Origin of the sequence: Paenibacillus agricola (genome assembly GCF_011440305.1) — a bacterium.
Taxonomy (GTDB): Bacteria; Bacillota; Bacilli; order Paenibacillales; family NBRC-103111; genus Paenibacillus_S; species Paenibacillus_S agricola.
The window spans coordinates 1-57,671 of sequence record NZ_JAAOIW010000009.1 but is presented as its reverse complement, the minus strand read 5'-3'; the positions used below and the strand labels follow the sequence as shown (position 1 = coordinate 57,671).

Below are 57,671 nucleotides of genomic sequence, written 5' to 3'. Positions count from 1 at the left end.
TGGACGGATGCAACGAACTGCAGATTCTGCTTAAGATTGTGCTGCCTCTTTCCAAGCCAGCACTTGCCACAGTCAGTTTACTATATGCGGTATTCAGGTGGAATTATTTTCAGGATGCTCTTTTCTACATTACAGACCAAAATTTGAATACGATACAGCTTAAGCTGTATAACGTTATCAATATTTCGCAGCAAATGTCTGGCGAGAATGTCAATGTAAATCTGCCTTCAGAGGCATTGAAAGCGGCAAGTATTATGTTTGGTACAGTTCCGATTCTTCTAGTGTATCCATGGCTCCAGAAATACTTTGTATCCGGCATTATGATTGGTGCCGTTAAAGGTTGATATAGGTAAGTGAAATAGATGTTTTAATCTATTTCACGAATTTATATAAATAAATTTGCTAAATATCAAATTAAAAAAAGGGAGTGGTTTCTTTGAAGGTAAAGGCACAACGATCTATCTGTGTTTCTTTGGTAGCGCTAACAATTACGTTGGCCGGCTGTCAGAGCAATTCGTCCAGCGGCACACAAAATGGTACAGCAGGCACTACAAAAGAACATCGAACATTAACTGTCGAAGTTTTCGACAGAGGCAAACCAGGCCAGCCGGATTTGAATAATAACTTTTGGACAAAGTATATCAACGATAATTTCGGCAAGCAGTTTAATGCCACAGTAAACTTTGTTTCAGTCCCTAGAGCCCAGGAAGTGGACAAGTTGAACATATTGATGGCAGCCGGCCAGGCACCTGACATTTCCTACACATACAACCAGGGTGTTGTTTATAATTATGTACAGCAGGGTGGTTTGGCAGAGCTTGATTCAGTTCTCAAGCAGGATGGATCTACTCTTACAAAGTATCTTGGCGATGATGTATTAAAGTACGGCAAATTTAATGGCAAGCAGTATTCGGTACCGGGCAAGCGGACTGTTCTCGCTGGTAATAATACGTTTATCCGTAAAGACTGGCTTGATAAGCTGGGGCTTCCTGTCCCAACAACACCGGAACAGTTCTATAACACCATGGTTGCGTTCAAAGAGAAGAACCCTGGAAGTGTAAGCGGTGTTATTCCTTATGGTTATTCGCTGTCGCCATCCGGTCCAGGGCTCAGCTATATACCGGAGGCCTTTAAGCCATCTAACCTTACTGAAGAACAGTTTGCTACACTTCAGCCGCAACCTATCTGGTCAACAAACTGGAATTTGCCTGGGTTTGATAAAGCTGTTCAATATATGAACAAGATGTATAATACAGGCTTGATTAGCCCGAATTTCGCAACTGACAAGGATGGAAAACTGCTCGACGCGGATATTTCCAATGGTAAAGTCGGTGCATTCCAGACGAACTGGGATGGTCCGTACAGGACAGCTCCCGGCACCTATACCAACCTTACAAAAAACGTTCCTGGCGCTCAGCTTATTCCTATCGATCCATGGCAGAATGATGCAGGGAAACATCCGAAGAACGTGTACAGCCCGAATGGGATGTATATCATTATTCCTAAATCAAGCAAAAATGTTGATCTTGCCATACAGTACCTCAACTGGATGGCTGACCCCAAGGTAACTCTCTTCCTCCAGAACGGTCAGGAAGGCGTGGACTACAACATGGTTAATGGTGTTCCAAAACAGACAGGAACAACAAATACCGGCGATAAGATGATGACGGTTGCGAACAACCTCGACTATGATATACTTTCAAACGGTATCGAGCTTGGTGATCAGCAGAAGAATAATGCAGCAATTTCTGCAGGATATCCTGGTTATGAAAAGGATGCAGAGAATGCTTTAAAGGTAGGTATGGTGGACTATTATACGACATACTTCTATTCAATACCAAATGCAGCCGATGCAAAAAGCAACGCAGAGCTTAGGAATCTTTCAGCTCAGTTGCTTGCAAAACTAATTGTTGCTAAGCCAGCCGAAGTGGATAGCCTGTACAAAACATTGGTTCAACAGTACATGGATCAGGGTGGCAAGGCAGTTCAAGACGAGTATGTAAAAAATTACAAGGCTCAGAATGGTAAATAATAAGGGATCGCTATACTTCGTGGATAAAGTTATGTTTGAGAGGGATAGTAGAGCGATTTGACATGGAGCCTCTGCGGGCATGATTACTCGCGAAAGCTGCCGAATGTAAGGGAATTTGCGTTGCTAACGAACTTATCATGCCCGCTACTCCATGTAAAATCGCTGTCTCTTATACCCACTGCGAGTAGCGAGGACTTAGGTTAATGGATTTTTGGTTAAATGATAATTAGGTGTTTGGTGAATAGCTTAGGGAGGTGCCGACAATGGCAACCTCCCTAAATTATACCTTCAGAAGGGTTAACGTCAACGGTTTTGAAATGATTGAATACGAGAAAGATTTCTATAAAATCGATTATCATAGAGTCACTTTTGTCAAAGCACTTTAAACGATACTGCTGAACTAACGGTTACGATAGCGGAATATCAGAAGGTTTGCCCAATGGCGGTAATTCGCTCCGCTAACGGGCAGTATGGACCTTTTCGAAATTTATCTGATCTAGAACCAGAAGAAGCAGAAAAGGTTCTGAACGAAATTCGTTTTCAGAAGAAAGGATTTGCAAGCAAAAGGTCCAAGGACTATCTTACAATTCGACGAAGTCTTGAATTAAAAGCAAGAGAGTTATTCATATTAAAGGGAGGAAAGCCTAAACTAAGTTTTCCTCATTACATGACTGTTGGAGAATGCCCCTGGCTCTTAGAATGGTTTGAGAATGGTAAAGAACTTCAAATACCGATCACAGATTTCGACCCTGACACAATAAGTTTTACATACGGGGATTTGTTTCCAACGATGAGATATCAGGATGGGAAGATATATCGAAGCCAGGTTTATACGTTAAACGAGATTTATCAGGTCATAAATGATTTCGGATTACCGCAAGAATGGAACCGTGAGGGTAATAATGGACCAGATAGGTACATAGAAGTACAAGTTTGGGATGATAACCATTATCCACATGGTTGATGAACTAACGAGGGTTACGATAGTGAAATAGCGGTTGCTTCGGCAGCCGTCTTTTGTTTGCTCCGCTAATGAGGCAGTAATATTCACTAGTAATACAGGGAATTTAACAAATATCAAGAATTATATACAAGTAATCATTTTCCATAATTTCTAAAAGGAGTGAGTACATGTAATGATTGATATTTTAAAGCTTTTTGCGGCCTTAGCTTTGGGCTACTTTTTAGGCAGCCTTAATACAGCGGTGATTGTAGGGAAAATATACGGCAAGGATATAAGAAGCCATGGAAGCAAAAGCGCCGGGCTTACCAATACTCTGAGGATACTTGGGAAATCTGCTGCGGTGTTTGTTCTTGCGGGAGATATATTAAAAGGGATAATTGCCTGTTATATAGGCTTGTTGCTTGGCGTTTACTTTTATTCGGGAGAGGCTAAAGATTGCGTAAGCCTTTTAGCGGCAGGCGCAGGAGCGGTTATAGGGCATAACTGGCCGGTATATTTTGGGTTTAAAGGAGGCAAGGGAGCACTTACAGCAGTGGCTGTGCTGTTTATGGTTGACTGGGTTATGGCCCTTTTATGCCTTGGCTTTTTTGTGATAATAGTAGCTTTAACCCGTTATGTTTCTTTAGGCACAATATGTGCTACAATTATTCCTGTTTTTGGAAATACCTTATATTTTTATTTATTTGCATGCCTAATGGCGTTTATGGTTACTTTCAGGCATATGGAAAATATACAAAGGTTGCTTTCAGGAACAGAAAATAAGCTTATTTTTTTCGCGGAGTTGAGCATGTCGTCAAAATATAAAAATTTGGAATTAGTTAACAAGTAAGTGTCAAATACTACCCACCTTCTGTTGCATCTACCTGTGAGATAATCTTCTCATATCTGATAGTTCAATGCCAGAAGGGCCGCCGCGTGGTAGCCCTTCGCTCAGCTAAAGAGGCAGTTTAGTTGAAGAAAAAGCCGTTCCGTTTATGCTATAATCTAAATGGAATACTAATAATCAAAAGATACTTTAAAAAGTGAGGATATACGATGATTGCAAAAACAGAAGAAGATTTTTATGGTTTGAAGGAAATCGGAAAAATTGTTGCCTCCATTAGAGATGAATTGGTACAAAGAACAATTCCTGGCATAACGACCAAAGAACTTGATGATTTAGCAGGAGGGTTTTTAGAGAAAGCAGGTGCAGTTTCAGCCCCAAAAGGTGAATATGATTTTCCTGGCTATACTTGCATTAGTGTTAATGAAGAAGTGGCACATGGTATTCCGGGTCATCGGGTTATTCATGAAGGGGATTTAGTAAATATAGATGTTTCTGGTTCCAAAAACGGGTATTTCGCAGATACAGGAATCTCGTTTGTAGTAGGCGAAGGAGAAGAAGTATTAACGAAAATATGTGACGTTGCTAAAAAGGCATTTGAAGCAGGGCTTAAGAAAGCAAAACCTGGTTCAAAAAAAAGTGGAATCGGAAAAGTAGTATTCCAAACAGCGAGAGAGAATGGATTAACTGTTATCAAAAATCTTACAGGACATGGTATTGGACGTACAATACACGAAGCACCTGACAACATTTATAATTATAATGATACATGGGATGATGAATTATTAAAGGAGGGGATGGTTATCGCATTCGAACCATTTATCTCGACCTTTGAAGAAGAAGTATTCCAAAAAGAAGACGGCTGGACCTATGTTACAGAAAAAAGCTTTGTAGCTCAATACGAACATACGATTATTCTTACGAAGGATGGACCGATTATTCTTACATTGTAAGAGCACAAATAATTAAGACAACTTTTACACAATTATGTGTGCAAAAGTTGTTTTTGTATTTTGTATAATAATGCCCTTGGAACAAGAATTTAGGAACATTTGTGTCGTGTATAGCGACACTAGAATGGGATCATTAAATTCCTATATGCTTCAAGGGTTTTTCGACTTTGTGGGAGTAGTTTAGTGTCACGTTTCAATGACATTAAACTACTCCCATTCTCCGTTATTGGCACCAAAACAATACATAAGTAATCGAAATATATACAAAAAAACGCCCTCTGAAGGACGTTCTCTTGAGCCGAACCAAATGATATTAATTTTGAATGCTTGTAACTTTTCCTGTTTCATCAAAATAGAGATAGCTATTATTAAAATTACTTCCTTTATATATCCATTGTTCCGTATAACTATATTTACTTGAATACTTATTCGTATCATCCGGTCGGCCCCACGCAGCAATAGCCATTTCTTCATTCATACCGACCCTAACTAATCCTTTACGTATTAAAGCTTTTATATCCTGCGACCAGTTTGTAGTGTCAAATGGATCACTAGTGTAAAAAGTTTTCGCTAAAGTATCCAATGAAGTAAATGTGACCGTGTATTGCTTCTCATCATTAACTAGAGTAACTGTGGCGCCACTGTAACTAACAATCGTTTGTTGATTATATTTTTCTTGCATCAAAACATCACCTACATAATTGCTTCTATTCCATAATACAGGATTCTTCATCCATAAATTTTCTGAGACCACGTCTAAATTCAATTTTTTCGCTGCTGTATCAATTTTGGCTTTTTCTTTGCTTGCAGTTGTCCATGCTACATCTTTACTAAAATCACCTGCCGTGATATCTATTCTTCCATCATCACTATATGCGATTTGCATATCAAGATAGTCACTGAGAAATGCAAGTGGCACATATAATACATCGTCTTGCGAAATGATTGGATATTCTAATCTTGTTTGATGCTCCTCCATTCCTCGACCAAAGTAGGTCATCATGTTACTATCAGGCGAAACCAATAATATTCGATAGGGATGATTTATTTTAAGTACTTCATTATTATATTCGGCTGACATGTTTAATTGTCCAATAACGTCCCAAAAGGGTACATGAATAGCATTGTCTTTTGAGATTTGCGCATATTCAGTTTCCAATTGCTTATCGTTAATGTAAACGGTATACTCAGATTCTTCTGCTGAAGCAATTAACGGAATGAGAACTGATAAGCATAAAACAACGAAAAACATAATTTTAAGACGCATTTTCAAATAAATCATCTCCTAATTTGGGTAATAATACCCAAATTATTCTACCATTAATAGGAATATTAGTATAGGTTTATTTATTGAACAATTATAGACTATGAAAAATGGAGTGGATAACGGTGGTTGTTGCATAAAATGTTATAATAAAATTACATAGGACTTATTGGAAATTATATGGTAATAGTGTGTCGGGAGCACCGCCATAAAAGGTTAATTAATGGGTTCTCAAAATGTATAAAAGCCACAGTTTGAAGTAGCTTCGCCAGCCCATCATGGGTATGTGCGAATTGAAACGTCCCTCTGTACCTCGCTCTAAAAAGGCTTGTCCATGGCTCTCTCCTTTAGAAATATCTAACCCGAAACAGGATGCATCCCATCTCTCCTCGATATAAAATTGCCGGTAGCGTCAAAGGGTACAACTTGTCGCTCTATAGCATCGCTTGTTATACGGGATCTACGTCCCAACCAGTCATGACAAGTAGAGGTGAACATGATGGCGCTCTGGATCTGCGTCCCAAGGGCAGCTACGATCGACCCGGCTACCTTAATCCTGAAAGCAAATGCAAAAAGGATCAACCAGAAAAAACTGGTTGACCTTATAATACGAACGGGCAGTTTAGTCGAATAAGGGGTCCCGCCAACATTTTACCGTCGCCGCCGCTAATGAGCCGTTTGAGCTCCGCCTTGTTGGGCATCATTTCGAGGACGATCGTGACATCTGGGTGCGTTTGGCGAAACTGCTGCTTGACGGCCTGCTGAATGACAGCCATCCGGTGATCGTCGTGTGTAGCGATTCGAAGCTTTATTGGAAAATCCCTCCTTGTAGTGGTGATGCATGCTCATTATAACGGGGCTGCCCTGACATATCGTGTCCGGGTAGAGGGCTTATGGAAGAAAAATTCGGCTGCAGACGTTTCTATTTTGTTACTTACATTTGCTATACATGGATTATTATGGCATGAAGCCATTACAAATGTACAATGTACATAATTGGCTTGTCCCCAGCCACAAGGTGACTATTGACCATAATAAGTAACATCTAGATTTTTAGACGAGTGAAACATGAAGTCAACATGGAGGACTACCTCAAGGGACTCCTTCGTTCACCTAATGAGGGGACGATAACTTTATAAACATCAAGAAGGGGCTGCTGATTTTACATTCGGCAACCTCGTTAAGCTATTGGGCAGAATCCTTTAACTGTACTCGAACTAAACTTGCTATTGTCCATACTTTCTACGTGGTGTAATCTGGAAACAGCTTTTAATAAACTAGGCAAGAAAGGGCGATTAAAATGAAGTTCATACTTTTATTCGATCCCCAAGCTGTAGGAAAGATGACGGTGGGCCATGAACTAGTAAAGATCACGCCTTGAAGTTGTTCCACAACCATCAGACGATTGAGCTGCTTCATCCATATTTTGGATTTGGACTTGAAATGTGGTGGTTAACCGATCTATTTCGCAAGGAAATCTTTGAGCAGATGTCGAAATGCAATAGTGCGGGATTCATGTTTACATAGGTTTGGGGGTTCGATTTATTAGCTGACTGGGAGTTTGTTGATCAAATCTGTAAAATCTTCGAATCTAAGGGGCACGAGGTGTGTTTGTAGAGCTCGAGGCTGACATCGAGGATAGGCTTGCGCGTAATAAATCCCCTCATCGTTAACATAATGAGCAGACGAAACGGGACGTCGAACGATCAGAAAAGGATTTAATTCATACACTGGAAAATCATCGTTTGAACTCATTACCTGGTGAGATCACTAGGGAAAATTATATTCGAATTCAAACAACCAATCGAACACCGGAAGAAACGGCACTATTGATTAAAGAGCGACTTCACCTTTAGGTAGTTCCGCTAACAGAAACGATAGTTCAGCACAAACATATTAAGGGTGCTGCGTATCCGGGACACAGAATCCGATTCATTGCGCAGAGGGAAGGATGATTGTATATGGAAGTGCAGACTTTTATGAGAAAATGCCCGTTCAAGCAGGAAAGTGAGGACGCTTATGTCGTTAACGAGTCAGCAAATATATTTGGTATTTTCGATGGGGTTACCCCAATGATAACCTATCAAGATGAATCGGGCCATAACGGCGCTTATATTGCTGCGAATCTGTTTAAGAACCATTTTGAGGAAGTAATCGGATCTGTAGATTTGTCTTTCGAGCTAGATCGGGCCAATCGAAGCTTATATGAAAGGATGAGGGCTGCAAACGTCGATACGACGAGCAGACACGGTTTATGGTCAACGTGTGCGGCAGTAGTCCGAATTGGGGAAGAGCAAGTTTTCTACGCACAGTTAGGTGATTGCATCGTAGCAGCTCAAGACAAGAATGGGCAGATCAAGGTTCTCACTGCTGACCAAGTGAAAGGAAATGCCGACCGAGCTGTGGCGAAGCGGGCGGCAGACCGGATAAGAGGCATATTTGTTCCAGATGAAAGCTATTTTGATGAAGGCTTCAACCGCATGGCTTACAGCCGTTGGATGGCCAATACGCCAGAAGGATACGGGGTGGCGAATGGCGTTCAAGATATGGTCCATTATATTCAGAGTGGTTTGATAGCCAAGGAAAGCCTTAAGCATGTGCTTGTAGTATCAGATGGAATGTTTGAAGATGAAAACGAGCTGGATAACATATTCAGGATGGTGCTGGATATTGGGCTTGAGCAATTTATGAGCAATCGGGAAGAGATGGAACTGCAGAAGAACTTGAGGCCTGATGATAAAACAGGCATATTAATTTCATTCTAAACTTTCTGTTGAGATGCTAGTTGGCAGGGCGACGCGGCGCTGATACCTGTTTCATTGAAGTAGATGGGTAGTTAAACACATATAGCAGAAAACGTGCAGTATACTCTTGGACAAGAACATGTATCCATTAGCGTTACCACTTAAAACACTTCTATGACTGAATAGACAGTAGCATGTTTTAACGACCAATTCTCTGACCCATACTTCGAGCCCTATGTTGAGCCCTATTTTCATCGGGATTCCTATGGGTATAGACCTGGAAAGTCAGCCATGGATGCGCTGGCGGTGACGAGGCAACGATGCTGGAAATATGATTGGGTACTTGAATTTGACATCAAAGGTCTATTTGACAACATCAATCACGAACTACAGAAGCCCCCATACAGATGCCAAACAAGGATCTGGTGACAAGAACAAAAGGCACACCACAGGGTGGCGTAATCAGTCCTGTGCTAGCCAATTTATTTCTACACTATGCCTTCGACAAATGGATGGAGAAGATGCAGCCGGGCAAGCCATTTGCGAGATATGCAGATGATGCAGTCATCCACTGCCACAGCAAAATGGCAGCGAAGCAGCTGAAAGCGGAACTTGAAGAACGGCTGAGGGAATGTGGGTTGGAGTTGCATCCGGTGAAGACACGCATCGTCTATTGTAAAGATGATAATCCTCGATTGGATCACAGTGAGATTGCGTTCGATTTTCTAGGATATACATTCCGACCGCGCAGAGCCAAGAATCGGGAAGGACCTTACTTCATCAGCTTCATTTCCGGGTGAATCGAGCGTTGATGAACTGGGCGATGAGAAAGTACAAAAGGTTCAGGCAGCGGCGCAAACGAGCATTGGATTGGCTTAGCCAGATCGCAAAGCGAGAACAATACATGACCGATTAATATTTTTCAAAAATCAAAGAGGCCCTCCTTTAGTCATGTTGTGACTTACGGGACAGCCTCTTCGTATTATTAGGTCAACCAATCAACGAAGAGAGTGTTATGCAGATAGTTCCATTTGCAACTTCTCTTCAAAGTGCAAGGCAAGCTGTGATATATATTGTTTCACCTACAGTGGCGCTGATAGGAAGGTAAATTTGCTGTGACATGGCAAAATGGCGGGTTTTGCTCTGGAAATAAATAACGTGTGTTCGCAAATTAAAATGATGGGTTCACTATCGGGTCTGCCGAGCATTTCATAGCGGGCAGACCTGACAACATTGAGCCAGCGGACCGGGCTCAGGGCTTCCACAAGGTGGCCGCAATGTAGCAGGAGCCGCCCATCTGATCGTTGAAGTAATACACCGTTACTAGCGTTCCGTCAGTCCGTTGCACGGTGCGCGTATAGCCGATATCGTGGCTGCCGGCGTCCTCCCGCAGGGTGATTTCATCGCCCCAGGTCAGGCCGTTGTCCTCGCTCAGCTTGGCTTTGATGCCGTATGGCGCGTTTCGATAGCCGTACGTCATGCACAGCCGTCCATCCTGAAGCTGAGTCAGCGTCGACGGATTGCCGCCGTTTCCAGTGTCGGCCACTGGGCGGTTCATATAGCTCCAGGTTGCGCCGTTATCCGACGAGGCGTATAGATCAATCCAGTTGGCGCTGCTTTCGTCGGCTACCCGTCGATCGCGGGTGGCTGCGAGCAGGTGCGAATCGGACAGGCGGACGCCGGCCGGCATGATATTGAAGCCGTTATCCAGCTCGGGGCCGATCCAGCTGACGAATTCGAACGTACGGCCGCCGTCTCGGGTCCTCGCGCAAAATACGCGGCTGCCCGTCTCCGTTCCGGGAATTGTCGGCGCGGTCAGGAACAGCAAGCATTCCTCGGGACCGGAGACGATATATTCCGTGCGTGCGGAGATGCCGACCAAATCCATCATCGGCAACAAATAGGGCCCTTGCCATGTACGGCAGCGGTCGGTTGACGTGTAAAACCACGATGTAGAACCGCCCGTCAAGTCTTTGCGCGCGAAGATCATGGCAAAGTCGGGATGGGTAAAATCGACGCCTCCCTGAAAAGGCATCAGCTCGTTCTGATTGTCCGTTCCGTCGGCAGAGCCTGGGACATCTTCCGTATGCTCGCCTGTCGACAGGCCTTTGTTGCCCGGCGTTTGCAGCGGCATCTCCTCCGTTGTCCAGGTTCCGCCGCCGTCCAGGCTGCGGGACTGCATGGCGGTGAACGGCTTTGTTTTATCACGGGCATGAAAGCCGCCGTCGGACAGATGGTATCCGGACGTGAAGCCCACTACAATCTCGTCGCCCCACGACCAGATACCGTAATTGGCCGGCCAGGCGGCATAACGTCCTTCTTCCTGGTAAAGGACTAAATGTTTCATATGAGAGTCTCCATTCTGGTATAACCTTCCCGTTCAGGCTGTAACGGGCGGGCATACTTGAGTTCAATGTTGCCCAATCAGGCGCTGTTTATTTTTTTATCCGATTCCAGGCTGTATTGTAAATCGTTTCGATCTCCGTGCCGCCGCTCGTCGCCACTTCCTTGACGAAGTCGTCGAGCTCGCTCAGCGGCCGTGTGCCGAAAATAAATTTGTCGATGTTTTGCGTCAGCAGCGTATTCACCTTCGTATTCAGCTGCTTCAGCTGCTCTGTCTCAGTCGTATTAAACGGCGGATCAAGCGGCTTCTCGATAACTTCCTTCGCATCCTTCTGCTTCTTGACGAAATCCGACCATTCCTTGAGCGCGGGATTGGAAATTGTCAGCATCGGCGTATCGTCGGTGAAGACGCTGAAACCCAGCAGCCCGGTACCCAATGCGGATTGCATGGAGCGGTAAGGGTCCTGCTTATCCTTATACTGATTCAACAAGGAATCCGGAATGGCCACCTTGTCGCCCGAGCGCGTGAAGTCGACTCCCGCTCTGCCGAAATTGGTCACGTCGGCGCCTTCGTCCGAGTACATCCAATCGAACATTTTTACAATTTCCTCCGGATTTTTCACCTTGTTCCCGATGACATAGAAGTTAAAGCTGGAAGGATTATCCATATAATTGCGTTTTTCGCCCTTACTGTTTTTGAGCAGAGAGATCATCTCGAACTTGGCCTTTGGGTTCTTCTGCTGTAGCGCGGCGTTAAAGTTAACGGCAAACGTATAATTGTCGTAGAAGAACAGGGATTTTCCCGAGCTTAAATTTTCGGTTCATTGCTGCTGCGTCAGATTCGCGAAGTTCGGATCGAGCAGTTTTTCTTTGTACAGCTTGTTGAAGTAGGTAATTACCTCTTTGAATGCATCGGTCGAGGTACCGTAAATGTATTTGTCCTGCTTCGGCTCATAGTAGATGTTGAAGCCACCGCCGAACGCGTAGACCAGGAATCGGAGCGTATACTGGGAGCCGTTTCGGATCGTCCACGGATACGAGTCCGGATAAGCTTTCTTGAAGGCGGCAAGCACGTTGTACAATTCATTGAAATCCGTAGGCGCCTTCAGGCCCAGTTCGTTCAGAACATCCGTGCGGATCATCGGGAAGCTGCCGACATTGGCGGCAACGGATTTCCGCGCCATGATCGGGAAGCCGTAAAATTTGCCGTCAACCATCAATTTCTTCGCTTCCGGCTCGACTTCCACCCGTTTCAGGAAGTTCGGGGCGTACTTGTCGAGATAAGGCATTAGGTCCACAAATACGCCAGTGCTAGCGAAGTTGGTAATATCCGCCTTGCTTACCCGCAGCACGTCAGGCAAATTGTTGGTGGTAATAAGCGTGCTTTTTTTGGTTTCGAAATCGCTGGCGGGCACGCCCTCAAGATTGATCTTCATATTTGTCTTCTTCAATATTTCCTGGAGAGCGGGGGCGTCCTTCACGATCGGCTGTACAGAGCTGTCGCTCATCATCACCGTAATCGTTCTTGCCGGCTTCTGTGCCGCCGCGCCGCCGTCGGAAGAAGCAGCCGGCGCTTGCCCGGAATTGCCGCCGCTTGAGCAGGCCGGTAATACGGCTGCGGCGAGCAGCAGGGTGCTTGCTAGAATAGGTAGGCCTTTCTTTTTCATAATGGTCACGTACCCTCCCAATTTGTTTTTATCCTTTCAACGAACCAACCATTGCGCCCTTGACGAAATACTTTTGAAGGAACGGATACAATAGAAGAATCGGCAGGATGGCGATGATGACAACGGCGTACTTGATGTTCTGGCTGATGATCAGCGATCCGGAAATGCCGCTCATTTCGGTAGCCTGATTGCTTGTATCTCCTTCCACAACTATGCTGCGCAGAATGATCTGAAGCGGATACTTGCTCCTATCATTCAGATAAACGAGCGCGGAGAAGAAGCTGTTCCAATGGCCGACCGCGTAGAACAAGGTCATAGTAGCCATAAGCGGAACGGACAGAGGAAGCACGACCTTCCGGAACACCGTCCAATCGTTGGCTCCGTCTATATAAGCGGATTCATGCAAAGCTTCGGGTATTTCCTGAAAAAAGGTCCGCATCATGACCATGTACATAATGCTGATCGACGGCGGCAGCACGATGGCCCATATGGTGTTGATCATCCCCAGCGAGTCGATCAGCAAATACTTGGGAATCAGCCCGCCGTCAAAAAACATCGTGAACACGATAAGCATTGCAAAGACGTTTCTGCCGTGGAACGATTTCCGGGAAAGAGGATAGGCGCACAGGCAAGTCATCGTCAAATTGATCGCGACCCCTACTGTCGTATACAGAAGCGTGTTCCAGAATGCCTGAACGATCGGCGCGTCCGTAAACACAATCTCGTACGCTTTCCACGTAATGTCGACCGGCAGAAACCCGACTTCCCCTCTGGACACGGAACCGCCGTTGCTGATGGAAACAATGGCCATGTAATAAAGCGGATACAACATGATAAAAATAATTCCCAGCATAAATGCAACATTTAGACAATCGAATAAGGAAAGGCTGACTTTTCTGGACCGTTTCATAAGATGTTGAACACCACCGTTCGTTACCATAAGCTCGTTCCACCTAACCTTCTTGTCATGCGATTTGCGCCTATCACCAGGAAGTACGCTACGACGGACTGGAAAATGCCCACTGCCGATGAGTAGCTAAGGTCTCCGCCAAGCAGCCCTATCCGGTACACATAGGTTTGGATGACATCCGCGGTTTCATAAGTGGACCCGTTGTACAGCAGTAATATTTTTTCGTAGCCGACGGAGAGGAAGTGCCCTATATTGAGCAGGAACAGGATGGTGATGACCGGAAAAATCGTCGGGATGGTAATGTTCACAACCTGCTTCCAGCGGTTCGCTCCGTCCATCTTCGCCGCTTCGTACAGATGCGGATCTACACCCGTCAACGCGGCCAAATAAATAATAGTTCCCCATCCAACCTGCTGCCATACCTCCGAGCCGATATAGATGGACCGGAATAAAGCAGGATCGTTCAGAAACTGGATATGCTCGCCGCCGAACCAATGAATCACCTGATTGAAAATCCCATCGTAGGACAGGAAGTTCACAACCATCCCGGCGATGACAACCGTCGATAAAAAATGGGGAAGGTAGGCGACGGACTGGACGAACCGTTTGAACAGCTGGCTTCTAAGCTCATTGAGCAGCAGCGCCAGCATGATCGGCGCCGGGAAGATGAAGACGAGCCCTAACATGCTCAGCATAAGCGTGTTGCGCAGCAGCTTCCAGAAATAAGGATCGCTCAAAAACAGCTTGAAGTTAGCGAACCCGACCCACTTGCTGTTAAACAGCCCCGCGACGATGTTGTACTTCTGGAAGGCGATCAGGTTCCCGACCATCGGGATGTAGTGAAACACAACAAAATAAATTGCGGGTAAAAGGAACATCAAATACAAATGTTTGTTCCGGCGTATTATGGCTCTCCTGCCGCCGGCGAGCTTGTCGGTCGGTATGGAGCGAGCCGGCGGACGGTGTAGTTCGTTCACTTTATCCCCCCTGTCTTTTCTTGGATGTGCGGATATCACGCACCCTTATCATAAGCCAAACCGGGAAGGGATGAATATTAGCATTCCGCCATATCGAGTCTCGATTGTCTGGATTGCGGCCCCATTCTCAACTTTCCGCCACAGTCTTAAGTAAGCTGCAGCGGCCGTGGCGACGCGCACAGGCCGCGAAGCCGCCCTACGGAGAAGGCTCGTTCTTGTGTTCCTGCTGCAGCATCTTCCGGTAGTCCTGCGGGGTGACGCCTTCATACTTCTTGAACAGCCGGAAGAAGGTGGCTCGGCTCAGGATGCCGATCTTCTCCGCGATTTCGTCATTTTTCAAGGCCGTTGTCGACAGCAAAACCTTTGCTTCCTGAATCCGCTTGATGCTGATGTAGTCCGTCAGGTTGGTGCCAGTTATTTCCTTGAATAGCTTGGAAACATATTTGGAAGACAAGTTCATCTCCGAAGCGATCCGCTCCAGGTACAAGTCGTTGCTGTAGTTCACATCGATGTATTCGATGATGCGAGCGACAAGCTGCCCCGATTTAGTCTCGTCCGGACCCATGGTCTTGTTCAATATTTCGGAGTAAAACTTCCGCAGTAGCGAGAGATGCTCGCGCAAATCCAGGATATGCGGACTTTTGCCGATCAGGATTTGATGATCCTCGTCCTGTATCAGATGGAGAGGTGTAATTCCTTTCTCCGCTGCGTACTTGATTCCGATCGAATAAAGCTCGATCAGCAGCAAATTCATATATTGATTGGAGGTGCCGTTTTCCAGATTGGTGCTGATAATCCGCTCCATCTCCGTCTCGATTAGCTTCATATCCCCGGACCGTAGACCGTTCACAATTTTTTGCTCGTGCACGAAAGTGAACCGGAAGCTTTCATCGATCGGGAGCAGGGAGGAGTCGACTATCTGAAAATCGGCCTCTTCATCCGTTTTGGCGAGCGCCATCTTAGCTTCTCCGTATGATTGGGCAAGATCGCCGAGCTTCGGATGGGCCCGGCCAATGCCGATGGCAAGACGGCAGTATCTGGAGTCGTAGCTGAAAGTCCGAATGATCGATTGCAGCGAGGCATCGAAGCGGGCGCGATCCTCCTCGTGCTTCAAATTGACCATCACGACATAAGAGTTGCTCTGGGTTTCCAGCACATAAGCGGTCACCTGCTGCTGAAGAACTCCGCCAATGACTTTCTTCAGCTTCTCCTGAATGAGCAGCCTATCGGTATCCTGGATTTCCGTGTAGAACGATTCCTTGAAGTAAAATTTCAGGCAGCAGCACAAAAATTGACCCACTTCGAAGCCTAACGCATCCATGATCGCTTCGTGCTTCTCCAGCCTGTGGCCGCTCAGGATGTAAGTGAAGGCACTCTCGATGAACTCGCCCGAGAAGCGTTCGTGCTTGTCCTGGGCGTCCAGCAGATTACGGATCGGATTGTACAGCTTCGTGCTGAAGCGGAAGGACAGAGCGATTCCGAAAATAACCAGAAGGAACGCGAGCCAGGCCGTCACAAGCAGAATGCCGTTGGCCTGTCTCCGGTATTCGGCGACCGGGGTGACGGTATAATAATTCCAACCGTATTCGGACACATAGGAAGTCACCATCACCTGATTCTTGTCCAGCGTGACCTCCGTTACGCCGTTATGCGATGTGATCAGCCGCACCGTCTCCGGCTGCCGCAGTGAGGGGTCCGCCACGATGACGTTGCCGTCGTTGTCGGTGACGACGAACAGTGTGGCATCGTTCACTCGGTTGCGGATCAGCATATCCATAATTTTTGTTATGGATATGTTCACGACCATCACCACGCGATTGCCCCTGATGAACTGCGAGAGGACAAGGGGGATGACTGTTTCGCTTTTTTCCGTATACTTTTTCTGCACAATTGTCGGTTTAAGCACGCGAAAAGAAAAGTCCGTTTTCAGTAAATTTTCCCAATAAGCTTCTTCGTATTCGTCAAAACGGCTGAACTCGGTGAAGAAGGAACGAAAGTTCTCCAATCCCTCGCTCTTATAAATCCATTGGTTGTCCACGTATACGAACATGTCGTCGATATAGGGATTGATGATATTACGACTGAAGGAAAGCATTCTCGTGATGCTGGACGATTTCTCTTTCGCGACATCGGTCAGCAAATCGGCCGGCAGCAAATATTGCTGCACGGTATCATTCATCAGAAAATTCATCCCCGTCTGCTCGGATGTCCGCAAATAAATGTCAATCACCTTGGAGGAGGACTGCACATTCGAAGATAGGTTGTCGCTTAACTGCTTTTTGAATATATGAATATTGGCAAAATATACAATAAATCCGATAATAATAGTTGGAATCAGCAGCAACAAAAAATAGCTGAGGATTCGAAAATAAAGCGCATTTAAGTGAAATGCCAGTTTCCATTTTCCGATTTTCATCGTTATGACTTCTCCTTTGCCATCTCCGGACAAGCCGGCTCCCGTCTTATGGAACCCATCATAAGGCATAGGACGGGGCAAGGCAACCCTGGCGAATTGGGACAATGACGGAGAAGTGAGATTGAGATTGTGATACGGATATTCGAGACTGTACAAGCCAACTTGCTAATCGTCAACATCCGTTGGAGCGGGTATGATAGATCGGGAGGGAGGGATTGCAGATGAATTCTGAAGAGCAAATTCGATTTCTACGCCAAGATGAAATGGCGGCGGCGGTCGCGCTGGCCGATTCCGTATTTCGCACCGACGGACGCGCATCCATGGGGGCTTCCTTGCCGAAAGTATTCTCGTGCAGCCTGCTTCAAGCGGTAGGCTGTTTCTCGGACGGCGTGCTTGTCTCGTTTGCCGGGTTTGTACCGTCCGTCGTGCAAATCGGCGGTGCCCGAATCTCCGTGTATTCGTATGGAGCCGTCTGCACGCATCCGACTTATCGGGGCAGAGGGCATGCGCGGGCGATTCTGGAGTTCGCCAAGCAGCAGGCGGAGCGGGCTGGAGCTTCCTTGCTGCTCGTATCGGGGGAGCTTCCACTATATATAAAAGCGGGATGCTGCCTCTTCGGAACGACCGGAACATACAGACTGCTGTCCGGGCATCTGGCAGATCTGGCTTCCAGCCGTTCTTCCGATCTGGTTTGCAGGGAAGCATCGTCGGCCGACTGGTTTCGTCTGCACCAGCTGGCAGCGGCAAGGCCTGTAGGGTTCGAGCAAAGCCTGTGGGACATCGCCGACCTGATGAAAGCCGAGGCGCTGGCCTCCATTCGCCGCCTGCGTCACCGCACGTTCATTGCGGAGAGAAGCGGCGTGCCGGTAGCCTTCTGCGTTTTTGCCCTGAAGCCGAAGGAGTATGCGGATCGCTCGATTGCGCTTGCGAGTGTGAATGCGATTGGTGGCGGATTCGCTATCGAATGGGCCGGTGAAGATAAGGCGGTTGTGTCCTTGCTGCTGCATGTGATGGAGAAAGAGGCGGTTCAGCAGTTGGAGGCGGTCATCCCTTGGCAGGAGAAGTCATTGGCACGGCTGCTCGAGCCCGCGTTTCTTGGGACAGGAAAAAATCAAGGCACGGTGTATGTATTGAATGCGAAGCGCCTGTTTGAGCAGCTTGGTCCATACTGGACCGGTCAAGGAGTGTCGCCCGGCTTGCTGCCGACTGTTCGTGCCGTGGAAGATCGGATGTTCGAGCTGTCCGTCGGGGAACGGCTGCTGCCTGTGCTGAACAGGCAGCAGCTGGTGTCTTTGCTGTTCGACAGCGAAGGGGAAGAGGACAGGAGCAGCTACGAATGGAAGCGTGCAGCGGGTGCATGCTTTCCGTTGCCGTTTCCGTATACGAAAGGATTGAATTTTATCTGAACGGGGGAAAAGTATGAAAACAATGTTTGGCATTCTCGGCTGTGAGCATAGCCACATCGGTATATTTGTTGGCGAGATGCTCCAGTTAGGGCATGAGTGCGTCGGTATTTACGAGCCCAGTCGCAGCAAAGTCGCCCTGGCGCTTGCAGAGAAGTTCCAGATCCCTCTGTTGTCGGATAAAAGGGCTTTGTTCGCGCCGCATGTTTCCATTATCGGGAGCTCCGCAATCAATAACGAGAAGATCGAGATTATCGAGGAGTGCGAAGCCAACGGCAAACACATCATGGTCGACAAGCCGGCCGTAACCGACCGGAGCGGCTGTGAGCGTCTGCAGGCCGTTATCGAACGGGGTGGCATACAGATCGGGATGCTGTTGACTGAGCGGTTTCAGCCGGCCATCCTCGCTCTGAAGTCGCTGATCGACAGTGGCCGTCTCGGGAAAGTCATCTCCATCGAGATACGGAAGCCTCATTTGTTAAAAGCGGCCGACCGTCCGCAATGGTTTTTCACCAAGAGCCAGAGCGGGGGCATACTGATCGATCTGCTGATCCACGACTTGGACCTGCTGCACTGGCTGACAGGGGATACAATCGCCAGAACGTCCGGTTACATGGCAAAGCATGTGCTGACGGACAAGCCTGAGTTCTACGATGCTGTCTTGCTGCAGGTGCTTATGCGCAATCACGTGGCGGCTCATTTGTACGCCGACTGGCATACGCCGGAGAAAAGCTGGACCTGGGGAGACGGCCGGATCTTTGCCACCGGCACGGAAGGGACCGCGGAGCTTAGGCTGAACGGCGATCCTTTCGTGAAGCGGGAGACGCTGCTACTGCTGACGACGAATTCGGAAGAACCCGCTCAAGCACCTTTGCAGCAGCCGGAATGGACGATCACGGAAGATTTCCTGCGCCGTATAGCCGGCTTGTCTTCCTGCATCGACCATCAGGATATTGTTGCCGCGTCGCAGGCTGCTGTCGATGCCGAAGAAACAGTCGGACTCATTCGGTCGGCGCATCACTAATTGATATGGGAGGAATGTACACGATGAGCGAAAAAATGAGATTTGCCATAATCGGCGGTGGCGTCATCGCTCCGTCTCACGCGCGTGCGATTGCCGGAAGCCCGAATGCGGAGCTGGTGGCGGTCGCGGATATCGACAAGGACAAAGGAAATAAGCTGGCTGCCGAATTTTCGGTATCGCACGTATACGCCAGCTACGAGGAGATGCTGAAGCGCGACGATATCGACGCGGTTTCGATTGCAGTACCGAGCGGCTTCCATGCCGACGTGGCGGTCGCCGCCGCGCAGGCGGGCAAGCACATCCTGTGCGAGAAGCCGCTCGATATTACGAGCGACAGCATGACGCGCATGATTGCCGCCGTCCGCAGGGCGAATGTAAAGTTGGGCTGCGTGTTCCAGCTCCGCCTGACGCCTGCCGCCATCGTAGCGAAGAAGGCCATCGAGGAAGGCAAGCTCGGCAAGCTGGTGCTCGGCGACGCGTACCAGAAAAACTACCGAAGCCCACAATATTACAAAAGCGCCGGCTGGCGGGGCACCTGGGCGATCGACGGCGGCGGTGCGCTGATGAATCAGGGCGTGCACGGCATCGATTTGATCCAATGGCTGATGGGCGACGTGCAGTCGGTATTCGCCTACTCGGCGCCGCTCGTCCGGGAAATTGAAGTAGAGGACACGGCGGTGGCCGTCGTGAAGTACAAGAACGGGGCGTTCGGCGTCATTCAGGGAACAACGTCCGTCTACCCGGGGCAGGAATCGAGATTCGAGCTGCATGGGGAGAATGGGACGATTGTGTTTGGCGATTCCGGCTTCAAGCAGTGGAAATTCGCGGATTGCGAGGAGGAGCTGCCGCAGGTCGCTCCCCGCGTAAGCGCCAAGGACGACCCGACGCAGATTGCGAGCGATGGCCATTTTCTGCTCGTGGAGGACCTCATTGCAGCGGTGCGCGAGGACCGTGACCCGATGGTGACTGGCGAAGAAGCGAGGAAGTCCGTCGACCTGATTCTCGCGATCTACGAATCGGCGAGGACCGGGAAAGAAATTACGATCGCTTGAGCCACTAGTACAAAATGGCGAAAATAGATGGCCATTTGACTGAGTGATAGAGCCGCAGCAGGGACCGAACGGACTGAGGTACCGCTATTTTGAAAAAATCACAGCAATTTGCCGATCAAGCGAATACACGGAGACTGTCGATTAACTGTGAAAAAGTTAGATACTGTGAATAAAAATGCATTTAGATACAGGCAAGGAGTACAATCACACAAGTTTCAGCGGATTTACCCAATTTTTAGTGGAAATCAAGTGAAACCGAAATAATGATACTCTTCATATTATTTAATTAAAGAAAAAAAAGCCCCCATTCTCGAAAAGGAGGGCACTGAAAAAGTCTTCTCCGTAAAAAAGATGCAGTTTCTCAAGAAATTTGAGGGTCTGTATCTTTTTTTAGTTTAATTAAAACATCAATGGAGATAGGGTGAGTCAATTGATCGAACAACAACAAAAGTGCCATTTATATCCCTCCTTATCACCATTTTCCAATATGTGGGAAGTGTAAGATTAATCTCTCTTGCAAACTTTTTAAGACTTCTGCTGGTACTTCCCTGAAATTGATATCCCCACCTAGAAAAAGCAGCCAATTTGTTACTTCGTTCAATTCTTCTGCATGATGAACATGGATAAAAGTCTTTAGAATGGCTGTCGCTTGGTAAGGATTCGTATAGGAAATTGTAAATCTTAAAGGATGGTACTTTCTGAACTGGGCAATTGCTTTTGGACCAAGTTCAAGGACTAGGTTGATTACTTCTTCCTGCATCCTCAGTTTTTCTAAAATTTTTTTCTTGCTTAATCTTTTTTTCGTTGAGTAAGGCTGGATATCGGTGAGATTGTCGACAGGAAAAACCTGCTTCTTTTCTTCCTTTAAGTCAAAGCCCTCAATCAGCCAAAGACTTTTTTCCCGATAAAGGTGCAAGAGATAAATGGGATAAGACTTTATTATCTTGTCTTCTTCAATGGTAATCCATAAATAGCTATCCAAAAGAAAGGTTTGGATCAGTTTTTCTAACATAGGATGGGGGAGGTCTGACAGATCAAGCAGGTCGGGATTATTCGGGTTGGTCCCTTCAAAAAGCAAGATTTGATTTAAAAGAACAAGGTCATCTTGTTGGTTTTCTGAGATGAGGCCCAGTAATTTTTCAGCTAAAGACTGACGACTCTTCAGATAGGGGAGTTGTTGATTTCTTGTGGCTATAAAGGCAATAAAAAGAGCTTTGATCTCATTATCGGTAAAGCGAACCGTGGGCAGGACAGAGTTGTTCATGACAAAATACCCCCCATCCCTTCCAACTTCAGCGACAAGTGGCATCCCCATGGCTTCAATTTCTCTGATATCTCTAATAGCTGTTGAACGAGAGATATTAAATTCTTGCATGATTTCAGAAATTGTAAAGTGGGCACGGTTGTTGATATACCGCATAATGACATTAATCCGTTCAACCTTTTTCATAGGCCCCCCCTAAACAGTATCATTTTTTGACATGATTCAAGGCTATTATAAACCTATCAAGTGAAAAGACAAAACATTTGATTAAATTTAAAAATGGAAGGTTTTGAATATGGCGAATTATACCCTCGAAGAAAAAGACAGCTTTACCGTTTTAGGTTTTGGAACTGAGCTTAAGAGCAATTACACAGACTTTACCGGCATAAACAAGGAAAAGTCAGACTTTTGGCAGGCCGTCAAACAAGATGGAAGGCTTCACACTTTAAAAACCATAGCCGCAAATGACTACATTTTTGCCGTGAACGAAGCGGTGAATAACAAGATGATGCATTATGCTGGCGTCATGACAGAGGTCTCAGTACCCGAAGCGACCAGAGTTATCCAATTTCCTAAAGGGAAATACCTCGTTGTTAAAGGGGAAGGAACGACAGCGGAAGAGTTGAGTAACAAGCTTGCCGGCATTGCCTTTGGTCAAGTTTTGCCAGAAGCAAACAATTTTTCCTATGTTGGAGGGCCAAATGCAACGGTTGAGATGGGGCAGCAGAACGGCTTAGTAGTTGGTGAAATGTGGATTCCTGTTGTTGGGAAATAAAGGTATAAAAGGAGGAGTGGAAATGTCCTGCATCGTTGATTTTAAACATGTGTCCACGGTTGGTTTGGAGTCTTCACCCACAGCAGAAGCGCTTGCTGGCTTACGTGCTAATGAAGCCCGTTACTTTATGAACAAATATAAGCATGAATTTACAGTTGTATCCGCTAGCGAAAGCCAGGATACCCTTGAGTATGTGAATCGAATTTTGAAAGAGGAACGTAATATTGAGTTTGCCGCCAACCCTTTAGAAACGTCGTGTTTTCAAGTGGAAAATATCAAATTTGCCTACGTGTTTTTTGAGGATGGCCTTGGGGTCAACGTCATGTATACGGTTGATGACCCTAAGAAGAGAGCCGTTGGTTTCAAGCTTTCTGAGGGAATGGAGGTACCCAAGGAGTTAGATAAGAAGTTTAAGTTTGCCAGGCAGAAGTCTAAACTAGCTGGAACAATTCGGGGCTCTTTTTTTGTAATTAAAGGAGAATATTAAAGTAAGCAAAACAGCACCTCTCCGTCCAATTAGAGGGTGCTGTTACTTTTTTCGCAAAACCTCGTCTTGTTTATATTTTTTTCAGCATGCGGGAGCCGATTCCCACGCCAATCATTAAAATCAAAGAGCCAAAGTTCCAAAAGAATGAGCCGCCATCCGTTACTTTTTTCAAAAGGAGGACAACGAGTTTGATCACCAACAGCGCAAGGCTCGCTAAAATGAAGACATCAAATTGAAACTTCAATTTCGGGTGAGCCAATTGCCTGTCCAGTTCATGCTGCCGGGCTACGGCTGTAAAGTTCCCGATCTCTTTCCCTTTTCGAATAATTTCCATCTTGAAATTAAGGTCATATTGCACACGTTTCATAACGTTCCCCTCCGTCTACTTTTATTGAATTGGATTAAGGGGTGTGCTGTCCAAGTCTTCTAGGGGGCTAAAAAGATCATTATAGTGGTGTATCTGTATTAATCCCCATCATATAAGTAAGACCATCCTACTCATAACGAGAGAATGGTCTATTTTTCATTGGGATTAATCATAAGCAGCCGATGGGAATAATTTTTATTACATTGGATAAAATACCCTCTAGACAATGAGGAGGGATATCTATATGCCAAATGAAAAAATCGATATTGAAACAGACGGAGATCCAGAAACAATCTATGAAGACACAGAGGCACATGAGCGAACAGGTTTTATGGTTGAAGATACAAAGCAGATTCGCTATGACGATGTAAACGATGATGTAATTGAAATTGAATATTAAGACATTTATCTTATCAGTAAACTTGCCTCCATTCAAAATGGAGGTTTTTTCTATTTCCATGATTTTATAGGTATTACTTAAACTCACTCATACTTTTGAACAATTACTATTGAACTATAAGTATGATGATCAACTAAATCTATCAAAGATTGGATCGGAAAAAGAAACAAAGTCGACCAAGAAGAATACTAAGAAGTTGTATATTTATTTAGGTATTGGCCTACTCGCTGTGATTATTGCAGGAACATCATTTATATTAATAAATAACCCAATATCGAAATTTAAAAGTGCTGTTGAAGGGAATAAATATGTTGAAGCAAGCAGCGTTTACAATCAAAAAATCAAAGGTAATCTTGAAGAAGAGAAAAAAGTGGAAGATTTTATCAAGTTAGAATTAGCTAAAATAGCTGGTTCTAAGTGGACTAACCCCTATTATCAATACTGGTTGGAAGAATACAAAGAAAAACCTCTACATTAACAACCGTGAACAATAAATATATTGGGTTTGAATTGTTGAAAATCTAATTAGTAAAATTGTAGCCAAAAGAGATGGGGGAAATAATCCTCATCTCTTTTTTCTAATAATGTGGTATTGTGGCTGAACATGATGAGGCAGTAATTTTAAAAAAGCCCCTTTTTCTGCTCGTCCCATTTACGTGAGACATGTCACCCCACGAAAACGCACACAAAAGCAGGCTGTTGTGGGAGCAGCCTGTTAATTTATTAAACTAACGTTTTCGATTACCGAACTTTTTTTCTTTGTATAAAAAGACGTATGCCTGCCGTTAGCAGTAGTAGCAATGTTACTATCCATGTAAAAAAAAAGGAGAGACCCAGACCAATATTGGCCCCTACTATCTTTGCAGGATCGTTGTTGTACAGCATATAAAGTAAAGGCAGAGTCAGGATGATGAATGTAGTTAATATACTTACCCATCGAAGGTTATGCTGGAAGCGGATTGTCCTCCATAGCAGCCAATGAGCGAACGCCAGAAGAATCAGAGAACCTGTGGAATAAATGATTAGCACTAATCAACACTTCCTCTCTTTTTTCAATACCAATAAGGCTCCTTGATTTCCACCAAAATCATTCCTGATTTTTCAATTGCTTATCACTTACAATCCTATTTTAAATGACATCGGATGTTCTCGTAAGTACTATCTTTTTCTAGTACCCTTTTCCCGTTCGTTTTACCTCGATCACTGCTGGCTTAGTCGGTTTTAGAAAGGGACGAATTTGCTTGTCTAATTCCGGCACAAACTGGTGAATTCATCGCATGATGTTCCACCAGAGCCAAAATTGGGATGAAAACACGAAGGTACTTTCCCACAGCATGTAATGAAGAGGGAGAGCTATGAAGACTTATTATTCCATGGAATGGTCAAATACGATTATTTAAAAGAGTATTCTGATGTTAAAGAAAATGGGTTGTATGGAAAATATCCAGAAGCTGTACACATCAAGTAGCTTTTACATCATAGCATAAGGGGGGACTATTTGTCGTTCACGAGCCTCGAATTGATCAACCAAATCGCCAGAAATTTCAATCTTTTTGCCTCGACTACTGTAAAGCCGGTCTTGATTTTACTGGTGTCTGTGGTACAATTTACCTAAAAAGGTGCTCTTCTCTTTGGGTGATGTGTTAGGGATAAAACACAATATCTACCAAAGAATAAGAGCATTTTTCATAATTTCAAAGAAGGTTACTTTCGAAATACTTCATAATAAATGAAAGCAAAGTTTCAAAATGAAAGATATCTAAGGAATTTCGGTAAAGGGAGGGTTTGCATTGCTTAGAATCATCTTTGTAGACGACGAACCCTGGGCTCTGACAGGAATTAAAAATATTATAGATTGGAACAAAGAAGGATTTGAAATTATCGGGGCTTTTTTATATCCGCGGAAGGCACTTGAGAGCATCATGAGTATTCAGCCGGATATAGTCTTTACCGATATACGTATGCCGGGAATGACCGGACTTGATCTGGTTAGGGAAGCCAGAGAAAAAGGAATCAATTCTGAGTTTGTCATCATAAGCGCTTTTAGTGATTTCGAGGTAGCCCGCGAAGCCTTGCAATATGATGTGTTTCACTATATTCTTAAACCTCTTGACCGGGATGAAGTGGGAACTGTTGTGGACAGGCTCAGAAAAAAACTTGTTTCTGCCAAACACCCTGTCCTAATGGAGGTCTTTCAAACCGGCAAACTCATGAATGAAAGACAGAGAGAGGTGCTTGTATCAGCTGCTGTCCATCCTCATTGTTACATTGCAGTTGCAAAAGATTACAACTTGCCAAAAAAAAAGGACATGTGTGTTGGACAATTTTTACTAAATGATGGAACAACACTCTATCTGCTTTCATCAAAGCAGAATCTGGAGCCCTTTTTCAACCAATGGAGGATGTCTGCTGCTGCATGTGGGGTAAGCTTAGGCATAAGTGTACAACGTCCCGGTTTTGAAGATTTCGATCAGATGTTTTCTGAAGCTGTCAGCTCTGCACAACTGGAAATTGATTATTCTGCAAACTCTATGGTAGCGGCGATACAGGTATATCTTAGCAAAAATTATAAAAATGAACTCTCGCTTAGTGAGATCTCTGAAAGATTTTATCTATCCGAAACATACTTATGTGAGCTTTTCAAGAAGCAAACAGGGATTACGTTAACAGGTTTTTTGACTGCGATCAGGATGAAGCGAGCGGCACTCCTGCTTGTGGAAAACGGAGCACCTGTACAGCAAGTGGCGGATATGGTAGGTTATTCAGATTATGGTTATTTTGGAAGGCTATTTAAACGTTTCTTTGGATGTACTCCCAGTAAGTACCGAAAAATTCAGAATACTGCCATCATCAAAAAGAATTTCAGCATGCTGGAGGAGTAAAATTCGGGCTTAACATTGTAAGCGCTTTAGGTATACAGATGACGACTTTTGTGTAGTAACCCTTAACAGAGCGGACCTCAAAGCGATATTGGTCACCAAAGCTGTTCTTTAGACGCTGCTGGATATTATAAAGGCCTATATTCGTTTTTCCATGAGAAGTACTATCGTCTATCGGCTGGTTAACGTTATTTATTTTTTTGAGCTCCTCATCGGATATGCCGGCACCATTATCGGCAATGTTTAGTAAAAGGGACCCATCTTTTTGAAGCCGACCTGATATCCTTATGATGCAGGGCGGCATTTTTTCTGCAAAACCATGTTTAATTGAGTTTTCAACGATAGGCTGGAGAAACATGGCATGTATAGGATGGTTCATTGCCTCAGGCTGTATATCCAACTTTATTGTGTACTTGCCCGGAAAACGCTGGCTCATTACCTTCATGTAGTCACAAGTATGTTTTATCTCGTCTTGAAGGGTAACGATGGTTCCAGAGCTTACAGAATAACGGAACATGCTGGCCATTGATGTGCAGATATCCTCTATACATCTAACACCATAGGCTTGGGCCATGCTTCGCACACACTCCAAGGTATTAAAAAGAAAGTGCGGATTTATTTGGCTTCTGTATGAGAGCAATTCGGCCTTTTGCTGGGCAATCATGGATTGGTAGAGATTCTGCTGGGATTTTCTAATCTCTTTTTGGGAAATTTCAATTCGCTCCAGCATATCATTGATATCCTCGGCAAGTCTGGCAAGTTCGACAGTTTTCGGTATACTCACCCTGACTCCATCTTTCCGCAATGTAAGATTTCTCATATCACTGATGATCTGATCTATAGGATTGGTCACGGAGCGCAGCACAAGCTGCATCTGGAAAAAAAGCAGAAGACCGGCAGCAAGTATAATAAAGATACCGATGCTTCTTATAGGAATAAGATCGCCAATTAGGGAATGTCTGGTGGTCAGTGAAACAAAACGCCATCCGAATTCGGGTACCGACACGGAGCTGGTGAGAAATTTTTCGCCATTGACGTTCGCCTTGCCCCGGCCCTCTTTTGCGTTCAGCAATATAGACCGCTCGACTTCATTCACTTCCCGGCTGGAATTTATGATTTTATCTTCAAATATGAGTGCAGTTATACCATCGTTGGATATGCCGGTGTTAAGCTCGCCTGTAAAAGATTTTAAATTGACTACGACAGTACATAATGCTATATTTTTTTTCTCGCTATATCCTTCTAATATGGAACGGACAGGGAGAAAGTACAAAAAGTAAGGTCCGTTATTGCTGCCACTATTGTCGAAGAATACATTACTAACAATCGGGTTGCGGAGTGTGATATCTTGATCTAGTCCGTTTTCCGCAATTGCCTTTTCTCGAATCTCATGGAAACTATCGCTAATATAAAAGTTATTCATGTTTCGGGATGTAAGGACAATGCTTTTTATATTTTTGCTGCTGTAAATGGAGTCATATAGAACCTCGGTAGCTGAAGCCTTCAATTTAAAATATTCGGAGGGATTATCCGTTAACAGTAACTGCTGAACGGTAGTAGAGTAAGACACCCGTTTGGCGGCTCTGTCGATTTCATTGATTGACATGGCAAGCCTCCGGTCCATCTCATTGGAGAGAAGCTCAAAGGTCTGATAAGCCCTGCGCTCGATGATGGATTCGAACCCCATATTGTATATGATTATTAGAACACCCATGGAGAAAAGAAATAGAAGCGTACTTCCTATAATACGGCCTCGAATAGAATTGAACTTACCAAACCTCATAATAGATAAACTCCTTCAAATAGATTGATGACGCTAAAAATTATGCTCTCATTATATATACGATTGGGTAATGTTTGCAATATACCTAATTTAATCCTATTTCAACCTAATCTAACGCATATCGCTGTTTACTTGCACCTGCTAAAATTTAAGTATGAAAGCGATTAAAAAATACTCACTTAAAATGCTTTTGAAAGCGCTTCAATGATAAATCCTTTACATACTCTAGGGCGAAAGGAGGCGGTGAAATGGCAAATCGGCAGGATTTAACTGCCCAACTTCCCGATGGGCAAATGTTTCAGTTCTGGGAGGTCGAACAAAAGTATGATCGCGAAATTCATGGGGACAACAAAAACCCTCTGGCATCGGATGAAAACAGCGTCGGTGATGAAGACCGTTTAAGACGATTAACGCAGCAGTGTTTTGCCCCAAAAGTACCGTTTTTATCGTATATTCGTGTGAAAGGGCTTACTTTGGCGCATGCGACATTGGGCTCGCCGATACCGCAGCGGGGTTCCCTATCCTGTTACAGGGAATGCACCCGTGATAAAGAAAACGTGATTGACAACAGCATTCTGTGTATTGACCCAAGAAACTGTCTCTCGATCTCAAGAATCGGCATTGGAGCAATACTAAAAAAATCCCACCGAAGTTAATGCTCTCGTGTCTTAACATATGGGAGCACTATAGGATGGTGGGGAGGAAGAGGCTTAAAATATAAGGAGGATGAAATATGACAAAGTTGAGGAAATTAGTATGTCTTGGAACGGCTGTATTCATCATGCTTAGTATTGCAGCATGCAGCAGTGACTCAGGGAATAAGTCGGATCAAAAAAATACCGATAGTTCCATGCGTGTCAAACTAACAATGGCGTCCGTACAGGGAATTGAAGGATTTAATTACACCAATGGTGATGCCCTTGCCAAGTATTATTCCGACAAGTTCAATTACGATTTAGATATGACGGCGCTGAACTGGGACAACTGGAATGAAAGACTCCGGATATGGATCAACTCAGGCGACATGCCGGATATTGCCGTATATAACTATATTCATGCGGATGCCGCTTCTTTTGTCGAGCAGGGACTTATCAAAAAGCTTCCTGACGACTGGAAAACCCGTTGGCCTAACGTAGCAAAAGTTTATAGTAAAACATCACTCGGGCCTCAGATGGAAAAAGTCTTCGGTGGAACCTATTTCATTCCCAGAGCACGTTTTATGACTAACTTGCCCGGGGACCCATTGTCGAATCATCCATCCATATTTATACGTAAAGATTGGGCTGAAGCTGTGGGTTTCCCTATCAAGTCCACCTATACGACCTCTGAGATTATTCAGTATGGTAATCTGATAAAGCAAAAGGATCCCGGAAAAGTAGGCGACAAATTAATTCCGCTTGCTGAGAATACAAATCATGCCGTTGATTTGTTTGTTGCAAGAAACAGCACTCATTTCAATAACTTTTACAAAGATAAAGACGGTAAGTATAAATGGGGCGGAGCTTCCGAGGATACCCTGAGAGGGCTTAAATTGTTCTCTGAAGCGTACCGGTCCGGTGTCCTTGGTAAGGATTTCTTCACTGTGAAAAATGAAGAGCATGGTTCTTACTTTAATGTAAAAGGCAATGCAGGTGCTACCTTCTTCCAGGCACCGACATCAGCTCTTCGGGTTTATTATGATGATTTTCAGGCTAATACAAAACTTGATCCATTTCAAAACATTCATATGGCTAATGTTATGGGGGAAGATGGTAATTATCATCAGGAAGACCTCATTAATTTCTGGGGCACAATCATCTTCAATCCGAAAATATCCGATGACAAATTTGAGCGCTATATGAGTGTGCTTGATTATAACGCTACTCAAGAGGGAAATACAATAGCTAATATGGGGTTAAAAGAAGTGGACTGGACTTATGACAGCAATGGCCAAGTAAAGTCACTCTTCGACCAAGCCAAAGAAGGCAAGCCACTTGGCGGCGCAACCGGAAAGTATCCAGCTATGGGCTATCTGTTAGGCAGCACGATTCTGTTTGACGATTTCGCATTCGACAATCCCAATACCGACCAAAGATTAAGGGATCTGTCAAAGCAGCTTTATGCCGAAAAAACGAAAAAAGGTACTCCTGACACATTCACTAAAGTTAACTGGGATTTATATACCTACGATTCGCCAAGCAAGAGAAGGGCCCAAATCGATTACTATACAGAGTACGCCAATCTTATTACTATTCAGGGTGATATAGAAGCAAACTGGAAGAAGTGGATTGATTCGAAGATGCCAATAATAAAGCCGGTTCTGGATGAACTGAACTCAAAATTGGCTAAATAGTCAGCAAATACCTTTCGATTAATTGGCTTCAAGTAGCTGCGGTGAATCCCATTTGATTTGCTCGGCTACTTGATTTTTACCACTCTGGTAGAAGGAGTTTCATATGGAGAATATAGTGGTGGAAAAGAAGAAGACATCCTTGGAAAAGAATCATTTATCCTTGTTGAGTCGCGTAGGGAAGTCCAGGGAAATTTACCTCCTGCTATTACCGGGAGTCATATGGTATATCATTTTTGCTTATATTCCAATGTATGGGTTAACATTGGCGTTTAAAACATACAAAGCCAATCTCGGAATTTTTGGAAGTCCGTGGATTGGACTCGACAATTATATTTATGTTTTTAGAGATCCCGCATTTATTGAATCGATCTGGAGGACGCTATGGATTAACGCAGGGCGTATCCTGTTTCAGTTCCCTATTCCGATTATTTTAGCTCTATTATTAAATGAAGTGCGTGTGAACAGATATAAAAAGGCTATACAAACGGTGTATACATTCCCCCACTTTTTGTCATGGATTATTGTTGCCAGCGTTATGAGTAATACTTTAAATACTCAAGGTATGGTAAACGGTATTATCAAAATGCTGGGTGGGGAAGCAGTCAATTTTCTTGGCTCCACTGAAATCTTCCTATCCTTACTGTATATTTCTGAAAACTGGAAGTCGGCAGGGTGGGTCATGATCATCTATCTGGCAGCTATTGCAGGAATTGATACGGAACAGTATGAATCTGCTCAGCTCGACGGTGCGAGCCGTTTGCAGACGATGTGGTATATCACCCTTCCAGGTATACAAAGTACAATTGTTGTAATGTTGATTTTAACAGTTGGAAATCTGATGAATACTGGATTTGATCAGATTTTTAATATCAGTAATGCTGCAACTGCCAAAGCCGGTGAAATCCTGGACATCTATATTTATCGAATTACATTTCAGTCTGCTGCCGACTTCTCTTTCTCAAGTGCAGTAAGTTTGTTTCGATCTATAATCAACTTTGCTCTGTTGCTATTCGCTGACCGTGTCTGTAAATGGCTTGGTGCGGAAGGACTTTTTCCGTCTAATAAGAATAGGGTTCGGGAATAAATTGGATGCGAATATATATGGGAAAGGAAAGTGAATATGGCGGGGGTTAGACCAGTACCGAAAAAAGCTTATCATCATAACCAAATACAATTATTGGATATTGTCCTGTTGGTTATTCTCACATTCTTTGCTATCGCCATCATTTTACCGTTTATTAACGTTGCTGCAGTATCCTTTTCAACACAACAGGAATATCTGAAATCAACGGTGTTATTGATACCAACGGATGTTACACTTGAAAACTTCAAGGCATTGTTTGAAGACGGACGCATATGGATAGGTTTTCGTACAACCTTGCTGGTCCTCGTACTAGGATTGCCGCTTAACATGTTTCTGACTACCAGTATGGCTTATGGGCTTAGCCGCCCCGATTTTCCGTTTAAGAGATTTTTCATTTATTTTGTTGTCGTTACTCTGTTGTTTCAAGGCGGAATTGTCCCCATATACCTGTTAATGAAGCAGCTGAATTTAATTAATACAATTTGGTCCGTTGTGCTTGCCTATGGAGTTAATTCATTTTATTTAATCATAATGATGAACTATTTCCTGTCGATACCGAAATCGCTTATGGAGTCGGCTAAGCTTGATGGGGCAGGTGAATGGCGGATCCTCTTTAAAATCATATTGCCTTTATCCATGCCTATCATTGCGACAATCATATTGTTCTATGCCGTGGACCGTTGGAATGAATGGTTTAATGCAATGATATTCATAAGGAAAGGCAACCTTGTTGTCTTGCAGCTTGCTTTAAGGTCAATTGTTATCGATTCACAGATCAGTCAGCAAATGAATATTTCGAATGTGCAAACCGATGTAAAGTTTTCGGAAGGTATGAAAATGGCTGCAATCATTGTAACGATGATCCCTATCATGTGTGTATTTCCTTTTTTGCAAAAGCACTTTGTCAAGGGGATGCTGATAGGTGCAATTAAGGCTTAATAAAAAAGAAACATTGATTTTCCGTATGGATTATTTTCTAAAGAGAAGAGGGTTTCTTAATGATAAAGAAGGCAAAAGTGACTGTACACCCGGATTATAAGATAGGCAAGGTAGATAAACGTCTGTTTGGTGCGTTTCTCGAGCCGATCGGAAGCTGGGTCTATGGAGGCATCTATAATCCCAAGCACCCAACTGCGGACGATATGGGTTTTCGGTGGGATGTCATAGACGCTGTCAAGGAGTTTGATCTTCCGGCCCTTCGCTTTCCCGGAGGTAACTGGGTTTCGGGCTGGGACTGGAAAGATTCCATCGGACCGGTTGAAAACCGTAAGGTACAGCTGGACCTGTCGTGGTTCCAGATTGAGCCGAATATTATCGGCCATGACGAGTATTTGGAGTGGACCAAACGTGTCCATACAGAACCGATGTACACCATCAATCTCGGGACGGAAGGTATTAAAAGCGCCGCACACTTGGTGGAGTATTCCCGTCATATCGGCGGCACATATTGGTCCGACCTGCGCAAGAAGTATGGGCACCCCGACCCCTATCCCATTAAGACCTGGTATCTTGGGAATGAAATGGACGGCCATTGGCAGATAGGCTCCTGGGAAAAAGATCCAGTCGGGTTCGGTATTCGCACCCATGAGATTTCCAAGATGGTCAAATGGATTGACAACAAGGCGGAAACCGTTTTTGCAGGTACCTCCGACCATTACAAGCATTTCCCCGAATGGGAAATGGCGGCGCTTGAGCAGTGCTACGAATCGGTAGACTACGTATCCCTGCACCATTACCACTCCGCACCGGAGGGCGACATCGCCAATTATCTCAACATTTCCTCCGTATTTGAGGACTATATCAAGACAAGCATTGCTATGTGTGACTATCTGCAAACCAAGCTGCGTACGCCTAAGAAAATGTACATCTCCTTCGACGAATACGGCTGCAACTTTGGCAGGCAGGGAGAGGTTCTCTTCGGGCGCAGAGGCTGGCAGGATGTTACCAAGAGTTACTCCCAGTTTGCTCCCAGAGACAATGTCTTTACAAGATTTGACCCGGAGAATTATGTAGAGCGCAGGTTTGGTTCCCATCAAATGCTGAATGCCCTCGCCATGTCCTCGGTGCTTCTGACTTTCCTGCGTCATGCGGACCGGATCAAGATAGGCTGCATGACCGGCGGCATTCGAAACGCCCTGGCTTTTAACGGCGCACATGTGTGGAAGAACGCGGCATATTATCCATATTACCAGATGAACAAGCTAACCCGCGATGGCATATCGATCCTGCCCGTGGTCGACGGACCGATCTTCAACACCGAGCAATTTGCCCTTACAGGCTCTAATCAGTGCCACGCCTACGAAAACGTTCAGGCTATAGAAGCCGCCGTTGTGCAAAATGAGGAAAAGGGCGAGGTCTACATCTTCATGATCAACCGGGGGATCGAGGATGACATCGAGGTCAGCTTGGACGTTCGCGGCTTCGATGGTTATAAGCTCGCCGAGCATATTGAGATGTACACCGATGACCTGGAAAAGGAGAATAGCTTCGAAAACCAAGATGCGATAAAGCCCACAAAAAATACCGACACCAAAATGGAAAGCGGTAAAGTGACAGCCATTACCAAGAAGCTTTCATGGAATGTGATTCGCCTTACGAAATAAATACCATTTGAAAGCGATGATAAACAGATTTTATAACGAGTAAGGAATTGAAGAGAGGAGCATCAAGTATGCTTAGAGTAGTGAAAGTTGAAAACGGTACAGTTCAGGGGCAGCCGGCAGCCGACCCCCGTATAACAAGTTTCAAAGGTATTCCATTTGCTGCACCGCCCGTAAGCGAGAACCGCTGGCGTGCCCCACAGCCCGCAAAAGATTGGGAAGGTGTGTTGAAAGCATACGATTTTGCGGCGGCCTCGATGCAGGTAAGGCAAAAGATCGATGTAAATAACATCTATACCAGGGAATGGGCTGTGGACCCGGACATCCCCATGGACGAGGACTGCCTCTACCTGAATGTATGGACTCCAGCAAACAGTCCCGATGAGAAGCTACCGGTGTTTGTATGGTACTTCGGCGGCGGGCTGCAGGTCGGTCATACGGCTGAGATGGAGTTTGACGGCGAACGCATTGCACGCAGGGGCATCGTGGTGGTAACGATTAACTACCGTTTGAACCTGTTCGGATTTTTATGCCATCCTGAAATAACGGCGGAAGCTCCGGAAGCTCCCGCAAACTTCGGCCACCTTGATCAGCAGTTCGCAACGCAATGGGTCAAACGCAATATCACGGCTTTTGGCGGCGATCCCGATAACATTACGATTGGCGGACAATCTGCCGGCGGCGGAAGCGTCATGAGCCAGCTCACTTCGCCTCAGAACGAAGGTCTCTTTCAGAGGGCAATTATTCAGAGCGGTGTATTAACGACGCTTTACCCGGGAGGCCGCATGCCCAGAGTTCGGCGAATTCTGGCGGAAGCCGAACAAGAGGGTGAGAAATTCTTTAAATTTTTGGGAGTTTCCTCCCTTGCAGAAGCCCGTAAGCTTGATGCAGAATATCTCCACGACAAGATGCTGGAATATAATAAGGGGTTCGGGTTCTGGGGTACCGTTGTTGATCATGTGTTCAGCGTAGGCAACGCATTTGATCTATTCCTTGAAAACAAGCGCCGGATGGTACCAGTGCTTTGGGGCCACACTTCCTCCGAATTTTTCAGTGTTCCGAATGTCAAGACACTTGAGGAATTACGGCAATTGGCTGCCCAATTGTTTGGCGATGATGCCGATGAGTTTCTTGCACTTTGCCAGGCTCAGTCGGACAACATAGATGAAGTAGTGAAAAATGCTTCCGCGAGCAGTTTCGAATATGCGATCAGGAATGCCTCACAAGCCAATGCGGATACCGGAGCTAATATCTCGCTGTATTATTACAATTTTGATGCGGAAATACCGGGATGGGATAACCCTGGAACCTTCCACTCGGTGGATCTCTGGTTCTTCTTTGAAACCCTCGCCAAATGCTGGAGGCCTTTTGTCGGCAAACATTATGATCTTGCCCGTCAGATGTGCAACTACTGGGCTAACTTCATCCGTTCCGGAGATCCGAATGGAAAGGATTCCACAGGAGAGGATATGCCGCAGTGGGAGCCCTATACTCCTGAGGCACCATACGGAATGGTGTTCAAAGATAAACCAGAGTTTGTCAGGGAACAACCTAGCGATTTAATGAAATTCCTTGTGAAGCAATATTTCAAGAAAAAATAATAAGGAGAAATATCTATGAAACTAGTATGCGGTGACTATGCCCTTAACTTTCAGGACGGCGGAGTTGAGGTACAAAAAGAAGGAAAGCTTCTATATTTTAATAAACGCCCGATGTTTGTAACGGTAAAGACCATTGTTGCTCTTAGTGAGTTTTACGACAAAGCATACAGCGAGATTGCCATTTCCGGCGATACAATCACCGCCAAGGGTACATTAACCGTGCCCTCCGGCTCTGAATTTTCCTTTACAGATACTTATGAAGCAACCGGCGCCGGACTTAAGCTAAGCAGGAACGTAAAGGTGCTGAAGGCGGGAGATGACCTTGGTTTTTCCACCAAGCTCTCCTTTATAATGACGGAATCGGACGATCCGCATGAATATAACTGTTTCGCGCCGGGTGTATGGTATAAGCAAAACGAATTTGCGCGTGAGAACGCCTTTGGCAAAGACCTGGATTGCGAGTATTTCTGGCGACTGGAGACCGCTTGTGCCCTGCCTTTGTTTGCCATGCAAAACATCGCATCGGGCGAAATGGCGGCAATGTCACGTTGGACGTCAGACGTGACCATGCGGTCTCTGGATATTGCACAGGCTGCAAATCATGTTGACCCCAAATTTACCATTGGAGCCATTGGCATGAGCAAGCCGGAAAGCAGAACCACGAATTATCTGTATTATGGTTTTGCCGTTCGCAAGGAATTCGAGACGAAAGTCGACGGCTTGTCCATCGATTATGTATACCCAGGCTGCGATGGTCAGATGCCTGCAACAAGAAGGTATGCGGGTCTTGACTTCAAAGATCAATTCAAATCCTTCCAGCGCGTGAGCCACCCGGTGGAGGTCGGTTTTGAGCAAAACTACGCTGTGGCTGTAAATTTCGGACACTATAGCGGCTTTCAGCTAATGATGAGAGACATCTGGCGGGTGACCTATGACCGGATGCGCGACAAGTTATTTGATGTAGATAATGAGCTCCATTTCCACAACTGCATGAAGATGCTCACCAAATATACGCGGCAGTACGGCGATTCGTACGGGTTGCCCTTCTCCTGCCAGTTGCCCGACATGGATGTATCCAGTGTGTCCTTCCAGTTCGGCTTTGTCGGACAGCAGCCCGGAATCGGTTATCAGTTGCTGCGTTATGGCGATGAGGAAAACGTGCCCGAAGCCTTCGAAAAAGGCGTGAACATCATGGATTTCTGGGTGCGGACGGCGATGACAGAATCCGGCTTGCCGCAAATGTGCTACCATCCCGGCATCAACGAGTTCGAGCCCTATCCCCACTATATCCGGATGCTTGCCGACGGGATTGAGCCCATTCTAGACGCGTACCTCTATATGCACAAGATAGGCGACGAGCGGCCGGCATGGCTGGAATTCTGCAGAAAAACCGCCGATTGGATTGTGAACATTCAGAATGAAGACGGCAGTTTTTACCGTGCATACAATACGGACAGCTCCATCCGCATGGACTCCAAGGCCAACACACCCAGTGTGATTCGTTTCTTGGTGCAGTTCTATCTGATGTCGGGCGATGAAAGATATAAAGCCGCTGCGATCAAGGCGGGGGATTGGTCTTACGAAAATGCTCACTTGAACATGGAATACCGGGGAGGCACCTGCGACAACATGGACATCATGGATAAAGAGGCCGGGATCTATGCTTTGTTCGGCTTCCTTGCCCTGTATGATTTGACCCGTGAAGACAAGTGGCTGGAAGGCGCGATTGGCGCTGCCGATTATACCGAAACTTGGACCTATGCGTGGACATTCCCTGTGACTACCCCTTGGCCGAAGCATCCATTCAACAAGTATTCTATCAGCGGACAGAGCATTATCACCATCGGCGGGGGAGCCGATGTGTATATGGCTGCCTGTTCATATACCTATTACAGGCTGTATGTGATTACAGGAGATGAGCATTATCTGGATTTTGCGGAGTTCATCCATAAGAACACCCGACAGTCCAATGATGTGGACGGCAGTATTGGATATATCATGCCCGGCTTGGGGCACGAATCAGGCAACTTTACCAGTCAAAATCTGCAAAGCCACTATCATTGGCTGCCTTGGTGCACTTATGTGGAAATCGATCCCTCATCGAGGATGTATGATACCTTTGGCTGCTATGAAATTGCAGATGCCCAAAGACTCAGTCCGGAGGAGAGGGCCAAGAGAAACCGTATATATGATTCATTTGCTGAAATTCAGATAGGAAGCTAGGGAGCTCGCTATATGATTCGGAATCAGACGAAAATCAAATTGCCCCGCTTGATCAGCGACGGTATGGTGATACAGAGAAACGCGCAGGTAAACATATGGTGCTGGGCGCCGGCAGGAGAAGTCATCGCGGTCCATTTTATGGGAAAAAGTGTGGATGCCCAAGTAAAGGCAACTTTCTTTCTGGGGAACGTTGTAGATAAGGATACGGTTTATATCAACGGTAACATTATTGTATGAATAGTTTTGGATTGCTGCAAATTTTTCATATTGAAATAATAAACAGTGCTTAACATTGACTTTGGATAGTTCAATGTTAAGCACTGTTTTGTTTTTAATTATAATACTGGTGATCTAAGGCCGCTTATAGAGGGCATACCGATTCTGTTCTTGATCATGAAGAAGCGGATTGGGATCGGGTATTCGCTTCTTCCGTTAAAGAAGTATTTCTGACGCGTGACCTACCTAGCAAAAACCTTGGTATATCCAGTTTCCGCCAAGTGGAACTTGAATTCAATGCTTCAATGCGTTTGGCCAAGTCAATGATTGCCGGGGCTATCCTTTTAAGGTTTCCTTTACCGACTTTTCCAGCCTGTTCGTATCCAATGCATTACCTTTTAAAATACCAGCAATGACTAGCATGACCAACCCATTAATGATGAAAACCGTCGTAATTGAGAACAAATTGGCAAGAAAGCCGCCTAATAAAGGACCAATCATCATTCCAACCTGCATCGAGGATTGGTTCAAGCTGAAGGCACGGCCCCGAAAGTTTGGTTCCGTCACCTTGACAATTAGTGCGTTGAGTGACGGGTACACAGCAGCAAAAAATAAGCCATAAGTAAAACGCAATATACCAAAGCCAATAAGATTATGCAGCATAATTTGCACGATATTGCCAAGACCGCCGCCGATTAGACCGATCATTAATATCTTCTCATATCCGACTTTCGTTCCAAGCTTTCCCCAACGGGGTGCAGCAATTAGCGCTGCCACACCAACTGAAGAGAATATAATGCCAGCACTGAGCGAAGCCGATTGATTCGATGCCCCTAACTGGATGACATAAATTGTCAGTAGCGGCTCCAGCAGCATGACGGACATTGAGGTCATCATCACCACCCCCAGCACCATAACAAGCCTGTTATTCGCCAACGCCGACTTTAGGTCATGGATTACCGAAATTCGCGTGGATGATCGTTCGAACTTCTCCTCCCTGGCCCAAATCCAAGCAATGAGAAAAGCAGCCAGGATCGCGCTCCCTGAGAACAGGAAGGATTCGCGGTTGCCGATCCAATGGCTCACGAGCCCGCCGATCAAGGGACCGAGAATCGTCCCCGCTGCACTGGCAGTAGACATAAAGCCTAATGCATAACCGACATTTTTCTCGGGCGTATTGGTAGCGATCATCGCAATAGCGGAGGGCACGAATCCTCCGAATAGCCCTTGCAGTAACCTAATAACCAGTAACTGGTAAGGATTGACTACAAAGAAGGAGGCAAAATGCAGAATCATTAAACAAAATCCCGAGCGAAGTAGCGTTTGTTTACGTCCATACTTATCGGCTAGAGCCCCCCAGAACGGGGCGGTTACAGCACTGGCAAAAAAGCTAATGGCAAAAATCGTCCCTGCCCATGTTTCCAAATGATCCTCCACTCCAAGCTCATCATGAAGGAAAATAGGCATAAAGGGGACAATCATGGAATAGGCCATGCTAACAAAAAATACACTGGTCCATAAAATATAAAGATTGCGCTTCCATGGATAATTCATGAAGGGTTTCCTTTCCAAGTTCAGTTTATAACATCCAGCGACCAGGACTGCGTTGGATAGTTTCTTTTTTTATTTCATTAACCTTTTATCTCATTTATCATAAGCTATCGCTAATCGGTCGTATACAGACATTTATTGCTTTGCACCAATAATCGTATTTGCACAGCAAGTTTAAAGGGGATATTTAACATGTAAAGAATGTCCTGCCCCGGCCATATTTCAGTATTTTGAATTTTTTTTCACAGGATAGTGGAACATGGAACTTGAGTAGAAGTCTCGTATATATTTAACATAACATTTAATATGTAATCTTTATTGTCCGATGTTCTCATTATAGACATATTGTCTCCGTACCGTTTATACTTTAGCTACTTGAAATTCGAGGAAGGTGCTTATGAGGGGGAGACGGTTTAACCGCATTACGACCCAGTTCAATGATTTCTTCCATAGTCTACCATTTAAACAAAGAATCCTGATTTCCTTCGTCATCTTGATCACATTGGCAATTAGCGCGGCAGGTACGATTTCATATTTGATCGCATCCAAGGAAATTCAGAACAATGCGTTTGAATCTAGCCAGGAAACCGTCAATAAGACCGCGCAAATCATGGATACCCGACTGAAAAATATTTCTACATCGATTCAATCGCTAATGTTCAGCGACGCCTTCGAACAAATGCTGCGAGATGTTCAGAATAACGATTTTCTCAATTATTATAAGCACTTATCCGCATTGCGGTTTGTATTTTCCCAAATAAGCTATAACGAGCCTTTGATTCAAAATGTTTTAATAGCGACGCCAATCGGTGATTTTTATTCGACATCCGACAATCGAAACCCAGCTCAATCATTTTACGATTCCGACTTGTATGATAAGATCAAAAATAGCCCAAAAGGCGTTTGGTACAAAGGACACGCCGATCTCTTTTTTTCGGGAAACCAGCGTGTGTTCTCTTTTGTTACCAAAGGGATGCATGAACGTGTGTCCAGTGATCCGCTGAATGTATTTGTTGTCGTGAATATTAAGGAAAGAGAGTTTGTCCGCTTAATTAACCAAAAATCGCCAAGTAAAGACCGCAATTATGTATTAGTTGATGCCAAAGGTGAGGACGTCATTCAAGACGATGTCCCGAACACTTACCATTTCAATCAGGACGCCTTGTTTTTACAGCAAATGAGGTCTGGGCTGCAGGGTTCTTTTTTTCATGAATTCCATAAAGCCGATTATTTGGTTAACTATACGAAGCTGGAAATTACCGATGATTGGGTTCTCATAGGTACACAGTCCAAGGATCTGCTGCTGCAGCAGGTGAACAGTATTAAGCGGACGACCTTATATATCATTGTGGGCTTCGTGTTGACATCCTGGCTGTTGTCTAATTACTTGACGGCTTTGCTCTTGAGACCTTTGTTTAAGCTGCAGGGATTGATGAGAAAGGTCGAGGACAACCAGCTGTCGGTTCGTTTTGAAAGCCGTTATACAGATGAAGTGGCTCAGGTCGGATTTCAATTCAACCGGATGCTGGATGAGATCAATCAACTGATTGGCAACGTCAAGTTCAGCGAGCAGGAGAAACGAAAGGCAGAGATGAAAGCTTTAACGGCTCAGATGGAGCCTCATTTTTTGTACAATACTTTAAATGCGATCTATTGCAAGTCGGTTTTGGGAGAAAACAACGACGTGAATGAGCTGATTCTGGCCTTATCTCAAATGTTTCAGTTGGGCTTGAGCGGCGGCAAGGATATGATGACACTGGAGGATGAATTATCGCATGTCAAGCAATATTGTGCGATTCAGCAGAAATGCTATGAAGGTTTGTTTGAGTACGAGTTGATTGTTGAGGATGATCAGCTGCTAGCCTATTATGTACCCAAAATTGTGCTCCAGCCACTGGTTGAGAACAGTATTTTACATGGATTTAAGGACAAAGCTTCCGGAGGTAGGATCCGCATACAGATCTCAGAGGACGATCAAATGCTGCATCTCCTGGTTGAAGACAACGGCACAGGTGTAGATATGGAAAAGGTCGAGCAGGGAATGGCAGCTGGTGGCAATACCAAAAATGGCTATGCATTACGAAATATTAGCAATCGGCTGCAGCTGTACTATGGGAACGAGAGTCGCATGAAGCTGACGAATAATGACAAGAACGGAACTACAGTAGCTTTGTGGATTCCGATAAATAAAGGAGACCATGAATAGGATGGAATCGCATAACCTTATTAAATTATGTGTCATTGACGATATGAAGATGGTTGTCGATATGATTTCACAAAAAATAGCTTGGCTCGATCACCAGATTGAGATCGTCGGTACAGCATTGGACGGAGAAGCCGGACTGCGTCTGGCACAGGAAATGAAGCCCGACATTATTTTAACCGATATTCGTATGCCTCGTATGGATGGACTTGAAATGACTCAGGCAATATTGGAAGCATCACCACGAACCAAAATTATTATTTTGAGTGCATACTCCGATTTTTCTTATGCTCAACAGGCCATTCGACTAGGGGCCTTTGATTTTGTGAAAAAGCCGTTTGCTATCGATGAAATTGTCAGCGTTGTATTGAAAGCCAAGCTGACCTGTGAGATGGAGCACAAAGAACAGATCAGACTCAAAGAAATGGAGCAGAAAATCAAGGAAAGCCTGCCGATCCTGAGGCAAGAATATTTGACGCTGCTGCTGCATCACCAGACGAGTGAGGCCAGTGCCAGACAGCGTTGGGAGTTTCTCGGGGTCGATTTGGAGCCGAAGGACTTCGTAGTTTTCATTGTTGAAATCGATCAATTTATGGACAAGTATCAGGCGCTGCCTGTTCAGGAAATTGAATTGATCCGGTTCAGTCTGCAAAATATTATGGAAGAAACAATAACCTCGGTGACTACAGGTATTATTTTTCGTGAAGCTATCAACCGTTATGTGGTTGTAATGAACTGTAAGGATGATCAGATAGCATCTGAAATTGCCGAAGCCTGCTGCTTGAACATAGCCCGTTATACGCGATTTACGGTTTCTATCGGAGTAGGGCTTGGTGTACAGGGCATTCATGAACTGCCTCATTCATACCTCCAGGCTTTGAATGCATTATCTTATCATTTTTATACCGAAGGCAACGGTGTATTCAGCTGTATGAATATGGCAACTGGACAGAGAGGCATACCGAACTATTCAATTTCGAAGGAGCAGGACTTCCTATTCGCCTTACGCTCAGGTAACAGTGACAAAAGCCAGCATTTGCTTGAAGAAATATTCAACGATCTGGTTGATATTGTTCCGCTTCCCGAGCCGCAATACGTGGAAAATGTATGCTATGAGCTGTCCTCCAAAATTTTCAGGCTGATGCTGGAAAAGTTTCCCTATGAGACTGTTCATCAGATGGAAACGAAAATGAATGAGTTTAAAAGTAAAAGCCAGCCGTCGCTTCAGGAGTTTCGAACCTTATTGAAAGAGCTCTGTCTGGAAGGCTGCGCATGGATTGAAAAAGAACGTTCGCATGAATCGATCAAGATTATTCATCAGGTCAAGGATTACATCCGGGCCAATCTGCACACGGATTTGTCGTTGGAGCATTGCTCTAGGCAAATTAATCTCAGCCAAGGCTATTTTTCTAACCTGTTTAAAAAGGTACTCGGCGTTTCATTCCAGCAATTTGTGATTCAGGAAAAGATGGAAAAGGCCAAAAACATGCTGATTGATGATTTTCAGGTTCAGGAAATCGCACAAGAGCTTGGTTATGAGCATCGGCGTTATTTTAGTGATATTTTCAAAAAACATACGGGCATGACACCATCTGAATTTAAAATATCATCCCATGGAAGAATTCAATCATGAATTTCTTCCCTTTTTTATGTATGAAAACCTGCCCTTAATGTTGGGTTAACCGCCTTATGTAATAGGCATAAAACACTTATAATCAACTTGTAAGCTAAAGTAATGAAAAAGATAAGGGGAGATCAATATGAATACAAAGCTGAATCAAAAAATGGCATTGTCTGCATTTTGTTTATTTCTGGTAACAGGATTGACGGCATGCAGCACCACTCCGGCAGCTGCACCTGCACCTGCAAACAACAAGGATACAGCGACCAAGCCGGCAGCCAAAACCAAGCTGACTTATTGGACTGGAGACCGCCATGATGCGGACTATATTAAAGAAGTGATTGAAAAGTTCAATACAACGAATAAAGATAACATTGAGGTTGAACTTGTTGTTAAAACGGATGACTTCAACCAGGCGATCGACTTGTCGTTTTCAACAGCGGATACACCGGATATTATTCGTGTCAAAGAAAATACGATTCAAACCTTTTACAAGAAGCAATACCTGGCGCCAATCGACAGTTATTTGACTGCTGATCAGAAGAAAAATTTCCCGGCAATGGTTGATTTGAATAGCTTTGATGGTAAAATGTACAGCTTGCCGAACTATGGAACGACGATGCGCTTAATCTACAATGTCGATTTGTTTGAAAAGGCCGGGATCAAAAATCCGCCTACTACGTTGAAGGAAATGGTCGATACCGCTAAAAAGCTTACAGAAGCCGGTAAAGCAACGGGCTCTTACGGATTTGCAGAAAACTTCAAAAGCCCGGAGAGTGCGTTGAACCGTTCCGCTCGCGTTATCGCGGAGGTCAGCGGATATGGAGGCTTTGGCTATGATTTCAAAACTGCCAAATTTGATTTCAGCGGCTTTAAGCCCATCATCGAAGCCTTTAAGCAAATGAAGGATGACGGCAGTACATTGCCGGGAATGGAATCTCTCGATATCGACCCGCTTCGCGCACAGTTTGCTGAAGGCAAGATCGGCATGTACATGTCCTTCGCTTCGGAGCCGGGTGTTTACAAAAGTCAGTTCCCTGCGAAGATCAAATGGGCAGCAGCTCCAGTACCGAGCATAGATGGCAGTATCAAAGGCGCTTCAGGTTTTCTGGGTGGGCAATGGCTATCGATCAGCTCCAAATCGACCAAAAAGGACCAAGCGTGGAAATTCATCAATTTCATGTATCAAGAGGAAGTATTACAACCGTATCATGAAAAAGGCTTCGGCATCTCAATGGTTCCAGCCGTTATTGCAAAAGCAAAAAAACCTGATATTGGCGGAATTGAAGGATTCCTGCCTAACAAAGTGGATGGCGTATGGCCAATCCAACCAAGCGTCAATGTCAAAGGTATCAAATACACCGATGCATTTTTCAAATACATGCTTAGTGGTGGCGATTTAAATGAAGTGATCACAGATTTGAACAAGCGCTATAATGAAGCACTGGCTGCCGGTGTGCAAGCGGGCGAATTTAAAGTAAGCCCTATTGCGGACTTTGATCCAGCGAAGCTTGCGGGACAATTTGCCAAATAATTTCATGCAGGGACCAATTTGGATGGGGTTCTCACCCCATCCTTCTCTATCCGAATTTATGCTATAGGAGTTGATATTTTCATGAATAAAGCAGGGAAGTACGGGTTTGCCTATAGTTTTTTGATGCCAAGCTTTATTCTGACTGTGGTATTGGGATTGTATCCGATTGGCTGGGCAATGAGATATATGTTCTACGATTATAAAGGTTATGGCAATGAAAGATTTATCGGTTTCGATAATTTTTCACAAATTATGGAAGACCAGCAGTTTTGGGATTCAGTTGTCACAACATTTATTTTTGCAGGTGGGAAGGTGCTGTTGTCACTTCCTCTGGCTCTGATTCTGGCAGTTGTACTTAACAGGGGATTAAGGGGCAGACATTTCCTGCGAGCGATTTATTTTATGCCTACGATTATTAGCTCTGCTGTTATGGCAGTCGTATTTTTTGCGATCTTTAATTCCTATAATGGTATTCTGAATCAATTTCTCATGAAGTACCAGATCATTGCGAAAAATATCGATTGGCTCGGTCCTGACCATGCACTGCTGACGATCATTCTTGTTGCTGTGTGGGGAGCTGTCGGCAATTATATGCTGCTATTTCTAGCTGGATTGCAAAATATTCCCTATGATATTTACGAAAGCTCGGCACTGGACGGCGCCAATAAGATTCAACAGTTCTGGTATATCACCATCCCGATGCTTGGACCTGTTCTGCAAATTATTATTATGCTGGCGATAATTAATGCCCTTAAAGGTTATGAAAGTATCATGGTCTTAACCGGCGGGGGACCGATAGGGAAAACGGAAGTTATGTATTTGTATGTGTATAAGCTGTTCTTCCCTGTTGTGGGTGATTCCCAGGCTGTACAGAATATCGGCTATGGCAGTGCCGTCGGTTTCGTGACAGCTCTGATCGTCGGCGTGATTACGCTCGCTTACTTTTATATGTCTAAACGTGTTAATAAAAATTTCTGATATGAAAACAAAGTTAATGCTTACGAAGTCCGTTTTCTTGCGAAAACAAAGATAATGCTTACGAAGTCAGTTTTCTTACGAAAACTCTGAGGAGGTCCAATCATGAACATGCAGGCAGCTGTCAGGCCGAACACGACCGTTAACCCATCTATATTGTCCCGCATGCTTGGGCAAATCGTTTTATGGATTTTTTTGCTGGCTATTGCATTTCTAACGTTATTTCCTGTATTAATCGCGATCCTCGGTTCCCTCAAAACCAATATGGAATTGACTACAGGGGCCACTATATTCCCTTCGAATTGGATGTTCGAAAATTATGTGCAAGCCTGGAAGCAGGCCAATTTCTCTACCTTCACCTGGAACAGCATGTTTGTCAGTATTAGCACAACCATTGGAACTCTCATTATCGCTTCGATGGCTGCGTATGTCATTGATCGTTTGGGGTTTCCGGGTAAAAAGCTGTACGTTGCCATACAAGGAGGCACCTTATTTGTTTCCGTAGGTGCAGTTGTATTGAGACCGCAATTTGAATTGATGATTAGCTTGAATTTACACACATCGCTTTGGGCAGTTGTACTTATTTTAATTAGTGCGCATGCGTATATCTTTTTTATTCTGCTCAGCTTTATGAGTGGAATACCGCGAGAATTGGATGAAGCTGCCACAATCGACGGTTGTTCCCTGGGTGGAACCTTTTGGAGGGTGACTTTGCCTTTGTTAAGACCGGGTCTTGCTGTATGTGCTCTATTTACTTTCCGACACGCTTGGAATGAGTATTTATTGCCCATGGTCTTTACGATGAGCAAACCCAACCTGCAAACATTAACCGTAGGTTTGGCGAATTTAAAATACGGTATGGCCGCAGCCTCGCAAACCCACTTTATGATGGCTGGCGCTTGTCTGTCGATTCTTCCTATCCTGGTTGTCTATATCTTTGCTAACAAGTCCTTTATGCAAATGACATCAGGTTCGCTTAAAGGTTAATGTTCATCTACAATAGTCCAATATTCATTTGATTATATTATTCGATTGCTGTCCAGCGACACAAGATCCCCGCCAATCAGGTTTTTTTTATTTCAAAGCACCTATGTTTGTGTCGCGAGGACACGACACAAACATAGGTGCTTAATCGTTTTGCGACACAAACATATGCGCATAATCGCGGTGATATTAAAGGTTGGAGGGCAGGATAGTGGGGCAAACAAGCTGAACTAAATAAATACACAAGAGGCTCTGCGCTTCTATCATGGATTATAATTAATTAGTAACATGAAAATGAAATAATTTCTCTTAAATTAACTGTATAAGGATTCCATCTTCCTCCGAAAAATCTATATCCTAAAATCGATGTCCTTCCGACAAAAGTCAGATAGAACCAAAAGCTATCTCCATTATTGAGCCATATGAAAGTGTATTGATCCAAACAACCAGAAATTGTCCCAAGGTCAACAGCATATGGAGACATTTGAGGTACATATGAGGGTGGAGGAGAGGTTGGTCCTTGCTGCGGTATAAATCCCATTCGATTTATTCACTCCTTATTAATTGGGCTTCTAACTCACTGTATGCCGAGATAAAAATTAGGGATTGGATATATGCCCATATCTATCTCGTAAATAAGTATGGAATAGTTTTTGTGTTCTGAATTCCGATCATTTCTTCATTAAAGCCACTTGCTGAAAGTAGCTTTTCTCATGGATAATAATGCAATACGTGAGGAAATTTCATTGCGGTTCACAGTAGGCGATATATTCGAAATTAGGGTACGACAACGACTGCTCGTTGAACTAACGCAGTTTAATGCAAAAATATGTTATTATTGGATGTATATAACTAATTTTAGAAGAGCTGAGAAGAGAAGGGTGAGCTGAGGATATGGGTGAAATAATTATACAGGAAATTAATGATGTAACTGCACTTCAAATTGCTGAAATGGATTGCTCACCACTACCAAAGGAAAGAGATTCAATCTATCTCAATTTTTATCGTTTTTTTCGTGATACATGTTTGGTGGCTGTAAATGATGGTGAAGTTGTAGGTTTCGCATTAGGGAGGATTGACCAGACTTCTACATCACATTCTTACCTTAACTATTTATTTGTCAAAGAGGACTACAGGAAAGCAGGAATAGGCAAAAGATTATTGGAACAATTTGAGATAGCCACTTCAAAAAAAGGTTGTAGGTTTGTAACTTTATTAACAGGTAAGACCGAGAATATTGAATACTACCAAAGGCAAGGTTACGAAAAGAACATAGCGGTATCGGGAGTCTAAAGGGTTATTTTTGATTACCCACGAAGACCGTCGATTAGGATCGACACGACGCGATCCGGAAAATTTCCGCTCTCCCCGGTTGCTTGCAAGATGCCGATAAGCAGGACTTTGATATCCTCAATGCGAGCATCAGCCCGAACGGATCCGCTGTGTTGGGCACGGGCGAGAAGATTGTCGATCCCTCGCCAAAAATTCCGCGCTACCTCCGAACGTCCAGTGTTTATATTCAGACTGCTAACAATGGCATCAGTAATCGCCTTGTTTGCAATCCCCTCACGTATGATTCTTGCAAAATAATAAAAGAACGCGTCGCCCGGATCGTCGTGATCAAGTAATTGATTAGCTTCTTCGATAAGACGTGCCTTGTGGCTGACAATAACGGCCCCAAATAAATCTTCCTTAGTCGGGAAATGCCGATAGACGGTTCCCACGCCAACACCGGCACGTCGGGCGATTTCATCCATCGAGACGGAGATTCCTTCGGTCCTAAAAACTCGATGAGCGACATCGAGCAGCTTATCTCGATTTTTTTGGGCATCTGCACGTAATGCCTTTTCGGGAGGCGTGGCAATGACGGAATCTGTGGTATCTCCTTCTCGAGCTGAAATATTCTCTTTAGACATTTTGGGATAACACCTCTTTAGAAATATTACATCAAGAGCGATTTGTTGACAACCGGAGAGTGATCTCCATATAATTAAAAGCGGAGAACTTTCTCCGTTTAGGATGGGAGGTGATTCGCGATTGATTCAAGTCAGTCCCGCGAAAACCCAAACGTCGTAATTGTAAATCGATGAAAAGGAGAATATAAACACATGCAAAATTCACCGAGCAAAAGCGCGCTGTTGGTCATGGATATGCAAAACAGCGTCGTGTCGCGGTTCGTAGACAGCGAAAAGGCATTGATTCCGTTCCAAAAGGCTATTGAAGCCGCAAGAAGTCATGCTATTCCCGTTATTTACGTACGTGTCGCATTTCGTGCAGGTTATCCCGAGATTAGTTCTAGAAATAAAATGTTCGCGGGTATTGCCAGCCGGGTCGGAACAGTGGCAGCTCCGGAAGCGACGATGCAAATTCATGAATCCGTGCAGCCTTGGCCGGACGAGCCGATTGTGACCAAGCTTCGAGTAAGCGCGTTTGCCGGAAGTGACCTTGAGGTGATCCTTCGGTCTCGCCAGATCGACACGCTCATCCTCAGTGGTATCGCCACAAGCGGGGTCGTTCTATCGACCTTACGGGAAGCGGCAGATAGAGACTTTGCCCTTACTGTGCTTTCCGACGCCTGTATCGATGCTGACCCTGAGGTTCATCGGGTTCTAACTGAGAAGGTGTTCCCCCATCAGGCCGAGGTGGTACCTGTAGACGCGTGGGTGGCTTCTTTATCCAACTAACTCACGATCATATTACGTTGCAACTTAGCCACTTCTCCAGCATCTGGAGTAGTATTTTACATATGGATTTGCAAAGGGCACCTAAAAGGTGCTCTTAGATTTAGCTCTATAGATGATACGCTGATGCGTAGCATAAGTAAGGGCAAGTTTGGATGCAGAGAAATATTTGTAAACTAAATAAAAAGTTTAATTTACAAACCGATAGTCGGTATGTATAATTGGAAATAAGTAAAAACGAATTGGAAATGAATCTGATTGCGACCATCGGAGGGACGACCATGAAACAAGAGGAACGCAGGCAGCAAACCATACGGCTTCTGCTTGATGCGACCAAAGAGTTGATAGGGGCAAAAGGATGTCATTCGATCACAATGAAGGACATTATGGATCAATCGGGCTTGTCGAAAGGGGCTATTTTCCATTATGTGAAGAGCAAAGACGAAATCTTTGTCTGGGTGCTGCAGGATAGGCTCGAAGAGACGAACGAACGCTTTATGAACGAAGTGGAGAAAGGCCGTCGATCATTCGAGGAGCCGATGTGGAAGATCTCGGAGAGTATTGCGGCATACGAAAAGGCGGATGTTACGAACAAAGTGTTGATGTATCTGCTCGGGAAGGAGGAGCCGTTTATTGCAAAAGCACTCAAGCAGTATTATGAGCGGTCCGTGTTTTTATCTAGACAATGGATTGAGATCGGTCAAAACAGCGGGGTGATTCCGGAATCGGTCGATAAGGACAAAACAGCCGAAATGTTCGTTCTGATGACGTTCGCTTTACGTATCCGCTCCTCCATTCCCTATGCACCGACCGGTTTTACGGCGCATGATTTCTCGTCATTCATCAGTGATATCTTGTATCCCAGCAAGAAGGAGAAGAAAGGAGAGATCTGAGTTGAACTTGTGGCTAACTCTGCATTTGGTTGGAGTCGTGCTGTCCGTTGGAAATATCATAACGGCGGCATTTTGGAAAATTCGGGCGGATATGACGAAAAATCCGGCTGTCATTCATCGTGCGGCCCAAACGTTATGCTCGCCGATTATGATTTACGATACCGGGTCTCGTCCTTATTATCGTCTCGGGCAGTATCATGGCCGTCAAAGCGGAAATTCCGATGTCGGAAATCAATTGGCTTACGTTATCGCTGATTTTGTTAGCCGTTACCGGTCATTATATATCTTATGGTTATGAAAGGTTTCTAAAGTATTAAAAGGAGTGAGCCGTATGGTACCGTTCTATGCACTTGTTGCTTCTTTTCTGTTGTTCAAGGGTCTGGGCTTGATCGGACTGTCTTATTTCGGGGGCTGGCAATCTCCGCTTCAGGGAGCTGTTGCCGTGATGCTGTTGCTTACGGCTTCCGCACACTGGGGGACCCGACGACCGGACTTGATCCGTTTGGTTCCTCAGGCATTTCCCAGACCGGATCTGATTGTGACGGCCACCGGCTGGCTGGAGCTTGCCGGTGCGGTCGGCATCCTATTTCCGGCCACCTCGAAGTTGGCTTCTATCGGCTTGGCGGTGCTGCTGATCGCAATGTTCCCCGCCAATGTGCGGGCGGCCCGGGAAACAATGACGATCGGGGGGAGGCCCGTACCGAAGCTGCTTCCCCGAACGGTGCTGCAACTCGTTTTCCTCGCGGCGGTCCTATTGGCGGGGTAAACGAGTCCTATCCTAGTCTCGTAGATGCTTCGGGTATCAGCAACTATATGACCATTCAACGTTCTCTTCCGCTCTTCGGTGCTGAAGAGAGCGTTGACCGTTCTACATGTGGAATATCCGTATCCGATAATGAGACTGGGTTTATTGCAAGGAACTTATGCCGAATCGCTCTATTATAATTTAGGTTTCATGCTTGTTGATGATTCCTTTCTAACAATGCCCTACTTGTTGTGCGATAGCCGCTCCCAGAAAGTTTTGACAGATTTCATCCATTTTCATCCTCTGCGCTGCATGATGGCTAACGGGCACGTTAGCTTAATAAACGCTGCGACGAACCGCTCCTTTGAGGGGGCTGGTTTTTTGGATACATAAGACAAGGTATGTGTTGAAACTGTCGTTAAGCTTCCACGAATTCATTTTCATCGGTAGAGAATTGGGAATTTATAGAGAGATTATGTCCAAAAATTGGATACGATAAGATGGTTATATGGTAAAATGATTAGTAAATGACTGATAAATTTCGATGGCGATTTTGACTAAAGGAGATGTGAATAATGAGTGAACAAAGAACAATTGAATTAACAATAAATATGAATTCTATAGATTCTATATATAATGCTTTATAAAACTTGGTGTTAATCCTCCAGTCCCGAGGGAATGGATAGAAAAGATATATGATAGCATGCCTGCCTTTGATGTAAATCTTTCGCCAACAAGAGGAATGGGATGTATTGCAGAGTTATTTAGGAAAATGGGAGCTGCAATAATAGAAAATAATAAAAGATATTGGAAATGGTTTGATGATTATGCTTATGACGCTGATGAGGATTTTGAACAGATTGGAAAAGCATTTGATGAAACTAACAACGTTACATTAGGTGAAACTGGCAATGCTAAATGTAGAATATTTAATATGAAAGCAGGTGTTGATTTTGCTGGAAAATGGTTGCAAAAGAATAGATTCAAGACATGAGTTCATGCAACTAACTGGGAACGATAGTTTAGTAATAATACCCAAGCAGGCTGTAGCAGCGTATTCGATTGACACCCACTGTGCGAACGGGCACCATTGTTAAACATTTGAAGGCTGCCGAGTGGCAGTCCTTCGCTCGAACGGGCAGTATAACGTATTAGGCGATAATCTTTATGTGAACGGACTTCAAAATATTATTGGGGGGAAATATGGACAAACGATTAGCATTTAATGAGGATGTGGAAAACTACGACAAGCGGAGACCTACATATTGTGATGATTTATTCAAAGATGTCCTTGCGTATTCTCAACTTGAGCAAGGTAAAAAAGCACTTGAGGTTGGTATTGGAACCGGTCAGGCAACAAGACCCTTTCTGGAAACAGGTTGTGAATTAACGGCAATTGAGTTAGGGAGAGACCTCGCAGAATATTCAAAATTAAAGTTTCAAGAATATAAAAACTTTAGGGTATGCAATACTTCATTTGAAGAATATGAATGTCCAAATAATAGTATAGATATAATTTATTCAGCTACTGCATTTCATTGGATTCCAGAAAATATAGGTTATCCTAAAGTCTTAAAATTATTAAAATCCGGTGGAATACTAGCATTATTTTGGAATCGCCCATTTGTAGCACGAGTAAATGATGAATTGCATCAGAATATTCAAAGTATATATCAAAGATATAGACCTTCTAGTACAAAAATTATCGAACATGATACTGAAAGATATAAAAATATCTCGAAGACAATTCAAGCATATGGTTTTAGAGAGGTTGTGTTTAAGCTATATCACTTAACAAGAACATTTTCTTCGTCTGACTATATTTCCTTATTGAATACATATTCAGATCATAGAAGCTTGCCACCCGCTACAAAAGAATTATTTGAAAGCGAAATTAAAGAAGCGATTGTCCGTTTTGGTGATGTATTGAATGTTTATGATACTATCGATTTATATTTAGCAAGAAAATGATTCGCCGCTAAGTTAACGGTAACGATAGTTCAATACCGCCACGCGGCAGTCCTTCACATGCAATTGACCATTGGAGGGAAATTATGAACAATTCCATTATAGTTCGTCAAATGACTGATTCAGATGTGGAACTTGTATACCAAGTCTTTACTGAACATGATATTAAAAAACCTAGGGATTACATCTTGAGGTGCTGGGAACAGAACGTGGCAGGAGAAAGAATAACTTTATTAGCCTTTTACCAAGGGCAGTTTGCGGGAAGCTTACATTTGCTTGCTACATCTCATTATCCTTACTTTGTTGGAAATGGAATACCTGAAGTTAATGATTTTAATGTTATTCCTCCATTACGAAATCATGGAATTGGAAATACATTAATGGAGGCTATCGAGAACATTGCATTTGAGAAATTCGAAATAGTTGGAATTGGCGTTGGACTATACAAAAGCTATGGCAGCGCGCAACGTTTATACGCAAAAAGGGGATATATACCAGATGGCAGGGGAGTTATGTACAAAGAACAACCAGTTGACCCTGGTGCCATGGTTTGTGTTGATGACGATTTGAATCTGTATTTCACTAAAGTTAAACCATAATTGTTGAGCTATCATGAAAGAACTGATTAACTTTCATCCTCTGTGGTAAAGCACTGCTTTTGCGCTGCATGAATGGCTAACGGGCAGTTCACCAAGTCTATTGAATTTCATATATGTCGTTAACTGACCAGGGCCATCGGAACACGCCAGCCGCTTTTTCACTGGATATGGAAACAGATGTGCCTAGATGGATGGCGATAGAAGATTTAGGAAGTGTTAAATCTCCTCCGCCTGGCTTAGATTGGTTGCCAAGGGTTGCGGAGGCATTAGCCAGAATCCATGTCCGTAATATGCAAAGGGGTTCGGGGATGCTGTGGCTCCCCCATGCTGACCGTCATTATTGGAAAAATTATTTAGTTACGCAAGTATCTATGAACCATTTTGAAGCGCTTATGGAGCAAAATCCCAAATTTTGCAGAGAATTTGGCGCGCATCTGCCATCATTACGTGAAAAAGCCAACGCTTTTGCACGTGATATGGCGGCTTTGTACGATGAGAAGGAAAGCCTGACTCTCACGCATGAGATCTGCAGTCGGTAGATGGTTCCCACATACATTATTATCATGGAAAACCATATTTTATTGATTTTGGGTGGTGCTATTATGCGCCTTTTTATATTGACCTGGCCAGTTATTTTAACCTTGAGGATGCCAAACTTTATTACAACGAATTAATTGCAAACGGTATATCACTTAACTTAGCTATGATGGTTTTTATGAAAGATTGAGGGCAGCATTTCGTTACTGTGGGTTGATATACCTATGTCCCAGTATTAGACAATGGTCTCTCGGGCCAACTGAACTAACGGGTAAACGTCTGCTTCATATGTTGAAGATTATACTTACAGGCGAATTTCCTGAGCGGAGGATTAATTACTCTAGTGAGCTTTTCGCAAAGCTGCTCAAGGAACATAAGAATGGTACACTTCATAAGCCCAATTAGATCCGATTATCAGGCCAGCGTTCAAACCATGAAAACCTGGTGTGCCGAGCATGACTTCACGGTTCCACCACCTCATCGCTTCAAATCCAAATCGGTGTTGACCGGATCGAGGTTCGTCCCGGTTTTGAACCTAAGCTGCTTCGCAATGTAGTGGCCTCGCTTACTCTGTTATGCTGTGATCCACTTCAACCTCGCCTGTGTATCTGGCCTGCGGCAGCACCGGCATGCGCAAATCCATCGTATTTTCATTATAAGCGAGGTGTCCTCTTGACGAGAGGATAAATTTGTAATACTATAATGTCAGTCACCACTGACAGACATTTCGTAATCTACAGAAAGGGAGTTGATCATGCATCAAACTAAGCAAGGGAGCGCTGAGAAATTGTTACGGGCTGCGATTGACCTAATTTCGGAGAAAGGCTACCACGGCGTCACGACAGAGGAAATCGCCTCATCTGCCGACTTAAGCGAAAAGACGCTTTTTCGGCATTTCGGTAGCAAGCAAAATTTGTTGGAAGCCGCCCTTGAACGATTTCAGTATGCCGAAGAGATGCGAGCACTCTTCAACGAACAGATTGTATGGGAGTTAGAAGTCGACCTACTAGCCATCAGCAAAAAGTATCATGACATCATGAACCGAGACCGAAAGCTGATTCTAATCGCCTTAAAAGATGAGGTCTATGTCCCCGGCTTTAAAGAACGTCGACTGCAACATCCTCGCCAACTGTTGACGTTTCTGACGGATTACTTTATAACGATGAGCGAAAAAGGGAAAATGGTTTGTACGAACCCAACCATGATGGCGTTTACATTCATGATGGCTCAATATGGCGCGTTCATTAACGATTTGGAAGCTGGTAACAATTATCCGGGTATCAGTCTTGATCAGTTCATACAAGAGAACGTGAAAATCTTCGTCCAGTCTCTAACTCTTTCCAAAATAAACTGTGAAAAGGAGCAGTAAAAGAAATGATGAATCAGGAAGTTTCCGCATTTATCGAGAACCTTAGTCAACCATGGCAAATCGAGGTCAGCAACCAACTACGCAAGATGGTCCATCAGGTTATTCCTGAAGCCGAAGAACGCATTCAATACAAGAAGCCCCATTTCCTGAAAAATGGGCATTATGCGGCGGTTATATCACCATCGAAAGATGCCATTGCATTCATGATCATGAATTCTTCCGGCCTTACCTTTCCGAAAGGATTTGAAGGGCCAGACGAGAGGAAGTGGCTAAAAATCCGTAAAGAGGATACACCCGATTACGGTCTCCTGGAAGATCTTCTGGTTCAGGCTTCAAGCACTCTATAGCAAAGTAGGGCCAGTAATAAAATATCTGCAGGGAAAGAAGCCATTAAATTGGCCAAGGACTGTATTCGAAACAGCCGCGATTTTTCAGTCGAAACTACATTGGCTGGAGGTAATGCCATCAGGCTTATGCGTGATGGCAAGGCCAATGGGTTTGAAATTACAATGTTTTATGTCGGTCTAGGCGATTATCATTTGAATCTTGAGAGAGTGGCAGTGCGGGTGGAAAACGGTGGACATCATATCCCTTCTGAAGATATCGTAAGACGGCATCCAACATCGATTCAAAATTTACTCGCTCATCTTGATTTAATGATCATTTAATTGTCATTGATAACAGTTTATCGGAGGGAAGAATTATTCTGGGTTCGGACGATGGCTTAATATCCTTATCGATCTGATTCCGGTCCTTCTTGGATTGAATGCATTGTACAATAACTTGAACCATAACAAGAACAGCCATGTAATTATGGCTGTTCTTTTCTTCTATTAATTGCGGACCGATAGTCACGGTTCTGTGTATGACGCCCAGGATGAACTGCTCTTACCTACCGAAATACCATAGCTCAATAAAAGACATTTGTATAAAACACCCACTTTGATACATATGTACTGCCTAGATTTATCTGTTCATGAGTTGAACAAATGGATTGGATCAGCAGGCTTATGTGTGAATTCTGAAAGACAAATACTTACGGTTTTACAAGGTAAGCCAGAAGAGGAAAAGTGATGGTCGGTGCCTTCTGGAGGTAAAGAAAACGAGGAAACTTTAGAGAATTGTTGTATGTCATGGACAGCCGACCATCCACGATCCTGATGGACTCATACATGAAATTGCTTGGAAAACAGTGGAGCAAGTAAAAGAACTTCAGCTTTCCTTTCCTGAGGATAAAGAATTTTTATTGATCTATATCGAGCAAAAAGATTGAACTAACGGATACTAAGTGGAGTGGAGGAGTAAACTGGTACCCATACACTGGACACTTTAAAAAAAGTGTTTAGCGTATGGGTACCTTTTTGTATACTAGAGAGAATAGTGGGGGCGAGCATATGAGTAAAAAACACTTTAGTAAAAATGAGCAGG

General features: G+C 44.4%; 54 protein-coding genes and 1 pseudogene (1 of these 55 running past the window's edge). 42 read left to right on the top strand and 13 right to left on the bottom strand.

The features are described from left to right. The 6 genes from G9U52_RS22710 to map form a co-directional block, all read left to right on the top strand. Nucleotides 1-344, top strand: partial view of a carbohydrate ABC transporter permease gene (locus G9U52_RS22710; RefSeq protein WP_166152939.1) — the 3' end only. Its footprint begins 517 nt before the window's first position; the window shows 344 of its 861 coding nt (coding positions 518-861); its start codon lies off the left edge, out of view; it ends in the stop codon at nucleotides 342-344. A gap of 83 nt (nucleotides 345-427) precedes the next feature. After that, the gene (locus tag G9U52_RS22705; protein ID WP_166152938.1) at nucleotides 428-2,032 is read left to right on the top strand and encodes an extracellular solute-binding protein; all 1,605 of its coding nucleotides are present in this window, start codon (nucleotides 428-430) and stop codon (nucleotides 2,030-2,032) included. 263 nt (nucleotides 2,033-2,295) lie between these two features. Then, on the top strand, nucleotides 2,296-2,418 hold the full coding sequence (locus G9U52_RS40960; RefSeq protein WP_279538708.1) for a hypothetical protein: 123 nt from the start codon (nucleotides 2,296-2,298) through the stop codon (nucleotides 2,416-2,418). Between the two features lie 53 nt (nucleotides 2,419-2,471). Then, on the top strand, nucleotides 2,472-2,996 hold the full coding sequence (locus tag G9U52_RS22700) for a hypothetical protein (RefSeq protein ID WP_166152937.1): 525 nt from the start codon (nucleotides 2,472-2,474) through the stop codon (nucleotides 2,994-2,996). A gap of 172 nt (nucleotides 2,997-3,168) precedes the next feature. Next, on the top strand, nucleotides 3,169-3,825 hold the full coding sequence (plsY, locus tag G9U52_RS22695) for a glycerol-3-phosphate 1-O-acyltransferase PlsY (protein ID WP_166152936.1): 657 nt from the start codon (nucleotides 3,169-3,171) through the stop codon (nucleotides 3,823-3,825). Between the two features lie 206 nt (nucleotides 3,826-4,031). Continuing rightward, complete coding sequence (map, locus tag G9U52_RS22690; protein ID WP_166152935.1) at nucleotides 4,032-4,772, top strand: type I methionyl aminopeptidase; 741 nt, start codon at nucleotides 4,032-4,034, stop codon at nucleotides 4,770-4,772. A gap of 313 nt (nucleotides 4,773-5,085) precedes the next feature. On the opposite strand, the gene G9U52_RS22685 is transcribed toward map, so the two are convergent. Then, on the bottom strand, nucleotides 5,086-6,039 hold the full coding sequence (locus G9U52_RS22685; RefSeq protein ID WP_375790275.1) for a stalk domain-containing protein: 954 nt from the start codon (nucleotides 6,037-6,039) through the stop codon (nucleotides 5,086-5,088). A gap of 599 nt (nucleotides 6,040-6,638) precedes the next feature. Then, nucleotides 6,639-6,812 carry a hypothetical protein gene (locus G9U52_RS39310; protein WP_207953148.1) on the bottom strand — a complete coding sequence of 58 codons (174 nt, stop codon included), beginning with the start codon at nucleotides 6,810-6,812 and terminating at the stop codon, nucleotides 6,639-6,641. Nucleotides 6,813-7,336: 524 nt separating this feature from the next. On the opposite strand from G9U52_RS39310, the pseudogene G9U52_RS40155 reads away from it, so the two are divergent. The 3 genes and pseudogenes from G9U52_RS40155 to G9U52_RS22665 all read left to right on the top strand — a co-directional run bounded on the left by G9U52_RS40155 (nucleotide 7,337) and on the right by G9U52_RS22665 (nucleotide 9,580). Then, a pseudogene (locus G9U52_RS40155) lies at nucleotides 7,337-7,892 on the top strand (shikimate kinase). Between the two features lie 105 nt (nucleotides 7,893-7,997). After that, the gene (locus G9U52_RS22675; RefSeq protein WP_166152933.1) at nucleotides 7,998-8,801 is read left to right on the top strand and encodes a PP2C family serine/threonine-protein phosphatase; all 804 of its coding nucleotides are present in this window, start codon (nucleotides 7,998-8,000) and stop codon (nucleotides 8,799-8,801) included. 386 nt (nucleotides 8,802-9,187) lie between these two features. Further along, nucleotides 9,188-9,580: a reverse transcriptase domain-containing protein gene (locus tag G9U52_RS22665; RefSeq protein WP_207953147.1), complete on the top strand. Its 393-nt coding sequence runs from the start codon at nucleotides 9,188-9,190 to the stop codon at nucleotides 9,578-9,580. Nucleotides 9,581-10,032: 452 nt separating this feature from the next. Here the strand turns inward: G9U52_RS22665 and G9U52_RS22660 are convergent, their stop codons facing one another. From G9U52_RS22660 to G9U52_RS22635, 6 genes are all read right to left on the bottom strand, one after another. Continuing rightward, on the bottom strand, nucleotides 10,033-11,127 hold the full coding sequence (locus G9U52_RS22660; RefSeq protein ID WP_166152932.1) for an exo-alpha-sialidase: 1,095 nt from the start codon (nucleotides 11,125-11,127) through the stop codon (nucleotides 10,033-10,035). Between the two features lie 88 nt (nucleotides 11,128-11,215). After that, on the bottom strand, nucleotides 11,216-11,836 hold the full coding sequence (locus G9U52_RS22655) for a type 2 periplasmic-binding domain-containing protein (protein ID WP_207953146.1): 621 nt from the start codon (nucleotides 11,834-11,836) through the stop codon (nucleotides 11,216-11,218). Nucleotides 11,837-11,944: 108 nt separating this feature from the next. Continuing rightward, the gene (locus G9U52_RS22650) at nucleotides 11,945-12,790 is read right to left on the bottom strand and encodes an extracellular solute-binding protein (RefSeq protein WP_166152930.1); all 846 of its coding nucleotides are present in this window, start codon (nucleotides 12,788-12,790) and stop codon (nucleotides 11,945-11,947) included. Nucleotides 12,791-12,818: 28 nt separating this feature from the next. After that, entirely contained in the window at nucleotides 12,819-13,730 is a 912-nt protein-coding gene (locus G9U52_RS22645; protein WP_243767501.1) for a carbohydrate ABC transporter permease, read from the bottom strand. Further along, on the bottom strand, nucleotides 13,724-14,677 hold the full coding sequence (locus G9U52_RS22640) for an ABC transporter permease (protein WP_311764908.1): 954 nt from the start codon (nucleotides 14,675-14,677) through the stop codon (nucleotides 13,724-13,726). Before G9U52_RS22640 ends, G9U52_RS22645 begins: the two co-directional genes overlap by 7 nt. A 196-nt stretch (nucleotides 14,678-14,873) precedes the next feature. Next, nucleotides 14,874-17,249, bottom strand: a complete 2,376-nt coding sequence (locus G9U52_RS22635; RefSeq protein WP_207953145.1) for a helix-turn-helix domain-containing protein — start codon at nucleotides 17,247-17,249, stop codon at nucleotides 14,874-14,876. Between the two features lie 65 nt (nucleotides 17,250-17,314). Here G9U52_RS22635 and G9U52_RS22630 point away from each other — a divergent pair, with 65 nt between their 5' ends. Genes G9U52_RS22630 through G9U52_RS22620 form a run of 3 tightly spaced genes read left to right on the top strand, consistent with a single transcriptional unit; the run spans nucleotide 17,315 to nucleotide 20,572 of the window. Further along, a complete protein-coding gene (locus G9U52_RS22630; RefSeq protein WP_166152928.1) occupies nucleotides 17,315-18,499 on the top strand; it encodes a GNAT family N-acetyltransferase in 1,185 nt (394 codons plus the stop codon). Nucleotides 18,500-18,512: 13 nt separating this feature from the next. Continuing rightward, the gene (locus G9U52_RS22625; protein WP_166152927.1) at nucleotides 18,513-19,520 is read left to right on the top strand and encodes a Gfo/Idh/MocA family protein; all 1,008 of its coding nucleotides are present in this window, start codon (nucleotides 18,513-18,515) and stop codon (nucleotides 19,518-19,520) included. A gap of 23 nt (nucleotides 19,521-19,543) precedes the next feature. Then, a complete protein-coding gene (locus G9U52_RS22620) occupies nucleotides 19,544-20,572 on the top strand; it encodes a Gfo/Idh/MocA family protein (RefSeq protein WP_166152926.1) in 1,029 nt (342 codons plus the stop codon). 472 nt (nucleotides 20,573-21,044) lie between these two features. On the opposite strand, the gene G9U52_RS22615 is transcribed toward G9U52_RS22620, so the two are convergent. Next, on the bottom strand, nucleotides 21,045-22,022 hold the full coding sequence (locus tag G9U52_RS22615) for a helix-turn-helix transcriptional regulator (RefSeq protein ID WP_166152925.1): 978 nt from the start codon (nucleotides 22,020-22,022) through the stop codon (nucleotides 21,045-21,047). A gap of 109 nt (nucleotides 22,023-22,131) precedes the next feature. On the opposite strand from G9U52_RS22615, the gene G9U52_RS22610 reads away from it, so the two are divergent. Together G9U52_RS22610 and G9U52_RS22605 are read left to right on the top strand one after the other, a co-directional pair. Continuing rightward, entirely contained in the window at nucleotides 22,132-22,611 is a 480-nt protein-coding gene (locus tag G9U52_RS22610; RefSeq protein ID WP_166152924.1) for a GyrI-like domain-containing protein, read from the top strand. 22 nt (nucleotides 22,612-22,633) lie between these two features. Continuing rightward, entirely contained in the window at nucleotides 22,634-23,098 is a 465-nt protein-coding gene (locus G9U52_RS22605) for a DUF8821 family protein (RefSeq protein ID WP_166152923.1), read from the top strand. A gap of 70 nt (nucleotides 23,099-23,168) precedes the next feature. Here G9U52_RS22605 and G9U52_RS22600 read toward each other — a convergent pair whose 3' ends face one another. Continuing rightward, a complete protein-coding gene (locus tag G9U52_RS22600; protein ID WP_166152922.1) occupies nucleotides 23,169-23,465 on the bottom strand; it encodes a hypothetical protein in 297 nt (98 codons plus the stop codon). A 244-nt stretch (nucleotides 23,466-23,709) separates the two neighbouring features. Between G9U52_RS22600 and G9U52_RS22595 the strand changes: the two genes are divergently transcribed. The 3 genes from G9U52_RS22595 to G9U52_RS22585 all read left to right on the top strand — a co-directional run bounded on the left by G9U52_RS22595 (nucleotide 23,710) and on the right by G9U52_RS22585 (nucleotide 26,747). After that, nucleotides 23,710-23,865 (top strand): hypothetical protein, encoded by a 156-nt coding sequence (locus G9U52_RS22595; protein WP_166152921.1) that lies wholly within the window; start codon nucleotides 23,710-23,712, stop codon nucleotides 23,863-23,865. 109 nt (nucleotides 23,866-23,974) lie between these two features. Then, the gene (locus tag G9U52_RS22590; RefSeq protein WP_207953144.1) at nucleotides 23,975-24,343 is read left to right on the top strand and encodes a hypothetical protein; all 369 of its coding nucleotides are present in this window, start codon (nucleotides 23,975-23,977) and stop codon (nucleotides 24,341-24,343) included. Between the two features lie 1,312 nt (nucleotides 24,344-25,655). Then, complete coding sequence (locus G9U52_RS22585; protein ID WP_166152919.1) at nucleotides 25,656-26,747, top strand: response regulator transcription factor; 1,092 nt, start codon at nucleotides 25,656-25,658, stop codon at nucleotides 26,745-26,747. Here G9U52_RS22585 and G9U52_RS22580 read toward each other — a convergent pair. Beyond that, nucleotides 26,728-28,167, bottom strand: a complete 1,440-nt coding sequence (locus G9U52_RS22580) for a sensor histidine kinase (RefSeq protein ID WP_207953143.1) — start codon at nucleotides 28,165-28,167, stop codon at nucleotides 26,728-26,730. The genes G9U52_RS22585 and G9U52_RS22580 overlap by 20 nt on opposite strands. A 608-nt stretch (nucleotides 28,168-28,775) precedes the next feature. Between G9U52_RS22580 and G9U52_RS22575 the strand changes: the two genes are divergently transcribed. The 8 genes from G9U52_RS22575 to G9U52_RS22540 all read left to right on the top strand — a co-directional run bounded on the left by G9U52_RS22575 (nucleotide 28,776) and on the right by G9U52_RS22540 (nucleotide 38,604). After that, on the top strand, nucleotides 28,776-29,183 hold the full coding sequence (locus G9U52_RS22575) for a hypothetical protein (protein ID WP_166152894.1): 408 nt from the start codon (nucleotides 28,776-28,778) through the stop codon (nucleotides 29,181-29,183). Between the two features lie 77 nt (nucleotides 29,184-29,260). Continuing rightward, complete coding sequence (locus G9U52_RS22570; protein ID WP_166152917.1) at nucleotides 29,261-30,859, top strand: type 2 periplasmic-binding domain-containing protein; 1,599 nt, start codon at nucleotides 29,261-29,263, stop codon at nucleotides 30,857-30,859. 103 nt (nucleotides 30,860-30,962) lie between these two features. Then, complete coding sequence (locus G9U52_RS22565; RefSeq protein WP_166152916.1) at nucleotides 30,963-31,943, top strand: ABC transporter permease; 981 nt, start codon at nucleotides 30,963-30,965, stop codon at nucleotides 31,941-31,943. 36 nt (nucleotides 31,944-31,979) lie between these two features. Beyond that, on the top strand, nucleotides 31,980-32,882 hold the full coding sequence (locus G9U52_RS22560; RefSeq protein WP_166152915.1) for a carbohydrate ABC transporter permease: 903 nt from the start codon (nucleotides 31,980-31,982) through the stop codon (nucleotides 32,880-32,882). Nucleotides 32,883-32,941: 59 nt separating this feature from the next. Continuing rightward, nucleotides 32,942-34,546 carry an alpha-L-arabinofuranosidase family protein gene (locus tag G9U52_RS22555; RefSeq protein WP_166152914.1) on the top strand — a complete coding sequence of 535 codons (1,605 nt, stop codon included), beginning with the start codon at nucleotides 32,942-32,944 and terminating at the stop codon, nucleotides 34,544-34,546. Nucleotides 34,547-34,614: 68 nt separating this feature from the next. Further along, nucleotides 34,615-36,144: a carboxylesterase/lipase family protein gene (locus G9U52_RS22550; RefSeq protein ID WP_166152913.1), complete on the top strand. Its 1,530-nt coding sequence runs from the start codon at nucleotides 34,615-34,617 to the stop codon at nucleotides 36,142-36,144. Between the two features lie 15 nt (nucleotides 36,145-36,159). Continuing rightward, nucleotides 36,160-38,367 carry a glycoside hydrolase family protein gene (locus tag G9U52_RS22545; RefSeq protein ID WP_166152912.1) on the top strand — a complete coding sequence of 736 codons (2,208 nt, stop codon included), beginning with the start codon at nucleotides 36,160-36,162 and terminating at the stop codon, nucleotides 38,365-38,367. A gap of 12 nt (nucleotides 38,368-38,379) precedes the next feature. After that, nucleotides 38,380-38,604 (top strand): hypothetical protein, encoded by a 225-nt coding sequence (locus G9U52_RS22540; protein ID WP_166152911.1) that lies wholly within the window; start codon nucleotides 38,380-38,382, stop codon nucleotides 38,602-38,604. Nucleotides 38,605-38,919: 315 nt separating this feature from the next. On the opposite strand, the gene G9U52_RS22535 is transcribed toward G9U52_RS22540, so the two are convergent. Continuing rightward, complete coding sequence (locus tag G9U52_RS22535) at nucleotides 38,920-40,137, bottom strand: MFS transporter (RefSeq protein WP_166152910.1); 1,218 nt, start codon at nucleotides 40,135-40,137, stop codon at nucleotides 38,920-38,922. A 394-nt stretch (nucleotides 40,138-40,531) separates the two neighbouring features. Between G9U52_RS22535 and G9U52_RS22530 the strand changes: the two genes are divergently transcribed. The 6 genes from G9U52_RS22530 (at nucleotide 40,532) to G9U52_RS22505 (ending at nucleotide 48,744) form a co-directional block, all read left to right on the top strand. After that, nucleotides 40,532-42,340 carry a cache domain-containing sensor histidine kinase gene (locus G9U52_RS22530; RefSeq protein WP_166152909.1) on the top strand — a complete coding sequence of 603 codons (1,809 nt, stop codon included), beginning with the start codon at nucleotides 40,532-40,534 and terminating at the stop codon, nucleotides 42,338-42,340. A gap of 1 nt (nucleotide 42,341) precedes the next feature. After that, entirely contained in the window at nucleotides 42,342-43,970 is a 1,629-nt protein-coding gene (locus G9U52_RS22525; protein ID WP_166152908.1) for a response regulator, read from the top strand. Nucleotides 43,971-44,097: 127 nt separating this feature from the next. After that, nucleotides 44,098-45,492, top strand: coding sequence for an ABC transporter substrate-binding protein (locus tag G9U52_RS22520; protein WP_166152907.1), 1,395 nt, complete (start codon nucleotides 44,098-44,100; stop codon nucleotides 45,490-45,492). An 81-nt stretch (nucleotides 45,493-45,573) separates the two neighbouring features. Next, entirely contained in the window at nucleotides 45,574-46,470 is an 897-nt protein-coding gene (locus tag G9U52_RS22515; RefSeq protein WP_166152906.1) for a carbohydrate ABC transporter permease, read from the top strand. 162 nt (nucleotides 46,471-46,632) lie between these two features. Continuing rightward, entirely contained in the window at nucleotides 46,633-47,454 is an 822-nt protein-coding gene (locus G9U52_RS22510; protein WP_166153161.1) for a carbohydrate ABC transporter permease, read from the top strand. Between the two features lie 891 nt (nucleotides 47,455-48,345). Beyond that, complete coding sequence (locus tag G9U52_RS22505; RefSeq protein WP_166152905.1) at nucleotides 48,346-48,744, top strand: GNAT family N-acetyltransferase; 399 nt, start codon at nucleotides 48,346-48,348, stop codon at nucleotides 48,742-48,744. A gap of 14 nt (nucleotides 48,745-48,758) precedes the next feature. Here G9U52_RS22505 and G9U52_RS22500 read toward each other — a convergent pair whose 3' ends face one another. Beyond that, nucleotides 48,759-49,367, bottom strand: coding sequence for a TetR/AcrR family transcriptional regulator (locus G9U52_RS22500; protein ID WP_166152904.1), 609 nt, complete (start codon nucleotides 49,365-49,367; stop codon nucleotides 48,759-48,761). Between the two features lie 192 nt (nucleotides 49,368-49,559). Between G9U52_RS22500 and G9U52_RS22495 the strand changes: the two genes are divergently transcribed. The 11 genes from G9U52_RS22495 (at nucleotide 49,560) to G9U52_RS22445 (ending at nucleotide 56,911) form a co-directional block, all read left to right on the top strand. Further along, nucleotides 49,560-50,135, top strand: a complete 576-nt coding sequence (locus G9U52_RS22495; RefSeq protein ID WP_166152903.1) for a cysteine hydrolase family protein — start codon at nucleotides 49,560-49,562, stop codon at nucleotides 50,133-50,135. 278 nt (nucleotides 50,136-50,413) lie between these two features. Continuing rightward, nucleotides 50,414-51,025: a TetR/AcrR family transcriptional regulator gene (locus tag G9U52_RS22490; protein WP_166152902.1), complete on the top strand. Its 612-nt coding sequence runs from the start codon at nucleotides 50,414-50,416 to the stop codon at nucleotides 51,023-51,025. Between the two features lies 1 nt (nucleotide 51,026). Beyond that, nucleotides 51,027-51,323, top strand: coding sequence for a hypothetical protein (locus G9U52_RS22485; RefSeq protein ID WP_207953142.1), 297 nt, complete (start codon nucleotides 51,027-51,029; stop codon nucleotides 51,321-51,323). A gap of 33 nt (nucleotides 51,324-51,356) precedes the next feature. Beyond that, complete coding sequence (locus tag G9U52_RS22480) at nucleotides 51,357-51,791, top strand: DoxX family protein (RefSeq protein WP_166152901.1); 435 nt, start codon at nucleotides 51,357-51,359, stop codon at nucleotides 51,789-51,791. 622 nt (nucleotides 51,792-52,413) lie between these two features. Further along, entirely contained in the window at nucleotides 52,414-52,764 is a 351-nt protein-coding gene (locus tag G9U52_RS41435; RefSeq protein ID WP_311764914.1) for an AAC(3) family N-acetyltransferase, read from the top strand. A 209-nt stretch (nucleotides 52,765-52,973) separates the two neighbouring features. Continuing rightward, entirely contained in the window at nucleotides 52,974-53,741 is a 768-nt protein-coding gene (locus G9U52_RS22470) for a class I SAM-dependent methyltransferase (protein WP_166152899.1), read from the top strand. Nucleotides 53,742-53,824: 83 nt separating this feature from the next. Then, nucleotides 53,825-54,337 (top strand): GNAT family N-acetyltransferase, encoded by a 513-nt coding sequence (locus G9U52_RS22465; protein WP_166152898.1) that lies wholly within the window; start codon nucleotides 53,825-53,827, stop codon nucleotides 54,335-54,337. A gap of 113 nt (nucleotides 54,338-54,450) precedes the next feature. Further along, nucleotides 54,451-54,876, top strand: coding sequence for a hypothetical protein (locus G9U52_RS22460; protein WP_166152897.1), 426 nt, complete (start codon nucleotides 54,451-54,453; stop codon nucleotides 54,874-54,876). A gap of 752 nt (nucleotides 54,877-55,628) precedes the next feature. After that, nucleotides 55,629-56,243, top strand: a complete 615-nt coding sequence (locus tag G9U52_RS22455) for a TetR/AcrR family transcriptional regulator (RefSeq protein WP_166152896.1) — start codon at nucleotides 55,629-55,631, stop codon at nucleotides 56,241-56,243. Between the two features lie 8 nt (nucleotides 56,244-56,251). Beyond that, nucleotides 56,252-56,590 (top strand): DUF1801 domain-containing protein, encoded by a 339-nt coding sequence (locus G9U52_RS22450; RefSeq protein ID WP_166153160.1) that lies wholly within the window; start codon nucleotides 56,252-56,254, stop codon nucleotides 56,588-56,590. A 48-nt stretch (nucleotides 56,591-56,638) separates the two neighbouring features. Next, nucleotides 56,639-56,911: a hypothetical protein gene (locus tag G9U52_RS22445; RefSeq protein WP_243767500.1), complete on the top strand. Its 273-nt coding sequence runs from the start codon at nucleotides 56,639-56,641 to the stop codon at nucleotides 56,909-56,911. Nucleotides 56,912-57,671: the final 760 nt, after the last annotated feature.

Excerpts from the sequence above, each read along its gene's own strand:
- G9U52_RS40960 (WP_279538708.1), top strand. The coding sequence starts at position 2,296 with ATGGCAACCTCCCTAAATTATACCTTCAGAAGGGTTAACGTCAACGGT.
- G9U52_RS22700 (WP_166152937.1), top strand. The coding sequence starts at position 2,472 with ATGGCGGTAATTCGCTCCGCTAACGGGCAGTATGGACCTTTTCGAAAT.
- plsY (WP_166152936.1), top strand. The coding sequence starts at position 3,169 with ATGATTGATATTTTAAAGCTTTTTGCGGCCTTAGCTTTGGGCTACTTT.
- map (WP_166152935.1), top strand. The coding sequence starts at position 4,032 with ATGATTGCAAAAACAGAAGAAGATTTTTATGGTTTGAAGGAAATCGGA.
- G9U52_RS22685 (WP_375790275.1), bottom strand. The coding sequence starts at position 6,039 with ATGCGTCTTAAAATTATGTTTTTCGTTGTTTTATGCTTATCAGTTCTC.
- G9U52_RS39310 (WP_207953148.1), bottom strand. The coding sequence starts at position 6,812 with ATGGCTGTCATTCAGCAGGCCGTCAAGCAGCAGTTTCGCCAAACGCAC.
- G9U52_RS22675 (WP_166152933.1), top strand. The coding sequence starts at position 7,998 with ATGGAAGTGCAGACTTTTATGAGAAAATGCCCGTTCAAGCAGGAAAGT.
- G9U52_RS22665 (WP_207953147.1), top strand. The coding sequence starts at position 9,188 with ATGCCAAACAAGGATCTGGTGACAAGAACAAAAGGCACACCACAGGGT.
- G9U52_RS22660 (WP_166152932.1), bottom strand. The coding sequence starts at position 11,127 with ATGAAACATTTAGTCCTTTACCAGGAAGAAGGACGTTATGCCGCCTGG.
- G9U52_RS22655 (WP_207953146.1), bottom strand. The coding sequence starts at position 11,836 with ATGATCTCTCTGCTCAAAAACAGTAAGGGCGAAAAACGCAATTATATG.
- G9U52_RS22650 (WP_166152930.1), bottom strand. The coding sequence starts at position 12,790 with ATGAAAAAGAAAGGCCTACCTATTCTAGCAAGCACCCTGCTGCTCGCC.
- G9U52_RS22645 (WP_243767501.1), bottom strand. The coding sequence starts at position 13,730 with ATGGTAACGAACGGTGGTGTTCAACATCTTATGAAACGGTCCAGAAAA.
- G9U52_RS22630 (WP_166152928.1), top strand. The coding sequence starts at position 17,315 with ATGAATTCTGAAGAGCAAATTCGATTTCTACGCCAAGATGAAATGGCG.
- G9U52_RS22625 (WP_166152927.1), top strand. The coding sequence starts at position 18,513 with ATGAAAACAATGTTTGGCATTCTCGGCTGTGAGCATAGCCACATCGGT.
- G9U52_RS22620 (WP_166152926.1), top strand. The coding sequence starts at position 19,544 with ATGAGCGAAAAAATGAGATTTGCCATAATCGGCGGTGGCGTCATCGCT.
- G9U52_RS22615 (WP_166152925.1), bottom strand. The coding sequence starts at position 22,022 with ATGAAAAAGGTTGAACGGATTAATGTCATTATGCGGTATATCAACAAC.
- G9U52_RS22610 (WP_166152924.1), top strand. The coding sequence starts at position 22,132 with ATGGCGAATTATACCCTCGAAGAAAAAGACAGCTTTACCGTTTTAGGT.
- G9U52_RS22605 (WP_166152923.1), top strand. The coding sequence starts at position 22,634 with ATGTCCTGCATCGTTGATTTTAAACATGTGTCCACGGTTGGTTTGGAG.
- G9U52_RS22600 (WP_166152922.1), bottom strand. The coding sequence starts at position 23,465 with ATGAAACGTGTGCAATATGACCTTAATTTCAAGATGGAAATTATTCGA.
- G9U52_RS22595 (WP_166152921.1), top strand. The coding sequence starts at position 23,710 with ATGCCAAATGAAAAAATCGATATTGAAACAGACGGAGATCCAGAAACA.
- G9U52_RS22580 (WP_207953143.1), bottom strand. The coding sequence starts at position 28,167 with ATGAATAACTTTTATATTAGCGATAGTTTCCATGAGATTCGAGAAAAG.
- G9U52_RS22575 (WP_166152894.1), top strand. The coding sequence starts at position 28,776 with ATGGCAAATCGGCAGGATTTAACTGCCCAACTTCCCGATGGGCAAATG.
- G9U52_RS22570 (WP_166152917.1), top strand. The coding sequence starts at position 29,261 with ATGACAAAGTTGAGGAAATTAGTATGTCTTGGAACGGCTGTATTCATC.
- G9U52_RS22565 (WP_166152916.1), top strand. The coding sequence starts at position 30,963 with ATGGAGAATATAGTGGTGGAAAAGAAGAAGACATCCTTGGAAAAGAAT.
- G9U52_RS22560 (WP_166152915.1), top strand. The coding sequence starts at position 31,980 with ATGGCGGGGGTTAGACCAGTACCGAAAAAAGCTTATCATCATAACCAA.
- G9U52_RS22555 (WP_166152914.1), top strand. The coding sequence starts at position 32,942 with ATGATAAAGAAGGCAAAAGTGACTGTACACCCGGATTATAAGATAGGC.
- G9U52_RS22550 (WP_166152913.1), top strand. The coding sequence starts at position 34,615 with ATGCTTAGAGTAGTGAAAGTTGAAAACGGTACAGTTCAGGGGCAGCCG.
- G9U52_RS22545 (WP_166152912.1), top strand. The coding sequence starts at position 36,160 with ATGAAACTAGTATGCGGTGACTATGCCCTTAACTTTCAGGACGGCGGA.
- G9U52_RS22540 (WP_166152911.1), top strand. The coding sequence starts at position 38,380 with ATGATTCGGAATCAGACGAAAATCAAATTGCCCCGCTTGATCAGCGAC.
- G9U52_RS22535 (WP_166152910.1), bottom strand. The coding sequence starts at position 40,137 with ATGAATTATCCATGGAAGCGCAATCTTTATATTTTATGGACCAGTGTA.
- G9U52_RS22530 (WP_166152909.1), top strand. The coding sequence starts at position 40,532 with ATGAGGGGGAGACGGTTTAACCGCATTACGACCCAGTTCAATGATTTC.
- G9U52_RS22525 (WP_166152908.1), top strand. The coding sequence starts at position 42,342 with ATGGAATCGCATAACCTTATTAAATTATGTGTCATTGACGATATGAAG.
- G9U52_RS22520 (WP_166152907.1), top strand. The coding sequence starts at position 44,098 with ATGAATACAAAGCTGAATCAAAAAATGGCATTGTCTGCATTTTGTTTA.
- G9U52_RS22515 (WP_166152906.1), top strand. The coding sequence starts at position 45,574 with ATGAATAAAGCAGGGAAGTACGGGTTTGCCTATAGTTTTTTGATGCCA.
- G9U52_RS22510 (WP_166153161.1), top strand. The coding sequence starts at position 46,633 with ATGCTTGGGCAAATCGTTTTATGGATTTTTTTGCTGGCTATTGCATTT.
- G9U52_RS22505 (WP_166152905.1), top strand. The coding sequence starts at position 48,346 with ATGGGTGAAATAATTATACAGGAAATTAATGATGTAACTGCACTTCAA.
- G9U52_RS22500 (WP_166152904.1), bottom strand. The coding sequence starts at position 49,367 with ATGTCTAAAGAGAATATTTCAGCTCGAGAAGGAGATACCACAGATTCC.
- G9U52_RS22495 (WP_166152903.1), top strand. The coding sequence starts at position 49,560 with ATGCAAAATTCACCGAGCAAAAGCGCGCTGTTGGTCATGGATATGCAA.
- G9U52_RS22490 (WP_166152902.1), top strand. The coding sequence starts at position 50,414 with ATGAAACAAGAGGAACGCAGGCAGCAAACCATACGGCTTCTGCTTGAT.
- G9U52_RS22480 (WP_166152901.1), top strand. The coding sequence starts at position 51,357 with ATGGTACCGTTCTATGCACTTGTTGCTTCTTTTCTGTTGTTCAAGGGT.
- G9U52_RS22470 (WP_166152899.1), top strand. The coding sequence starts at position 52,974 with ATGGACAAACGATTAGCATTTAATGAGGATGTGGAAAACTACGACAAG.
- G9U52_RS22465 (WP_166152898.1), top strand. The coding sequence starts at position 53,825 with ATGAACAATTCCATTATAGTTCGTCAAATGACTGATTCAGATGTGGAA.
- G9U52_RS22460 (WP_166152897.1), top strand. The coding sequence starts at position 54,451 with ATGTCGTTAACTGACCAGGGCCATCGGAACACGCCAGCCGCTTTTTCA.
- G9U52_RS22455 (WP_166152896.1), top strand. The coding sequence starts at position 55,629 with ATGCATCAAACTAAGCAAGGGAGCGCTGAGAAATTGTTACGGGCTGCG.
- G9U52_RS22450 (WP_166153160.1), top strand. The coding sequence starts at position 56,252 with ATGAATCAGGAAGTTTCCGCATTTATCGAGAACCTTAGTCAACCATGG.